Annotated in this window: 49 protein-coding genes and 3 pseudogenes (1 of these 52 running past the window's edge); 34 read left to right on the top strand and 18 right to left on the bottom strand. The window is 65.1% G+C overall.

Annotated elements, in window-relative coordinates:
- Positions 1-237 carry the final stretch of a tripartite tricarboxylate transporter substrate binding protein gene (locus QTI24_RS28930; protein ID WP_286605194.1) on the top strand. 753 nt of this gene lie to the left of the window's left edge, so only the last 237 of its 990 coding nucleotides appear in the window; its start codon lies beyond the left edge, outside the window; its stop codon occupies positions 235-237.
- Positions 238-585: 348 nt separating this feature from the next.
- Here QTI24_RS28930 and QTI24_RS28925 read toward each other — a convergent pair whose 3' ends face one another.
- The 6 genes from QTI24_RS28925 to QTI24_RS28900 form a co-directional block, all read right to left on the bottom strand.
- Entirely contained in the window at positions 586-876 is a 291-nt protein-coding gene (locus QTI24_RS28925) for a hypothetical protein (RefSeq protein WP_286605192.1), read from the bottom strand.
- A gap of 14 nt (positions 877-890) precedes the next feature.
- Complete coding sequence (locus QTI24_RS28920) at positions 891-3,275, bottom strand: penicillin-binding protein 1A (protein WP_286605191.1); 2,385 nt, start codon at positions 3,273-3,275, stop codon at positions 891-893.
- 687 nt (positions 3,276-3,962) lie between these two features.
- Complete coding sequence (locus QTI24_RS28915) at positions 3,963-4,217, bottom strand: hypothetical protein (protein ID WP_286605190.1); 255 nt, start codon at positions 4,215-4,217, stop codon at positions 3,963-3,965.
- Between the two features lie 897 nt (positions 4,218-5,114).
- Positions 5,115-6,137 carry a universal stress protein gene (locus tag QTI24_RS28910; RefSeq protein WP_286605189.1) on the bottom strand — a complete coding sequence of 341 codons (1,023 nt, stop codon included), beginning with the start codon at positions 6,135-6,137 and terminating at the stop codon, positions 5,115-5,117.
- 126 nt (positions 6,138-6,263) lie between these two features.
- Complete coding sequence (locus QTI24_RS28905; protein ID WP_286605204.1) at positions 6,264-6,659, bottom strand: GreA/GreB family elongation factor; 396 nt, start codon at positions 6,657-6,659, stop codon at positions 6,264-6,266.
- A 533-nt stretch (positions 6,660-7,192) separates the two neighbouring features.
- Positions 7,193-7,417: a hypothetical protein gene (locus tag QTI24_RS28900; protein WP_286605188.1), complete on the bottom strand. Its 225-nt coding sequence runs from the start codon at positions 7,415-7,417 to the stop codon at positions 7,193-7,195.
- 845 nt (positions 7,418-8,262) lie between these two features.
- Between QTI24_RS28900 and QTI24_RS28895 the strand changes: the two genes are divergently transcribed.
- From QTI24_RS28895 to QTI24_RS28840, 12 genes are all read left to right on the top strand, one after another.
- Positions 8,263-8,982 (top strand): SAM-dependent methyltransferase, encoded by a 720-nt coding sequence (locus tag QTI24_RS28895; protein WP_286605187.1) that lies wholly within the window; start codon positions 8,263-8,265, stop codon positions 8,980-8,982.
- On the top strand, positions 8,970-9,764 hold the full coding sequence (locus QTI24_RS28890) for a DUF1295 domain-containing protein (protein ID WP_286605186.1): 795 nt from the start codon (positions 8,970-8,972) through the stop codon (positions 9,762-9,764). The genes QTI24_RS28895 and QTI24_RS28890 overlap by 13 nt, the downstream gene beginning before the upstream one ends.
- A gap of 195 nt (positions 9,765-9,959) precedes the next feature.
- Positions 9,960-10,379, top strand: coding sequence for a DUF2177 family protein (locus QTI24_RS28885; protein ID WP_286605184.1), 420 nt, complete (start codon positions 9,960-9,962; stop codon positions 10,377-10,379).
- 14 nt (positions 10,380-10,393) lie between these two features.
- On the top strand, positions 10,394-10,786 hold the full coding sequence (locus QTI24_RS31665; protein WP_503011327.1) for a hypothetical protein: 393 nt from the start codon (positions 10,394-10,396) through the stop codon (positions 10,784-10,786).
- A gap of 10 nt (positions 10,787-10,796) precedes the next feature.
- Positions 10,797-12,176 (top strand): NAD(P)/FAD-dependent oxidoreductase, encoded by a 1,380-nt coding sequence (locus QTI24_RS28875; protein ID WP_286605183.1) that lies wholly within the window; start codon positions 10,797-10,799, stop codon positions 12,174-12,176.
- Entirely contained in the window at positions 12,173-12,967 is a 795-nt protein-coding gene (locus QTI24_RS28870; RefSeq protein WP_286605182.1) for a DUF1365 domain-containing protein, read from the top strand. The genes QTI24_RS28875 and QTI24_RS28870 overlap by 4 nt, the downstream gene beginning before the upstream one ends.
- Positions 12,964-14,232: an SAM-dependent methyltransferase gene (locus QTI24_RS28865; RefSeq protein ID WP_286605181.1), complete on the top strand. Its 1,269-nt coding sequence runs from the start codon at positions 12,964-12,966 to the stop codon at positions 14,230-14,232. Before QTI24_RS28870 ends, QTI24_RS28865 begins: the two co-directional genes overlap by 4 nt.
- 642 nt (positions 14,233-14,874) lie before the next feature.
- Positions 14,875-16,167, top strand: coding sequence for a flavin-containing monooxygenase (locus QTI24_RS28860; protein WP_286605179.1), 1,293 nt, complete (start codon positions 14,875-14,877; stop codon positions 16,165-16,167).
- Between the two features lie 210 nt (positions 16,168-16,377).
- Complete coding sequence (locus QTI24_RS28855) at positions 16,378-17,277, top strand: LysR family transcriptional regulator (protein WP_286605178.1); 900 nt, start codon at positions 16,378-16,380, stop codon at positions 17,275-17,277.
- Between the two features lie 59 nt (positions 17,278-17,336).
- Positions 17,337-18,305 carry a Bug family tripartite tricarboxylate transporter substrate binding protein gene (locus QTI24_RS28850; RefSeq protein WP_286605176.1) on the top strand — a complete coding sequence of 323 codons (969 nt, stop codon included), beginning with the start codon at positions 17,337-17,339 and terminating at the stop codon, positions 18,303-18,305.
- A gap of 45 nt (positions 18,306-18,350) precedes the next feature.
- Positions 18,351-19,586, top strand: a complete 1,236-nt coding sequence (locus QTI24_RS28845; protein WP_286605174.1) for a CaiB/BaiF CoA transferase family protein — start codon at positions 18,351-18,353, stop codon at positions 19,584-19,586.
- The gene (locus QTI24_RS28840) at positions 19,583-20,362 is read left to right on the top strand and encodes an enoyl-CoA hydratase/isomerase family protein (RefSeq protein ID WP_286605172.1); all 780 of its coding nucleotides are present in this window, start codon (positions 19,583-19,585) and stop codon (positions 20,360-20,362) included. Before QTI24_RS28845 ends, QTI24_RS28840 begins: the two co-directional genes overlap by 4 nt.
- Before the next feature lie 93 nt (positions 20,363-20,455).
- Here the strand turns inward: QTI24_RS28840 and QTI24_RS28835 are convergent, their stop codons facing one another.
- On the bottom strand, positions 20,456-23,392 hold the full coding sequence (locus QTI24_RS28835; protein WP_286605170.1) for an AAA family ATPase: 2,937 nt from the start codon (positions 23,390-23,392) through the stop codon (positions 20,456-20,458).
- A 257-nt stretch (positions 23,393-23,649) separates the two neighbouring features.
- Here QTI24_RS28835 and QTI24_RS28830 point away from each other — a divergent pair, with 257 nt between their 5' ends.
- The 4 genes and pseudogenes from QTI24_RS28830 to QTI24_RS28815 all read left to right on the top strand — a co-directional run.
- Positions 23,650-24,066, top strand: a complete 417-nt coding sequence (locus QTI24_RS28830; protein WP_286605168.1) for a hypothetical protein — start codon at positions 23,650-23,652, stop codon at positions 24,064-24,066.
- Between the two features lie 95 nt (positions 24,067-24,161).
- Positions 24,162-24,590, top strand: coding sequence for a hypothetical protein (locus QTI24_RS28825; protein WP_286605166.1), 429 nt, complete (start codon positions 24,162-24,164; stop codon positions 24,588-24,590).
- 147 nt (positions 24,591-24,737) lie between these two features.
- Entirely contained in the window at positions 24,738-24,998 is a 261-nt protein-coding gene (locus QTI24_RS28820; RefSeq protein ID WP_286605205.1) for a hypothetical protein, read from the top strand.
- Between the two features lie 258 nt (positions 24,999-25,256).
- A pseudogene (locus tag QTI24_RS28815) lies at positions 25,257-25,571 on the top strand (tautomerase family protein); the annotation flags it as partial.
- Between the two features lie 353 nt (positions 25,572-25,924).
- Here the strand turns inward: QTI24_RS28815 and QTI24_RS28810 are convergent.
- A complete protein-coding gene (locus tag QTI24_RS28810) occupies positions 25,925-28,069 on the bottom strand; it encodes a glycoside hydrolase family 3 N-terminal domain-containing protein (protein ID WP_286605165.1) in 2,145 nt (714 codons plus the stop codon).
- A 128-nt stretch (positions 28,070-28,197) separates the two neighbouring features.
- Here QTI24_RS28810 and QTI24_RS28805 point away from each other — a divergent pair, with 128 nt between their 5' ends.
- From QTI24_RS28805 to QTI24_RS28790, 4 genes are read left to right on the top strand one after another with little or no spacing between them, the layout of a single operon-like run.
- Positions 28,198-29,493: a glucoamylase family protein gene (locus tag QTI24_RS28805; RefSeq protein ID WP_286605163.1), complete on the top strand. Its 1,296-nt coding sequence runs from the start codon at positions 28,198-28,200 to the stop codon at positions 29,491-29,493.
- On the top strand, positions 29,490-30,887 hold the full coding sequence (locus tag QTI24_RS28800; protein WP_286605161.1) for a glycoside hydrolase family 15 protein: 1,398 nt from the start codon (positions 29,490-29,492) through the stop codon (positions 30,885-30,887). Before QTI24_RS28805 ends, QTI24_RS28800 begins: the two co-directional genes overlap by 4 nt.
- On the top strand, positions 30,887-32,647 hold the full coding sequence (locus QTI24_RS28795) for an ABC transporter ATP-binding protein/permease (RefSeq protein ID WP_286605159.1): 1,761 nt from the start codon (positions 30,887-30,889) through the stop codon (positions 32,645-32,647). The genes QTI24_RS28800 and QTI24_RS28795 overlap by 1 nt, the downstream gene beginning before the upstream one ends.
- The gene (locus QTI24_RS28790) at positions 32,644-34,923 is read left to right on the top strand and encodes a CocE/NonD family hydrolase (RefSeq protein WP_286605157.1); all 2,280 of its coding nucleotides are present in this window, start codon (positions 32,644-32,646) and stop codon (positions 34,921-34,923) included. Before QTI24_RS28795 ends, QTI24_RS28790 begins: the two co-directional genes overlap by 4 nt.
- Here the strand turns inward: QTI24_RS28790 and QTI24_RS28785 are convergent.
- A complete protein-coding gene (locus QTI24_RS28785; RefSeq protein ID WP_286605202.1) occupies positions 34,896-36,506 on the bottom strand; it encodes an alpha-amylase family glycosyl hydrolase in 1,611 nt (536 codons plus the stop codon). The two genes, QTI24_RS28790 and QTI24_RS28785, sit on opposite strands and share 28 nt — an antisense overlap.
- Positions 36,507-36,880: 374 nt before the next feature.
- On the opposite strand from QTI24_RS28785, the gene QTI24_RS28780 reads away from it, so the two are divergent.
- Together QTI24_RS28780 and QTI24_RS28775 are read left to right on the top strand one after the other, a co-directional pair.
- Positions 36,881-37,534: a DUF6781 family protein gene (locus QTI24_RS28780; protein WP_286605156.1), complete on the top strand. Its 654-nt coding sequence runs from the start codon at positions 36,881-36,883 to the stop codon at positions 37,532-37,534.
- A 3-nt stretch (positions 37,535-37,537) separates the two neighbouring features.
- Positions 37,538-39,220, top strand: a complete 1,683-nt coding sequence (locus QTI24_RS28775) for an ABC1 kinase family protein (protein ID WP_286605154.1) — start codon at positions 37,538-37,540, stop codon at positions 39,218-39,220.
- A 605-nt stretch (positions 39,221-39,825) separates the two neighbouring features.
- Here the strand turns inward: QTI24_RS28775 and QTI24_RS28770 are convergent.
- Entirely contained in the window at positions 39,826-40,431 is a 606-nt protein-coding gene (locus QTI24_RS28770) for a nuclear transport factor 2 family protein (protein WP_286605152.1), read from the bottom strand.
- 173 nt (positions 40,432-40,604) lie between these two features.
- Between QTI24_RS28770 and QTI24_RS28765 the strand changes: the two genes are divergently transcribed.
- Together QTI24_RS28765 and QTI24_RS28760 are read left to right on the top strand one after the other, a co-directional pair.
- The gene (locus QTI24_RS28765; RefSeq protein ID WP_286605150.1) at positions 40,605-40,784 is read left to right on the top strand and encodes a hypothetical protein; all 180 of its coding nucleotides are present in this window, start codon (positions 40,605-40,607) and stop codon (positions 40,782-40,784) included.
- Between the two features lie 283 nt (positions 40,785-41,067).
- Positions 41,068-42,978 carry a putative Ig domain-containing protein gene (locus QTI24_RS28760; protein WP_286605148.1) on the top strand — a complete coding sequence of 637 codons (1,911 nt, stop codon included), beginning with the start codon at positions 41,068-41,070 and terminating at the stop codon, positions 42,976-42,978.
- A gap of 330 nt (positions 42,979-43,308) precedes the next feature.
- On the opposite strand, the gene QTI24_RS28755 is transcribed toward QTI24_RS28760, so the two are convergent.
- Entirely contained in the window at positions 43,309-45,378 is a 2,070-nt protein-coding gene (locus QTI24_RS28755; RefSeq protein WP_286605147.1) for a GAF domain-containing sensor histidine kinase, read from the bottom strand.
- Between QTI24_RS28755 and QTI24_RS28750 the strand changes: the two genes are divergently transcribed.
- A complete protein-coding gene (locus QTI24_RS28750) occupies positions 45,338-46,174 on the top strand; it encodes a tripartite tricarboxylate transporter substrate-binding protein (protein WP_286605145.1) in 837 nt (278 codons plus the stop codon). The genes QTI24_RS28755 and QTI24_RS28750 overlap by 41 nt on opposite strands.
- Before the next feature lie 545 nt (positions 46,175-46,719).
- On the opposite strand, the gene QTI24_RS28745 is transcribed toward QTI24_RS28750, so the two are convergent.
- Positions 46,720-47,376: an FMN-binding negative transcriptional regulator gene (locus QTI24_RS28745; RefSeq protein ID WP_286605143.1), complete on the bottom strand. Its 657-nt coding sequence runs from the start codon at positions 47,374-47,376 to the stop codon at positions 46,720-46,722.
- A 30-nt stretch (positions 47,377-47,406) separates the two neighbouring features.
- Complete coding sequence (locus QTI24_RS28740) at positions 47,407-48,054, bottom strand: LysE/ArgO family amino acid transporter (RefSeq protein WP_286605141.1); 648 nt, start codon at positions 48,052-48,054, stop codon at positions 47,407-47,409.
- 73 nt (positions 48,055-48,127) lie between these two features.
- On the opposite strand from QTI24_RS28740, the gene QTI24_RS28735 reads away from it, so the two are divergent.
- The 3 genes from QTI24_RS28735 (at position 48,128) to QTI24_RS28725 (ending at position 50,724) form a co-directional block, all read left to right on the top strand.
- Positions 48,128-49,024: a LysR family transcriptional regulator ArgP gene (locus QTI24_RS28735; protein ID WP_286605140.1), complete on the top strand. Its 897-nt coding sequence runs from the start codon at positions 48,128-48,130 to the stop codon at positions 49,022-49,024.
- Positions 49,025-49,710: 686 nt separating this feature from the next.
- A complete protein-coding gene (locus QTI24_RS28730) occupies positions 49,711-49,890 on the top strand; it encodes a hypothetical protein (RefSeq protein ID WP_286605138.1) in 180 nt (59 codons plus the stop codon).
- A 114-nt stretch (positions 49,891-50,004) separates the two neighbouring features.
- Positions 50,005-50,724 carry a sugar transferase gene (locus tag QTI24_RS28725; protein ID WP_286605137.1) on the top strand — a complete coding sequence of 240 codons (720 nt, stop codon included), beginning with the start codon at positions 50,005-50,007 and terminating at the stop codon, positions 50,722-50,724.
- A 410-nt stretch (positions 50,725-51,134) separates the two neighbouring features.
- Here QTI24_RS28725 and QTI24_RS28720 read toward each other — a convergent pair.
- Both QTI24_RS28720 and QTI24_RS28715 read right to left on the bottom strand, forming a co-directional pair.
- Positions 51,135-51,473: pseudogene (locus tag QTI24_RS28720) on the bottom strand (transposase); the annotation flags it as partial.
- A gap of 1 nt (position 51,474) precedes the next feature.
- On the bottom strand, positions 51,475-52,320 hold the full coding sequence (locus QTI24_RS28715; protein ID WP_286605136.1) for a PA4780 family RIO1-like protein kinase: 846 nt from the start codon (positions 52,318-52,320) through the stop codon (positions 51,475-51,477).
- 349 nt (positions 52,321-52,669) lie between these two features.
- On the opposite strand from QTI24_RS28715, the gene QTI24_RS28710 reads away from it, so the two are divergent.
- Positions 52,670-53,701, top strand: coding sequence for an aldo/keto reductase (locus QTI24_RS28710; RefSeq protein WP_286605135.1), 1,032 nt, complete (start codon positions 52,670-52,672; stop codon positions 53,699-53,701).
- A 379-nt stretch (positions 53,702-54,080) separates the two neighbouring features.
- Positions 54,081-54,710 carry a DUF2652 domain-containing protein gene (locus QTI24_RS28705; RefSeq protein WP_286605134.1) on the top strand — a complete coding sequence of 210 codons (630 nt, stop codon included), beginning with the start codon at positions 54,081-54,083 and terminating at the stop codon, positions 54,708-54,710.
- A gap of 37 nt (positions 54,711-54,747) precedes the next feature.
- Here the strand turns inward: QTI24_RS28705 and QTI24_RS31660 are convergent.
- Positions 54,748-54,894 (bottom strand): annotated as a pseudogene (locus QTI24_RS31660) (IS66 family transposase); the annotation flags it as partial.
- Positions 54,895-55,545: 651 nt separating this feature from the next.
- Between QTI24_RS31660 and QTI24_RS28695 the strand changes: the two are divergent.
- Positions 55,546-56,040, top strand: coding sequence for an H-NS family nucleoid-associated regulatory protein (locus tag QTI24_RS28695; protein ID WP_286605132.1), 495 nt, complete (start codon positions 55,546-55,548; stop codon positions 56,038-56,040).
- A 296-nt stretch (positions 56,041-56,336) separates the two neighbouring features.
- The gene (locus QTI24_RS28690; protein WP_286605131.1) at positions 56,337-56,696 is read left to right on the top strand and encodes a hypothetical protein; all 360 of its coding nucleotides are present in this window, start codon (positions 56,337-56,339) and stop codon (positions 56,694-56,696) included.
- 113 nt (positions 56,697-56,809) lie between these two features.
- On the opposite strand, the gene QTI24_RS28685 is transcribed toward QTI24_RS28690, so the two are convergent.
- A complete protein-coding gene (locus QTI24_RS28685; protein ID WP_286605129.1) occupies positions 56,810-57,133 on the bottom strand; it encodes a hypothetical protein in 324 nt (107 codons plus the stop codon).
- A gap of 30 nt (positions 57,134-57,163) precedes the next feature.
- Here QTI24_RS28685 and QTI24_RS28680 point away from each other — a divergent pair, with 30 nt between their 5' ends.
- On the top strand, positions 57,164-57,373 hold the full coding sequence (locus QTI24_RS28680; protein ID WP_286605127.1) for a hypothetical protein: 210 nt from the start codon (positions 57,164-57,166) through the stop codon (positions 57,371-57,373).
- 82 nt (positions 57,374-57,455) lie between these two features.
- Here QTI24_RS28680 and QTI24_RS28675 read toward each other — a convergent pair.
- On the bottom strand, positions 57,456-57,671 hold a 216-nt coding region (locus tag QTI24_RS28675), incomplete at its 5' end, for a hypothetical protein (protein ID WP_286605126.1).

Here is a 57,671-nt window from a genome sequence, read left to right as displayed (position 1 = left end):
GATGCCAGAGTCTTTTTCGGTGTGATGAGCCCGGCCAACATGCCAAGGACCGTGGTCGAGCGGATCAACAGGGAGATTGCCGCAACGCTGAAATCGAAGGACGTGGCGAAGCGGCTGTCGGAAGCGGGCGGACTGACGCTTGACGGAGGCAGCCCGGAAGAATTCCAGTCCACGCTTCGCAAGGAACTCGCGATGTGGAAAAAGGTCGCCGCGGACGCGAAGGTCGTCGCCGAGTGATGATGACGAATGTGCCCGAGCGTGTGCCTGAGCGCTCAGTAGTCGTCTCTCGGTCGATCAAAAAACATCGGGCGACCGCTTTCGGGCGCTGAATCTTGCGATCTGAACTTCTGCATCGGGCCCGGAATTGCCGTCGAAAGGCAGACCCGGGAATGCCGTTCTGCAGCGATTGCGGTCCTTTCCTGCCGCTCAGTGGACTCATGCTGTGACGCCGAGTGCGGTCATTCAGGCGCCGCGAGCATCCGAGAATCTACGACCGGTCCCAAGGTACTACGGACATCGCCGTGCTGCACCCCTTCACCGACTGCGCCAACCCGGTTTCGAAGCCAGATCGCGAGCGGCCGCTTTTCACGTCGGCGGAGTGGTAGTCCGGGCCCTGAACGCCATTTCGAACAGTGGGAAGCAGCCGTTCCAATGCCGCGCGTTGCTGGTTGTCCGTTGCTTCGAACGCTCCGGTCGCCGTCGCCCACCTCCGATTTCCCCGATGATGTCGGCGAAGGTCGCCTCGAGCACCTGCTTTTCGTCTTGCCTCTGAACCCAGAAGCTAACGATGGCGCAGATAGCGGCCACCACGACGAGCCCACCGCAGCCGAGGGTGAGCACCTCGGGCCGGTTCTTGTTCATCAGCCACAGGCGCATCGGCGCGCCCTGACTTAGTTGCGGAACAGATCGAGAATTCGACTGCGTTCGTCTGAAGATGACTCGGGCGTCGATGGCGAGGTCGCCTCGACGGGCGTTGCGGCGGCCAAGCCCCACGGGCTGGGCCCGCTGCCTGGCGCGTACTCGTCGTAGTACCACTCGCCGCCGCTATGGACCACCCCGTCGGGCGCCTGAAGCTCGGTCACGGGCACGCCCTTGATGGCGGTCTCCATGTAGCTGATCCAGATCGGCAAGCTCAGGCTGCTGCCGGTCTCTTTATCCCCCAGGCTGCGAGGCGTGTCGTACCCCATCCACGCGATCGCGGTCATCGTCGGTTGAAAGCCTGCGAACCACGTGTCGATCGAGTCGTTGGTGGTTCCGGTCTTGCCGTAGAGGTCGTCGCGCTTGAACGCCTGATACGCCTTGGCGCCGGTGCCGCCCTTGACGACGCTCTGCAGCAGCGTGTTCATGATGAAGGCGTTGCGCTGCGGAATGGCGCGGATCGTTTCGTTGAGCAGCGGGCGCTGCGGCTGGACCAGGACCTTGTCCTTGTGGTCCGTGATGAGCGTGATCAGGTAAGGCTTGACGCGATAGCCGCCATTGGCAAACACCGAGTAGGCCGCGGCCATCTGCATGGGCGTGACCGCGCCGGCGCCCAACGCCATGGGCAGATAAGCGGGGTGCTTCTCGCGGTCGAAGCCGAAGTTCGTGATCCAGTCCTGCGCGTAGCGAATACCGATCGATTGGGTGACGCGAAGCGTGACCATGTTGATGGACTTCATGAGCGCCGTGCGAAGCGGTACCGGTCCCGAGAAAGTGCCCCCGTAGTTCTTCGGCGCCCATGCTTCGCCTCCGGGCGTGGGTGCGTCGAAGTAGAGCGGCGCGTCGTTGACCACGGTGGCTGGGGTGAATCCCTTTTCAAGAGCTGCCGAGAAGATGAACGGCTTGAAACTCGAGCCTGGCTGACGCCAGGCCTGCGTGACATGGTTGAACTTGTTCTTGTTGAAGTCGAAGCCGCCCACCAGCGCCTTGATGGCGCCGTCGCGCGGATCCATCGCGACGAACGCACCCTCAACTTCGGGTAGCTGGGTCAAGCCCCACACGTCCTTCGGCGCCTTCGCAAGGCGCACGACCGCGCCGCGACGGATCATGAGGGTGCGCGGAGCCTTGTCCGCCAATCCCGACTGGACCGGCCGCAGCCCGTCGCCGGTGACGTGCAAGGTCTCGCCGTTCGCACGAACGGCCGTGACCTCTTTGGCACTGGCTTTGAGAACCACCGCAGCAATCAGATCGCCGTAGTCGGGGTGCTCTGCCAACACGTCCTCGATCATGTTTGCGCGTGCTTTCGGATCGTCGGGAAGATTGATGAATTTCTCGGGTCCACGGTAGACCTGGGTTCGCTCGTAGCTCATGATCCCGTCGCGCAAGGCCCTGTAGGCGGCCGTTTGGTCGACCGCAGAGATCGTCGTGTAGACCTTGAGTCCCCGGGTGTAGGTGGCGTCGCCATACTGCGCGTAGATCAACTGGCGCACGGTTTCGGCGACGTATTCGGCGCGTAGAAAAGCGGGGCCTGGGGGATCACGCAGCCGAAGCTTTTCTTGTCTGGCCTGCGCCGCCTGCTCTGGTGTGATGAATCCGCTCTCCTGCATTCGGTCGATCACATAGAGCTGCCGTTCTCGTGCCCGCACGGAATTGTTGACCGGGTTGTTGGCGCCGGGTGCTTTCGGCAGACCTGCCAGCATGGCAGCCTGTGCGATCGAGAGGTCCTTGAGCGGCTTGCCGAAATAGGCCTCCGAGGCCGCGGCGAAGCCGTACGTCCGCTTGCCCAGAAAGACCTGATTCAGGTAGATCTCCAGGATCTGATCCTTGGAGAGAAGTTGCTCCAGTTTGAATGTGAGCAGGACCTCGTAGACCTTGCGGGTCACGGTTTTCTCGGAGGTCAGGTACGCATTGCGTGCCACCTGCATCGTGATGGTCGAGCCGCCTTGGCTCTTGACCCGGTTCAGGTTCGCGTATCCGGCCCGCGCCATGCTCTTAAAGTCGACCCCCATGTGGTCATAGAAGCGCGCGTCCTCGGCGGCCAGGACAGCGTCCTTCATCAACTTGGGAATGGCCGAGATCGGCGTGAACTCGCGGCGCTCCTCACCAAATTCACCGATCAGAATGCCTTCCGATGAGAACACCCGCAGCGGAAGCTTCGGTCGATAGTCCTGAAGTTCGGAAATGTTCGGCAGGTTCGGATAGGCGACTGCCAGTGCGGTCAAGACGACGAATGACAGGCCCAGCGCCCCGGCCAGGGCCAGCCCTGTGACCCACAACACCACGCGCAGGAGCCAGGATCGCCAGGATCTTGGAACCAGTTTGTCGGTGTGCCCCGAAAGATGCGATCGGTCGGCCATGGCAGCAAGCGTGAACGGCTCAGTTGCGCAGTGTCGCCGAACTGCCGGCAGAGGCAAGTGGTCCGGAGTTCAGTGAGAGTCCTCCAGGCTCCCGGTTGCCCTTTGGCGTGGTGCGGTCGACGGTGTGCACCACATGGGGGCGCTGCTCTAGTCGTACGACGATTCGCTCAGCCGAATGGCAGCTTTCTGGGCACACCTCGGAATGGCGGTGCCGGCCGTCAGCGGACTTTCCGCCTCAAGGCAGAAATCGCCAAATAGGTGACATTCACCACGCAGATTCAAGCGCAATTGTTCGACCTCGAGCACGCATGATTGAGACTGACGTCCCGAGCCCCATAGACCTTCGCCAGATGTCCGACGCCCGGCAATGGGCGGACGAGGCTATGAAGAAGCGGCCTTGGCGGACCGTGCTTTTCGCCGCCTTCGCCAATGCATTGCGTGACAGCGGCGCGCATCGTGTGCTGGAGCTGGGTTCCGGTCCCGGATTCCTCGCGACGTACCTGCTCAACGAGCGCTGCCGGAGATTGAGTACATAGCACTGGACTTCTCTCCTGCGATGCATCAGCCGAGCTGCGGCACGCATGGAACCTGGCGAGCCGAAATTCGACGCAGACACGGCAAGGCTGATTGCCTCCGCGCGCACCCGTCAAAAGCCTCTACCCGCGAAGAAGACCAGCCCCATAGCCTTTAGAGCGCGTGGAAGTCGCCTCGGATGCGGTCGCCGACCGTGTCGCCAGCCCTGCTTTCCGGCTGGACGTAGTTGTCGCCGATGGAGGCGCACATCTCGACGATCAGTTTGGCATAGTCCACCATGTTCTGGTCGAGTGGATCGCCGTCGCGGATCAGCCCGACCTGCACAGCCGCCTGCTTGAACAGTTCCGTAGGGTCGCGCGGGCCGACCGGTTCCTTGTCTTCGTCTTCGTTGACGTAGGTATAGAGCATTGCCAACTCCTATGAATGTGGCCTGGAGCCAGCATACCGCCGCAGACCGGACAAGGTACTGCGGGGGCGCGGCCGCGGCAGGCGGGGTCTATAGGGTGCAGGTCGGGTTTGAAAGGCAGGATCGCAATGGCGAAATCGAACGCGGGTGCCCCACGCTAGAGGTCTCGATCGACAAGACGTTTTTCCAAAAGGGCGGGCGATCGCCCGTGGAGAGCTCCGACGCCCCTCTTTTCAGATCGCCGTCGGGCGAGGCCGGGCGGTTGATCATGCGGGCCGCCGATGCTTCGCCCAGTTCCTCGAACCGCGGTTCCTGAGAGCCCTTCGGCGCCGAGCCTCCCGGCCCCGAGGTGATGCCGCTCGCCTTGAGTCAAGCCTCCAGCGCTTCGGCGGCTGTTGAAGACGCCGAATGAGGCTAGCCAGCTGAAGGCATTTCCGTCTTTGTGGTGTCGGAGCCTCCGCTGGCGCCGGGTGACCCCCGGGGCTGGCACAAGCCGCAGGCAGCAGATGGAGTGGGCGGTGGTGATCACGTCTCGGCGCTTCATGACGGCCGTCATTCGAAGGTGACGTCTGTGTCGTCAGCACGCCGTTGCGCAGGTTCGCCGCCCTGCCGTGGTGAACAGAATGCCGGGACCCCCTGCGTCCATCGGGTGTCCCTTGCCTCGGAAATCGGAAGATGGCCTGAAGCTGCCGATGGCCGACCCAATCGAAGGACGCCGGCCCGCCGGTGCCCCGGCACGCGCCGGATCTTGAGCTTGGTGGACACATTCAATGGCCGCACCATCCCGCAGAACTGAGGGGGCCCTTCGACGCCAACTTGATCGCCAGCGGTACGTCGAGCTCCCAGGCAATGTTTGGCCCCGACCTTGCTTCAGGATCTCTCCTGGAAAAAATGGTTCTTCAGCAGCGGCTCGCTGTTGGCACCCGACTGAAGGCCTGCGTTTTGCGGATTGAGCCGGTCCCTCGGACCGCCCTCGCCAGCATAGCCGCTTGGTTTGGCAGGCCAGGCGGTTGTGGCGCCCCAGCCCGTACCCGGCGAATGGCGGGCCCGCCGGCGAGGCGCCTCCGCGCAGATGCGCTTGAGGCTGGCTGGAAGTCATGCGGGACCACGAGCACGTCCGTGTGCGCATCGCGCAGCACGCGCTGCGCAACGCTCTCGAAGAGAAGGTCCGAGAGCATGGACGACGGCTGCTTGCCCACCACGATGAGGTCCGCCCCCGTGTGCTGCTGTTGGACGAGAACCTGGCGCGCGGGGTCACCGTAACCGAGCGATGAGAGCAGTCGGTTGCGGCGTGCGTCGTACGAATCGGCCAACGTAAGCATCCGGTCGCGCGCGTAGCGCCGGCACTGCTCGCGGTAGGCCTTGATGGCCTGCTCCGACACCTGGGCATAACGGAGCTTCCCTTCGTGCGCCGCGGTGACCGCGTGGAACAGCTCCACCTGTGCCGTCGTGTTGAGAGCAAGGACAAGGTCGACCAGTCCCCGGGACGTTTTCGAGAAGTCGACGGCGACCACGAGGCTCTGGTACGGGCCATCGGCTGGGCGCCGCACGACGAGGACGGGACGCTGGCACTTGCGCACGATTCCTTCGACTGGCTGGCCCATGAGGAACGAACGCACGCCGCGCATGGGCTCGGTGCCCCAGATCAGGAGGTCCGCACGGTGCGTCTCGGCAACGACGTCCGCAACCTCAAAGGCAACCTTGTTCAGCGTACGCACCTGGATGTCATGGTGTTGACCCAATTGCAGCGCGTGGTGTGCCAGTCTGCAGGCCGCATCCGGAGGTGGCGGCTCTCCGGGCGGTGCGAGGTAGATGAGTTCCAGCGTTGCTCCGTGCTCTGCGCAAAGCATCCCGGCGCGAGCGAGGCTGTGGTCGCCCAGCGTGGAAAAGTCGGTGACTGCAAGGATGGAGTGAGGGGTCATGGAAAACCTTTTGAGATGGCTGGCGCCTGGCGTCCGGCGTCGGCATGCAGCAGCGCCGGAACCTGCGGGCAGGAGAAAAAGGCAGCTCGTTCGTGAGCCGCAGCGGACCAACACCTTTTCGTGCAGCTACTTGGAGTAGTCGCCCGTCGCTTCGGGCTGGTACTGAATAGAGGCGATTTCGGCCGTGCACTCGTCGCCGTTCGGCGTGTGCCATCTCGCGACATCTCCGGTTTTCAGCCCAAGCAGGCTGTTGCCGACCGGCGAGAGAACTGACACGAAACCTGCGGCGGGCTCCGCATCGCCGGGATAGCAAATCGTGAGCATTTGGCGCCGGTGCGTGGCGACGTCTACGAGCTCGACGCGCGAGTACATCGTCACGACATCCGCGCTGACCGCACGGGCGCTGGTCACGTCCGCGGTCGCAAGAAGGTCCGAAAGCGTGGACGAAACGGGTCCAAGTTTCGTCAGGCGGGTGAAATCAAGTTCGGTGAGCGTGCGCTCGCCGTGTACAACTGCATGCATGGAAGCACTCCATCGAATGCGGGCGTCGCCCACGAAGGACGGCAGCCGCTACCGCGCGAGGCTTGTGCCCGGCGGTGGAGGGATGCGCTGAAAGGGGAGAGAGCGGACCGCCGGGCTTAGGACTGTGCTGGCGTCAGCTGACGATGCACCTTCTTTGCAGCCGCACGCGCGTACGTCGCTGCGAAGAGCAGCGAGGCCAATGCAACGTGGGCGCAAACAAGGGTGATGGTCATGCGGCTAGTCTAGGCCAGTGTGCAATCCATAGGCAAGCAATGGCCTCATGCTTCTTGCCAGATTGAACCTGCCGCTGCGACCGAAGCCGGGCATACCGGTCCCTAGGCTGCGCCGATCGAACGGCCACTCATGGAGCCATTCGCATTTCGCCATTGTTCCGCTGTGAACGACGCGGGTTGAGGTGGTGTGCAAACGGTCGGCTCTCCACGATGCAAGACCTGGGACGCGAGCGGCACGCGAGGTGCCGTGCGCTTGTGGACGCATCACTGCAAATGCGCTTTGCCTTCCCATATCGTGGATCACCCTCTTCTTGCTGAGGTGGCCGCGCATGCCAGCGGAAAGAAGAAAAATGGATGCATCGCGCACATCAGCGTCATAGCTGCAAGAGGCGGCGTCGCATACAGCGCCCTGAGGTTGAGCCTTCGCTCACGCTCGAAGGATTCGAACAGGAACCAGTTAAGGCGTTCGTACTGGGCGAACGGCGCCCACGTGAAGGGGGTCGATGGCAAGAAAACTGTCGGCATGCGGGTTCTCCTCGCCGGCTAGTAACGGACGAAAGTTTGGCGGTACTGAACAGCCTGTGGAGGGCCTCAACGAGAGCCCTGGGCGCCTCGCCACGCACCAGCGTGGGAAAGCGTCTCTGTGGCGGAATCGCTTTGTGGCTCCTTGGCACGAGCATCCCCATGCCGCCGAAAAGGACCGGCTTGAAAAGAAGCAGTTCGGGAGTCGAAACGGTAGGCGGGAAGGCAAGACGCGTGGCCTACCGCGTCAAACAAGAAAGGCAGATACGCCTTGACTGATGCGCCTCCAGACGATCGAGGTCGTGCCATGCTGAAAATCCGACGAACACGTCATGTCCCACCTTGCAGAGCTTTGTACTTCATCAATGGAAGGCAGGCTTGTCGACACGACGCCCGAGTACGGAAGATGGGGGTAGGCCATGAACAAACCATAGCAGGGAAGTGTTCGAGCCTCAATGCGGTGAGACGAGTCGCACTGGGACGTAGGGTCAATCGCTGCGCACGCCAGCGGCGCGGTTCATTGCACCGGCCGTGACGACCTTGGCGCCGAGCGCCATCGCCTTTGAAATGTGAGGAAGGACTTGGGATGCGCATGTTGGGCCTGCAGCAGTCCCTTGGCGCGACGCGCGGTGAAAGCCTGAAGGTTGCGATCTGCCTGCATACCTGCCGAGTGGCGGGCGTGGCGCGCGAGCGCTGAGGAGCGCTACCGAGATCGAATTCCGAACATCAAAGAGTAGTGCTGCCCATGCAACCCGCCCATCGGTTTTCGCTCGGCACAGATCCAAGCGCTGCGCGAGCCCGTATATCTGCCGGCGGCACATCTCCCGTGTCGATGCAAAGGACGCAACATGTCAGCAAACGCGGCCCGCGCGATCCAATGGGTCGAACGCGGCCTGGTGCCCGACGCGATCGTCAGGCGGGGCATTCGTCGCCTGGTGAAGCACCGGTTGTCCGAACTGCGAAGCGGCGATCCGACCAGCAACGCCGACGCCACGCAGGAATTCGTCGACCGCATGCGCAGCGCCGAACTGGCGCCCCTGCCGACCAAGGCCAACGAGCAGCACTACGAGGTACCGGCCGCGTTCTTCGGCGGCGTGCTTGGCCCGCAGCGCAAGTACAGCAGCCGCTATTGGCCGGAACACGCCACGACGCTGGCGCAGTCCGAAGTCGCAGCACTGGAACTGACGTGCGAGCGCGCCGGTCTTGTCGATGGCCAGAACGTGCTTGAACTCGGCGGCTGGGGCTCGCTGACCTTGTGGATGGCGAAGCGCTACCCAGGAAGCAGGATCACGGCGCTGTCGAACTCGGCCTCGCAGCGTGAACACACCGAGGCCGAGCTTGGCCGCCGCGGCCTGACCAATGTTCGCGTGGTCACCTGCGACATCAACGGCTTCGACACCGCGGATCGCTTCGACCGCGTCGTCTCGGTCGAGATGTTCGAACACCTGCGCAACTGGCAACGCGCCTTCGCCGGCGTCGCTCGCTGGCTGCGCCCCCCTGTGGGGCATCGTCTGCGCGCTGGGCCTTGCGACCGGCGCTGGTCAGCAGGTGCGTCATGCCGGCGCTGATGCGGATGGCGCTCGAAGGCCTTGCGTGGTGCACGTCGCTCGGCCTGCTGACATGGGTCGCCAGCCTGGCCCGGCAAGACGCCAGCCTCGCGGACAGGGTATGGCCCGCACTGATCGGCGGAGCCGGCCTGCTGTATGCGCTGCGATGGCCGGCGGCCGACGCGCGCGGCCTTTGCATGGCCGCGCTGGGGTTCGCATGGGCGCTGCGACTGGGCATCTTCATCACGCAGCGCAACCGCGGCCATGGCGAAGACCGGCGCTACCGCAAGATGCGCGGGCGCAACGCACCGCACTTTGGTCTGAAGAGCCTCTACCTGGTCTTCGGCCTGCAGGCGCTGCTCGCGTGGATCGTGTCCGCGCCGCTCCTTGCCGGCATTGCCGGAGGCCGCGCGTGGAACTGGGTCGACGATGCCGGCATGTCGGTCGCGGTTTCAGGCATCGTCTTCGAGGCGATTGGCGACGCCCAGCTGTCGCGCTTCAAGTCCGATCCCGCCCACGCCGGCCAGGTGATGGACCGTGGACTCTGGCGCTTCACCCGACATCCCAACTACTTCGGCGAAGCCTGCGTCTGGTGGGGCCTGTGGCTCATGGCCATGGCGGGCGCGGGCTGGACCGCCGCTTGGAGCGTCGTGTCGCCCGCGCTGATGACCCTGCTGCTGATCAAGGTCTCGGGCGTCGGCCTGCTCGAAGAGAACATCGGCGAACGCCGCCCCGCGTACCGTGACTACATCGCGCGAACCAACGCCTTCGTGCCCGGCCCGCCGCGCAGGAGCCGACGATGAGGCACATGCCGCAGTGGTGTCGAGCCCCGGCGCTGTGCGGAATCAAGGTGCTGCAGGCGGCCGCGGCGGCCACGAGCGAATGGAACTTCCGCGTCTCCCTGGACGGCACGCCGATCGGCGATCACCGCGTTGTCCTCGCCGCTTCGTATCGCCGTGCAAGCCACCCAGCCCGCGACGTTCCCAACAGGAGCCTTCATGACCATTCGCCAGTTCGCCGTCGCCTATGCCGCCATGGCGGTGGTCTTCCTGGCGCTCGACGCCATCTGGCTCGCCACCATGGCCGAGCGGCTCTACCGCCCGGCCATCGGACACCTGATGCGCGATCGCTTCGCCTTCGGGCCGGCCCTGGCTTTCTACGTGATCTACGTCGCCGGCGTTGTCGTCTTCGTCATTGCACCCGCGCTGGCCGAGCGGCGATGGCAATCCGCGCTTGGCATGGGCGCACTGCTGGGACTGCTGGCCTATGCGACCTACGATCTCACCAACCAGGCCACGCTCAAGGGCTGGCCTTGGCGCATCACGCTGGCCGATCTGTGCTGGGGCAGTTTGGTCACCGCGGTCTCGGCGGCGGCGGCATGCCGGATCACCCTGGCTTTCGGCGCGCGGGGGCACTGAGGGTCAGCCCTCACATGCCGATCAACGCCCAGGGTGCGCGCCACGGCGCCGTCGAACAGCATGCGGCCTTCGATCGAGGCCAGGCAGATGCATTCGCTGTCTGCCTGCACCACCGGCTGATGGTGGATGCCGCCGTCGGCCTGGTCGAAATCGCCGGTCCCAAACAGCGTACGCCCGTCGTGGAAGGAACCGTGCAGCACCTGGGTGAGTTCCGTTTCGCTGTGGGTATGCCATGCCAGCTTCATGTCGGTGCCGGTGCCGATGCGCAGCAGGAACAGCTTGGCCTGCGGGTAGGCCGCTCTCCGTCAATGGCTGTCAGACGGTGGTCATGCGGGGTCTTACGCACCGCCGCACAAATTGGATCACAGCGAAATGTGAGCAAATCCAAACGCGCATCAGCCGCGTAGAAGGAGCACCATGGCCATCGCCCCCATCTTCTCGCCGAAACACCCGTCGCCGCCGCGATCCCCCGATGGCCGCGGCACGCTCGACGTTGCAGTCATCGGCAGCGGCATCTCGGGGTTGTCGGCGGCGTGGCTGTTGTCGGCGCGCCATCGCGTCACCGTCTTCGAGTCCGACGGCCGGCCCGGCGGCCACAGCAACACGGTGGACGTGCCGGCTGCTGCCGGCGCTTTTCCGGTCGACACCGGCTTCATCGTCTACAACGAGGCCGCATACCCAAACCTCACGGCGCTGTTTGCACATCTCGGCGTCGAGACCGAGGCCTCCGACATGTCCTTCGCGGTCAGCCTGGACCAGGGCGCGCTGGAATACAGCGGCACCGATCTGCGGGGCCTCTTCGCGCAACCGGGCAATCTGCTGAAGCCGCGCTTCTGGTCGATGTTGCGCGACCTGGTCCGGTTCTATCGCCAGGCGCCGGTCGACGCCGAACGCATGGGGCTGATGCCGCTGGACGCCTATCTGGACCGGCGCGGTTACGGCCGTGCGTTCCGCGAAGACCATCTGTATCCCATGGCGTCCGCCATCTGGTCGACTCCGGCTGCGCACGTCGGGGCCTACCCGACTGAGGCTTTCGTGCGCTTCTGCGAGAACCACCAGCTTCTGCAGCTTTCCGGGCGTCCGGCCTGGCGCACGGTCAAGGGAGGCAGCCGCCGGTACGTCGAGCGCCTGATCCGCGGCCTCGCGCAGCCTTTGCGGCTCGACTGCGCCGCCGTCGAGGTCCGCGCGGGTGCCGACGGCGTGCTCGTGCGCACGGGACGGGGCGAGCAGCCCCAGTGCTTCGACCAGGTGGTGATCGCCACCCATGCCGACCAGGCTCTGCGCCTGCTGCCCGACGCCAGCGTGGACGAAGCGCGACTGCTGGGCGCGTTCGCGTACAGCCGCAACCATGCCGTGCTGCACCGCGACCCGACGCTGATGCCGCGGCGCCGCGCGGTGTGGTCGAGCTGGAACTACATGGCGAATCGCCGCAGCCAGGACGCGCTGTGCGTGAGCTACTGGATGAACCGCCTGCAGCGCCTGCCGGACCCCGCACCGCTCTTCCTGACGCTCAACCCCACACACGCGCCGCACGCCGAGCAACTCATCCGCACCGAGATCTACGAGCATCCGATCTTCGATGTCGCTGCCATCCGGGCCCAGCAGGAACTCTGGTCGCTGCAGGGTCGGCGGCGAATCTGGTTCTGCGGTGCCTATTTCGGCTCGGGCTTCCATGAAGACGGCCTGCAGGCCGGATTGGCGGTGGCCGAGGCGCTCGGCGGCGTGCGGCGGCCCTGGCGCGTGGCGAATGAATCGGGCCGCATCCGCCTGCATGCGCCGGTGGCGATGGTTTCATGAGCAAGAACTCGGCCCTCTACAGCGGTAGCGTGATGCACCAGCGGCTGCGGCCGGCCCGCCATCGGCTGCGCTACCGGGTGTTCTCGCTGCTGGTCGATCTCGACGAACTGCCCGCCCTCGCGCGGCGGCTGCGGCTGTTCTCGCTCAACCGCTTCAACCTCTTCAGCCTGCATGAACGCGACCACGGCGCCGGCCTGGAGCGGGGCCTGCGCAGCCATGTGGATGCGCAACTGCACGCAGCGGGGCTCGCAACAGGCGGTGCCATCCGCCTCCTCAGCATGCCGCGCATCCTCGGGCATGTCTTCAATCCGCTGAGCGTCTACTTTTGCCACCGTCCCGACGGCCCGCTGCAGGCCCTGCTCTATGAAGTCAACAACACCTTCGGCGAGCGGCACAGCTACCTGATCGCGGTCGACCCGGCCATGCACGAGGGCGAAACCATCGTGCAGTCCTGTGCCAAGGGCTTCCACGTGTCCCCCTTTCTCGCGCTCGACATGACTTACCGTTTTGGCATCGATGCGCCGCACCCCGACCGGGGTGTATTGCGCATCTCGATCACCGCCAGCGATGCCGACGGCCCGGTGCTCATCGCTTGCTTCGACGCTCGGCGCCGCGTGCTGGACGACAAGGCGCTGGCGCTCGCCTTCATGTCGCATCCGCTGCTCACGCTGAAGGTGGTGGTCGCGATCCATTGGGAGGCCTTGCGCCTGTGGGTCAAGGGCGTGCGTCTGCATCCGCGACCGCCCCCGCCGCTGGACGCGATGACGATCATCAAGCGCAAGAATCCATGAACAGTTCTTCAACCTCCAACGCATCGTCGCAGCCGTTGTTGCCGGCCGGTCGTCCCGGCCGCAGGGTGACCGTCCTCTGCGCGTCATGGGCGGGCTGGCCGTTTCGCCGCTTGCTCCAGCGCGTGCTGCGCGGAATCCAGTGCGGAACCCTCGTGGTCGAGCTACCGGACGGCGAGCGCGCCGAGGGCCGTGGCGCGCTCGCGGGCCCGCAGGCCTCGATCGTCCTGCATTGCTGGCGCCCGCTGGCGCGGATGCTGCTGGAGGGCGACACCGGCCTGGCCGCGTCCTACCGCGACGGCGACTGGTCGAGCCCCGATCTGCCCGCACTGCTCGAATTCGGTATCCGCAACGAATCCGGCTGGGGCCGCGCGCTCGACGCCTCGTGGCCGGTTCGCTGGCTCGGCCGACTCTTTCACTTCGCGAACCGCAATTCCCGACGCGGAAGCCGCGAGAACATCGCCTTCCACTACGACCTGGGCAACGAGTTCTACGCCCAATGGCTGGATCCCGAACTGATCTATTCGAGTGCCCTCCATGCCACCGGCAACGAGTCGCTCGAGGAAGCGCAGGCACTCAAGCTGCAGCGCATTGTGGAACTCCTCGACCTGAAAGCGCCCATGTCGGTGCTGGAGATCGGCTGCGGTTGGGGCGCGCTGGCGCTGGCCCTGGCCGGTGCCCACGGCACGCGCGTGATCGGCCTGACCTTGTCGGCCGAGCAGCTCGCGCATGCGCGGCAGCGCGTGGCCGACCTGCGGCTGGAAGCACAGATCGACCTGCGCCTGCAGGACTACCGCGACGTGCAGGGCAGCTACGACCGCATCGTCTCCATCGAGATGCTCGAGGCCGTGGGCGAGCGCTACTGGCCCACCTTCTTCGACACGCTGCGCGGTCGACTGAAGCCCGACGGCCAGGCCATCGTGCAGGTGATCACGATTGCCGATGCGCATTTCGAGCACTACCGGACCCACACCGACTTCATCCAGCGCTTCATCTTTCCGGGCGGCATGCTGCCGTCGCCGTCGGCGATGAAGGCGCAGGCCGAACGGGCCGGATTGACGATGGAGACAGCGCTGACCTTCGGCGAGAGCTATGCGATCACGCTGGTCGAGTGGCGACGCCGCTTTCTGCGTGCCTGGCCGGCGATCGAGGCGCTGGGCTTCGACGAGGCGTTCCGGCGGTTGTGGGAGTACTACCTGTGCTACTGCGAAGCGGGCTTTCGCGCCGGACGCGTGGACGTGGGCCTGTACGCGCTGGCGCGTCGGTGATGCAGGACATTCCAGCGGCGCTGCTGGTCGAGGAGAGATGCATCGTCGTTGGAGCGACGTCCCGATCTTCCACCGTGGCCGAGCGCTCGCTGATCGACACCGCGTCCAGGATTCGGCGGTTGACGAAGCGGTGCAGTGCTCGATGGCGATGGCACTGGGCGGGCATCTGAAGGCGAGGTCGCACCCGATCACCGGTTGGCGGAGACACCTCGCCATCCGCGTCCTCTCGGTCTTCACGATCTGCATTCGACAAGCAATGTGGGCCGCTCGAATACAACATCGACTTGCCTGTCGGCGTCAGCTCGCCGCTCGAGCCGATGAAAGTTGGGCGCTCCGAAAGCGGACGGTGGCGAAGTCTCCTTGGATGCGACAAGCATCCTCTGAACCGCGGGCTGCCAACAGGTCGTTGCGAAGCCGCGCCAGGGTTTCTCCTTCACCGGCTTTTCGCTTGTCGTCAGAGCGCTGCGGTTCAGCGAAGCTCGGCCACAGCAGTTCGATTTCCCGGTGGACGTGCTCGGCGCATGGTCGGTCTCATGCCGCGCTATTGCCGCCCCCTGAGCATCAAGCGCATCATCGCCCCACCCATCTGCCAGGCGAGCTCCCGCCGTGCACCGCGCCCTTCGGCAATGAGGAGGAGCACCTATGCAAGCCACCCCGTTGCTCGATCTGGCCATCGTTGGCGGAGGCGTCGCCGGCGTCATCCACCTGCACTACGCGCGCCAGTCGGGCCTCAAGGTGCTGCTGCTCGAAAAGCAGGGCGGCGTCGGCGGCCTCTGGCGCCAGCTTCCGGCGTGGCAAGACATCCAGATCAGCCCGGCCGACTGGACCATCGGCGATCTGCCGCTGGGTGGCCCGAAGCAGCCGCACATCCTCGCCAACATCGAGGCATGGGTCGAGCGCTTCGGCCTCGCCGATCGCATCCGGCTCGACAGCCCGGTGTCTCGCGCGCGTTACACCGGCACCTGCTGGGAGCTCGATACGCCACAAGGCACGGTGCGCGCGCGTCATCTGGTGGCCGCCACCGGTGGCCACAACAAGCCTGCGATTCCCGATGTGCTTCGTCGCGAAAGCGCGGTGCGGGAACTGCATTCCAGCGCCCTGCGCGATCCGGCCGAACTGACCGGTCGCGAGGTGCTTGTGGTCGGCGGCGGCGCCTCGGCCTTCGATCTGCTGGACCTGTGCCTTGAGTACAAGGCGCGCCGGATCGTCTGGGCGTACCGCGGCCTGCGCTGGTTCACCCCGACCGGCAAGCCGAAGATCATCGCCGGCAGCGTGCGCCCCTACGCGAAGATGCAGGTGAACGGCATGACCGTCGCGCAGCAGAACGTGATGATCGGCGCCGACCTGCTGGCCCGCTATGAAAAGTTCGGCATCCAGTCGATCCAGCCCGAAAGGCCGCTGGATGTGCATCAAGACCAGCTTATTCCTGGCCGCGCTCGCATGCTGGCCAGCTTTGGCGAGCTGGAGCGGTATCCGGGCAGCGTCGAGGCCATCGAGGGGCGAGACGTGACGCTGTCGGACGGCACGCGCCTCGCGGTGGACGTTCTCCTGTGGGGCACGGGCTACCACACCGACCTTTCGTACTTCGAAGAGCCGCGTATCGCAGGCATTCGCACCGTCGGCGAACTGGCCTCGCGCTGCGCGTGCATCTTCCGCAGCCTGGATGCGCCGGACCTCTATTTCCCGGGCGTGGGCCTGGACGGCATCGGTTCCGCGCCGTGGGCCTTCATGCTGATGGCACGATCCGTCATGTCGCACATCCGCGGCACGGCACAGCTGGACATGGAGCCGGTCGCCTGCAGGCTCAACCACCTCGACATCGTGCGCTACCTGGCCGAGCGGGACTTCGGCACCTACGCCGGAGAGCGCGGCTGGGACTTCTATCGCGACTTGGCACTGGGCACGCCGGACGATCAGCCCTACCCATTGCTCTGAAGTCGTGGCGCGGCGTTCCTGGGCCTGCACGATGTGGTTGATCGCGAGTTTCCGTTTGCCTCTCCCGCTCCCAGTAAGCCATGCCTGAGCTTCGGTGACGCATAACGAGCCGTTGATACAGGACAATCACGCCATGAACCAGCCACTATGAGCAGCGCGGAGCAGCCTGGACGTCCCGATCCGGATGTGCCCGCAAGGGTTCACCTGGACATGACGACGCTGCGCCTGTTCATCGCGACCGCCGAACTCGGCGGCGTGACGCGCGCGGCCGAGCGCGAGCATCTGGCACCGGCTGCGGCGTCTCGCCGGATCCAGGAATTCGAGGCGCAGTTCGGACTGCCACTATTCCGTCGTCTGCCGCACGGCATGGCGCTGACCGATGCAGGGCGCACCATGCTCGCCCATGCGCGCAACCTGACCCACACCGTCGTACGCATGCAAGACGACGCAGCGGCGTACCGTCATGGCGAGAAGGGCGTGGTCCGCCTGGCGGCACCCAAGTCGGCAGTCATCCAGTTCATGCCGCGTGACATTCAGCGTTGCAGCATCGCCTGCCCGGACGTGCGCATCGACCTGCAGGAGATGAACAGCCAGATCGTCCAGCAATCACTGGCGCGCGGTGTGGTGGACGTGGGGATCTACGAGGCCAGCCTGGGCTCGATCGACCTGCCGGCCTTGCCCTACCGCAGCGACCGCCTGGTGCTGGTCGTGGCGCGCAGTCATCCGCTGGCCACACGCCGCAAAGCGGGCATCGACGACATTCTTTCTTGGGACTTGATCGGCCTGGGCGAGGGCTCAGCTGTATCCATTGCCCTTGAGCGACAGGCCGCAGAGGCGGGCCGGGTACTTCGCATGCCCATGCGGGTGGGCGGCTTCGACAGCATGGCGGCGCTGATCGCGCAAGGCTTGGGACTTGGCGTGATGCCGCAAGCTGTGGCGCGCGCCATTGCGGGCGGGCCGCGTTTCGCGCGGGTGACCATCGAGGGCGAATGGGCAGTGCGCCACTTCGTGCTCTGCCATCGGCCGATGCCGATGCTTTCGCTGGCGGCGCAGAGCGTGCTGCAGGTTCTCGCGGATACGCAAAACGCGAATCCTGAATCGCCGGATTAGCGATGGCGCCCTGAGGTCCCGCGGCCCATAGTCGAGTCTCACAACGAAGAGACAGACACATGCAACGCAGAACCTTCGCAATCGCCGCCGTCGCCTCACTGGCAGCCCCCTGGGTCCGGGCACAGGACCTGCCCTCCGGGCCGATTCGCATCATCGTGGGCTTTGCGCCCGGTGGCGGGACCGATGTGTTGGCACGAACGATCGCCCACAAGCTGTCTGTCCTGTGGAACACGCAGGTGATCGTGGAGAACAAGGCGGGCGCGACCGGCGTCATCGCGGCCGAGTACGTGGCCAAGCAGCCTGGAGACGGCAAGGTTCTGCTGATGGCGCATGTCAACAGCCACGCCATCGCGCCGGCGCTGATGCAGAACGTCAAATACGACCCGCGCCAGGACTTCGCACCGATCACCCTGGTAGGTGTCACGCCCAACATGCTGACCTGCAATGAAACACAGCAGGTGCGCACGGTCGCGGGCGTCGTCGACCTGTGCCGTCGCCAGCCTGGGAAGATCAGCTTCGGATCGTCCGGCACAGGCTCGGCCCAGCACCTGGCCTTCGAGATGTTCCGAATGGCGGCCAAGATCCAGGCGGTGCATGTGCCCTACAAGGGTTCCAGCGCCATGGTCACCGACCTTCTGGGCGGCCAGATCAACTATGCCTTCGACACGATGACGGCGGCCACGCCCTACGTGAAGCAGGGCAAGGTCATCGCCGTCGCACAGACCCGGCTCAAGCGCGCCAAGAGCCACCCCGATGTGCCCACGATGGCCGATTCAGGCTTTCCGGGCTTCGATGCGGCCTCGTGGTACGGCCTTGCCGGACCCAGGAGCATGCCCGCCGCCATGGTCAGGCGCATGAACGAGGACATCAATCAGGTCCTGGCGCAGCCGGACGTTGCGGACAAGCTGGAACAGTTCGGCGCTGAAGACGCCGGCGGCAGCAGCCAGAAGTTCGCCGACTTCATCGTCTCCGAAAACACGAAGTGGGCCAGGGTCATCAAGGATGCCGGCGTTCGTGCCGACAGCTGAAGCCTCCTAGCCCGCATCCCAGATTTACGACAGGAAACACAACCCATGAAGACCGAATCCAATTCACCAGCCCAAGGCGCCTCCCGTCCATTGCCGCTGGCCGGTGTCCGCGTGCTGGACATCAGCCAGGTGATGGCAGGGCCCTACGCCTGCATGCTGCTGGCCGATCTCGGAGCGGACGTCGTGAAGGTGGAGCCGCCTGAAGGCGGCGACCAGACCCGCGGCGCCATGGGCTTCAAGCTCAAGGGCTCAGACAGCATGGGCTTTCTGAACATGAACCGCAACAAGCGAAGCATTGCCCTGGACCTCAAGACCGCGGCGGGGCGCGAGGTGCTCTATCGCATGGTCAAGGACGCGGACATCCTGGTGGAGAACTATCGCCCGGGCGTGATGAAGCGCCTTGGCATCGACTACGAAACGCTCAGCAAGCTCAACCCCGCGTTGGTCTACGCGAGCATCTCCGGCTTCGGACAAACAGGTCCGTGGGCGAGCCGTCCGGGATTCGATCTCATGGCCCAGGCCATGTCGGGCGTGATGAGCGTGACGGGCTATCCGGATGGCCCGCCGGTCAAGGCCGGGGTGCCGGTGGCGGACATCGGTTGCGCGCTGTTTGCCACCTACGCCGTGCTGGCCGCCCATATCGGCGCGAAGGCTTCGGGTCAGGGCCAGTACATCGACGCTTCGCTGTTCGACTCCGCGATGGCGTTTTCGGTATGGGATGTGTCCGAATACTGGGGCACGGGGCGCCAGCCCGAACCCCTGGGCACGTCCAACCGCATGAGCGCGCCCTACCAGGCCATGAAGGCATTGGACCGGTACTTCGTGATGGGCGCCACCAACCAGAAGCTGTGGCAGAAGCTCTGCACCGTCATCGAGCGGCCGGAGTTGGCGCACGACCCGCGCTTTGCGACGGTGGCACTGCGGCTGGCCAATCGCCTCGTGCTCGTCGAATCGCTGGAGCAGTCATTCGCAGCCCGCAGCGCCGAGGCGTGGATCGAGTACCTGCTGGAGGCCGGCATTCCGGCCGGGCCCATCCTGACCTATCCCCAGGCCTTTGAAAGCGAGCACGGCGTACACCGCCAGATGCGCATCGAGATTGAGCACCCGGTTGAAGGAACCATTCCCAACATCGGCTTTGCCGTGAAGCTGCGCGGCACGCCCCAGCAAGTGCGACGTCCGCCCCCGCTGCTGGCCGAGCACACGCAGGAGATCCTCGAGGAACTCGGCATCGATCTGGCGCAGCGCCGGGAACTTCAGGCGAGCGGAGCCTTCGGCGCATGAACGGGCAGGGCTGCGTCACCTTGACCATCCGCGGCGCGGTCGCGTCGGTCACCTTCGACCGGCCGTCCGCGCGCAACGCGATGACTTGGACGATGTACGAGCAGCTGGCGCAGATCTGCACGGATCTGGCGGCCCGTGGCGACGTGCGTGTGGTCACCTTCCGCGGCGCCGGTGGGCAGGCCTTCGTTGCCGGGACCGACATTGCGCAGTTCCAGGATTTCCAGAGTGGCGATGACGGAGTGGCGTACGAGCGTCGCATCGACGCGGGCATCGCCCTGATCGAAAGCCTGCCGATGCCGACGGTCGCGGCGATCGATGGCTGGGCGGTGGGCGGCGGGCTCGTGATCGCCGCCGCCTGCGATTTCCGGATCGGCACGCCGGCTTCGCGCTTTGGCGTTCCGATTGCGCGGACGCTGGGCAACACCCTGTCGATGGCCAATCTCGCGCGCCTCAAGGCGGCCTTCGGGCCAGCGGTCGCCAAACGGATGCTGCTGCTGGCGGAGGTGCTCGATGCCGATCAGGCCGCCGCGAGCGGCTTCCTCCACGACATCTGCCCGGCGACGGAATTGGATGCCTCGCTGGCCGCGTTCTGCGAGCGACTGCTGGCCCTCGCGCCGGTGACGCAGCGCGTCGCGAAGGAAGGGCTGCGGCGCCTGGCCTCGGCGCACCTGCCCGATGGCGATGACCTGGTCCGGCAGTGCTACGGAAGCGCCGACTTTCACCATGGCGTGGAGGCTTTTGTGGCTCGGCGCACGCCCATATGGCAGGGAAACTAGCAAGCCATGCTTGAGCCGGCTTTGCTTGGCTCCAGAGCCGACGCTCACCTCCGCTATCGGATCATCCCGCCGGCTCGGACTCAGACATTCGCTTCAAGCTCCCGACGTTCCGGACCATCTACCCAGCAACGCATCGGCGCGGGCCACCAGCACCGAGCCCGCCCCCTCGCGCTGCCGCGCGCGAGCGGCGGCCAGCGCCTCGATCTCGGCGGAGCGTGCGCCGCAGGCCTCCCCGAGCGCAACGAGGGCGCTCAATTCCAGCCATGTCGCTTGCTGCTGCGCCGCCTCGCGCCAGGCGGAACGCATCGCCTCGTGTGCCTCCACGGGCCGACCGCGGCCGATCTCGATTCGCGCCTGCAGCAGCTGCAGGTCCGGCATGTAGATGCGCTCGCCCATCTTCTCGGCCAGGGCCAGTGCTTGATCGAGCTGCGTCTGCGCCTCGACCCATTGCCCGGCGATCGTCAGCGCTTCGGCCGCGTGGCCGAGAACGCCCGAACGGCCACGCTGAAGGCCGAGCCGGGTGTCGTAGTCGTCGCCGTCCAGGATCAACTGGTGGCCGGCCGCCGGCTCGCCAAGCTGGGCCAGGGCCCAGCCGCGCAACCAGCGCGCCGGCCCCTCGGCCTGCGCCATCGCGTGCTCGTCGGCCATTGCCTGCAGTTGCCCGGCCAGGGATCGCACCCTTTCCGCATGGCCGAGGCGCAGTTCCAACAGCGCCCCGAAGATGAGGGCCAAGCGGCGCGTGGAGGGCCCGAGCCGCGCAGCGCGCGCACCAGCAGCGTCGATCTGCGCCCGCGCCGCGTCCACGCATCCCGAGTGCGACAGGGCTTGGGCGAGCCGGCAGCGCAGCGACACCTCGAGGTCGACCACGGCAAGCGCGTTGGCGGGCCGGTCGCCGAGGCCTTCGGCGCCAGCGATGCCCCGCTGCAGCCATTGCCTGCCTTCGTTCAGTTGGCCCCGGTAGGTCAGCGTGGTCCCGAGCAGATTGCAGGCGGCCACTTGGCGCACGGGGTTGGCCTGCAGTCCGGCCTGGGCCTGGGTGCTCGTGGCGATCGCGATCGCCCGGTCATACTCGCCGGCCGTGAAATGGATCCAACCAAGTTCGATGTCGATGCCGCTCGTGGCGTCAGGCCAGGGCGAATGCAACGCAAGCAGTGCGCGCACCCGCTCATAGTTGGCCAGCGCTTCCGGTGCCGTCACGTTCAGCAACTGCGACGCGGCCACGCGCGGACCGAGCAACGCCATCTCCAGCCGGTCGCGCGCTGCGCCATCGGGGCATTGCGTCAGCAGTGTCAATGCGTGTGTCGTCAAGCGCATCGCTTCGGTTGGCGCGAAATGCCGCAAGGCGCTCTCGGCGGCGTCGGCGTAGTGGCCGATCGCAGCTTCGGCATCGTGGCCAAGTTCGAACTGCAGCGCCAGCTCGGCGGCCATCACGGGGCCGCCGGCGGCGCGTCGGCGCTGTAGCGACGCGGCGACGCGGCCGTGCAGCTGCGCCCGCGTCAGGGCCCCGATGCGTTGGTAGACCACCTGACGGTACAGCGCGTGGCGAAAGGCATAGCGCCCTTCCATCGACCCGTCGGACCGGCGCTCCAGCGCAACCTGATTCAACCATTGATGAGCGCCGGCTAGGTCGTCGCAGATTTCGCCCACCCGCTCGGCGTCGCGCTGTAGGGCCTCGGCGACCGTGGTCGCGCTGAATTCGACGCCGCAAACACTGGCAGCCTGCAACAGATCCCGCTGGGCTGGCGCCAGCCGATCGACCTGGCGTTCGATCACCCCGGCCAGGCTCTCGGGTATCGGTAGCTCGATCGACGCTGCGCGGGCCGGATCGTTCGGCATCCCCTGCGAGACCAGTTCGTCGATGACGTTGACGACGAACAGCGGCAGCCCGTCGGTGCACTGGTGCAGCCTGCGCGCGAGCGCCTCGGGAGCCGGCTGGCCGGGACAACGGCGCGCGATGCAGTCAGCAACGTCGCGCTCGGAGAACGGGTCGAGCAACAGTTCCCGAGCCAGACGGTGCAGGAGCAGTTCGTGGCGCAAGGCCTTCAGCGGATGGTCTTCGGCGATCGCTTCGGCCAGGCGAAAACTGGCCAACCACATCAGCCGCGCCGGCCCACGGCGGCGGGCAATGTGGTCGATTGCGCACAGCGTTGCCTGGTCGCTCCAATGCAGGTCTTCGGTCACCAGCAGCAGTGGGCGCTGCTGCGTGTACTGGTCGAGCAACTCGCCCAACTCGCGCAGCATTCGGGCCTGGCCCGTGCCGACGAGTTGCAGGCGCAGCGTCTCTCGCTCGGCCTCGTTGCTCAGCCAGGGTAGTTGCATCAGCCAGGTCGGCGCCACGCTGCGCAGTAGCGCCGACAGCGCGGCGTCAGCGCGGCACAACGTGCCCAGCGCTTCGAGCAGCGGCAGGTAGGGCTCGCCCGCGCCATGCTGTTCGACGCATTGGCCCAACGCGACCCTGTCCGGCACAAGCTCGGCAATGAGGTGTTCAATCAAAGTGGTCTTGCCGATGCCAGCCTCGCCAGCGAGCCAGACGACCTGCCGCCGCCCGGCATGAGCCTCACGCCAGGCAGCGTGCAGCCAGTTGCGTGCCGCCTGGCGGCCGATCAGCGCTGAAGTCGGCGTGGGTCGGCCGGGTTCCTGCGTTGCCGCGACAACCCGCTGCTGTGCGGCGCCGAGGGGCAAGGCGCGGGCGATGAAGCGATAACCACGGCGCGCCGCGGTCTCGATGTAGCGCGGCTGCTTCGCATCATCGCCGAGCACTGCCCGCAACTCGCTGATCGTGGTCTTGAGCACCGAATCGGTAACGTACTGGTGGCCCCACACCGCGTCGAGCAACGCCTCCTTGCCGACAAGTTGATCAGGCTGGCGCGCCAGTTCGCACAGCACGGCAAACGCTTTCGGCGGCAGCGCTAGCGCTTGCCCACCGCGCGTCAAGCGCGCCTGCCCCTCGTCCAACTCGAACAGGTCGAACTGCAAACGCAACGGCTCGCGGGGATTCACGGCATCGGGCAGTTGTGCGGTGACGCACATTTTGTGGCGCCGTGGGCGGCGCGGCAAGCGGCCGCAGCCCGCGGCCTGACCCCATCCCGACCGAAACGCGACCGCGCGCTGACGACTTCGCGCGCCTAGGCGCCTAGTCTGACAACACGCCGATCAACCCGGCCATGCTCCAGGAGCGCACTATGAACACGATCGCCACCCGCACTACCCCGCAAGCCGACTTCGAATTGCGCTTGCGTCGCTCTTCGACACGGCCGACCCCCGGCCCGACCGCTGCGGAGCGTTCCATGTCGACCCAACCCGATTCGCGGCCGGTGCCTGGCGCCATTGAACCCGAGCCGAACGCCCAGGCCCTTTCGCCGTGGCGCGACGTGGCCCGGGAACTATTCGATGAGGATGGGCTGAGCACGGTGTTCACCCATGCCCGCAACCTGATCACTTGCACGGTGATCATTGCCGCCGGCATGTTTGCGGCCCACCACCCCCTGCAGGGGCAAACGCCGGCGACCTGGACCGTGCACTTCGCCGGTTATGTGGTCACTGCCGTGGGCGTGCTGCTCCTGCTGCTCAACCTGTGCGATGGCTTGCGCAGCCTGGCCAGGCGCCAGCACCCGATGGTTCTTCGCCTGACCATGGTCTTGGCCTATCTCGGGCTGTCGGTGCGCCTGGTGCAGGTGTTCATGCTGTTCCGCTTGCCCTTGTGAGCGCACCGTCGCACCCGAACTTCGATCGAGTCCCAACCGTTGCCTGACGACATCCTCCCCGCACTATCGCTGCCTACAGCAACAGGAGCTTTCGCATGTCACCTCTTCGCCGCCATGTACTTCGCGCCGACGCCATCTTTCTCGGCGTTGCGTCCGTCTCCGGACTGCTGGCCGATCTGATCGGCGTCACCGTCGGTCTCGGGCCGCAGGGCGCCTTCCTGAGCGCGACGCCATCGGCCGCGGTCGGTTTCATCGAGGCGCACGGTCTCGCGTTGATCCTGGGCATGCTGTTCTGGCACGCGGCGCCGGCGCGTTCTTGGCATCTCGCCGCCGCGGCAGTGCACCTGCTGCTGGGAGCCGTCAATCTCGCCTTCTGGCGATTCTTCATTGTTGCGGACATGCTCGCCGTCGGCTATGTCACGACCTTGCTGCACATCCTGTTCGTTCTGCTGCAGTCGTACGCCGTGCTCGACGAGTACGGAGGTACGCGCATGCCGCCACGCCCCGCCGACCGCGGCGCTTGATGCGACGCAACGCCTGGCGGATTCGACATCCTGGCACCGTCATGTCACTTCGCTCATCGTGCAGCGCTTCGCCGCTGTCCCACCACCTTGGCTCAGGCCGGCGCCCTCGAGCCGATGCTCATCCCTTGCGCCGCACCGGAGTCCACCATGCCCTCTTCGACAATCGCCCTTGCCCGCATCGACCAGCTTTCGCACCGCGCGGCGGCCGCAGTGGAAGGCCTGCCCAAGCGCTGGCAGGATGCACTCAGCGATGGGCTCGCCCGACTGACGCACCCGCGCCACGACGACCTGCGGCAGCTCAACGAGCATGCGCTGCGCGACATCGGCCTGTCAGGCTGCGAGTTCGCGTCGGTCGAAGTCGAGTTGTGCGACCTGGCTGGGCCGATGTGCCGCGCCCGTCCGCTGTGAACCTCAACCATGGAGAACCGTGCCTGACCTTGTCTGTCGGCATCCCGTGTTCGTTCACGCCGTGGACTTGGAACACATTCTTGGCCAGGTCGATGCCGACTGTCGTAATCTTCATGGTGGACGCTCCTGTTCGCTTGAGTGGTGACGTAGGAATCTCCACTCTGGCACATTGATGCCGCACGGGTGGGGGCGTCCATACCATTATGTATGGTCCGGGCCAGAATTGGCCATTCGTTGGCTTCGTTGAATCGAGTTCCTGTGCCATGCCGACAGCTAGACGTGACCCGCAGCTATTCTGAAAGCGACAAGAAGCGGCTGGCGGCGGCGATGAGCGAGACCTACGCGCGAACGATGTCCGTGGACATTCGACGAATCAGCGTCGCCATCCGTGAGTTGGGCGCGGGCGGGGCGTGGCGCATTCCATAAATGGGGGACGAGCCGACCCCGGTCTCGATGCTGATGTTGGACGTCCGCAGAGGCCGCCCCGCCGCGTTGCGGATGGAACTGGCAAAGGCGCTCTGCCAGCACTGCATGGACATCCTCGATCTGCAGGAGAACCGACTCAACGTCGAAGCCCTGGGGCTGGTCTGCTTTCCTCGATCCCGATCCCCAGCTTCGACAGCGCGAACAGCGTGTCATCTGGGCCGGGTTCTTCGCCAGCTTTCGGTAGCGCACCTTGTTGAAGCCGAATTGCGACGAGACTCAGGCGACATCGTCGAGGAAATCCGAGTTCGGCGATGCGGACGGGTCGCTGGTGGCAACGGACGATCAGGACGAAATCGCGTGCGAACGGCTGCGTCCACCTCTCGCGAACCTTCGGTCCGGGGTCCGAAGCAGTCGTCCGCTGCGCTCCAAAGCGATCGTCCAGGGCCGGCGAACCGGAGCGCGGGCACCGGCAGTCCTGTCGCCCTCAGACTGCCAGGGTTTCAGCACATCTCGATAGTCTGGCGCAGCAACCCTGTTGGCTCGGCACTCGGTCCGACGAGGATCTCGAGCTCGCCGGCCTCGAACAAGGGCTGCAAGTCCGGCCCGAGGTAGCGCAGTTCGGCTGCCGGCAGGTCCAGCTTCACCGAGCCGGCTTCGCCGGGCATCAATCGCAGCTTCGCGTAGCCCTTGAGTTCCAGCAGCGGCCGGGTGACACGGCCCAGCTTGGCGCGAACGAACAGGAAGACAGTCTCCTCGGCCTCTCGCGCGCCGACGTTGCGCAGGTTGACGCTGATCTTCAGCGTGTCCTGCTCGCGCACGCGCCGCGGCTCGGCCTGAAGCTCGTCGTAGCAAAACTGCCCGTAGGTCAAGCCGTGACCGAAGGCATACAGCGGCGTGTTGTCGACGTCCAGGTACTTGCTCGTGAAGTGGTCAGCGGGATTCTTCGGCCGGCCGGTGGGACGCTGGCCGAAGTAGATCGGCAGCTGTCCGACGGCGCGCGGCCAGCTCATCGGCGTGCGACCGCCGGGCGATACCCGGCCCGTGACCACGTCGGCGATGGCGTGGCCCGCTTCGACACCGAGGAACCACGCAGCCAGCAGCGCATCGGCGTGTTCGGACAGCCAGGGGACGACGAGCGGGCGGCCCGAAAACAAGATCGCGACGACGGGGATGCCGAGCGCGCGCGCACGCGCCGTCACCGCTTCGGCCAGCGCCTGCTGTCGACCGGGAAGCGCGGGCGTGGCGCGGCTCGCCGCCTCGCCGCTCATCGAGGCACGCTCGCCCAGGCACAGCAGGACGGCGTCGACGCCGTCGCAAAGCAGAGCAGCAGCTTCGATGCCGCTTTCGTCGTCGCCCTCGATGGCGACGCCGGGTGCATGGCGTATGTCGGTCTGCGGCAGCGCGGCGCGCAGGCCGGCCAGCACGCTGATGGCCGGCTCGTGTTCACCGGCACCCCACCACGGACCTTTCATCTCGGTGCTTGCATCGGCCAGCGGGCCGATGACACACAGCGCCTTCGCCGCGGCGGGCAAGGGCAGGGTGTCGCGCTCGTTCTTCAGCATGACGACGGCCCTGCGCGCGACGTCGCGCGCCAGCGCGTGCCGCTCGGCGACGACTGCCTCGGGCTCCGGTGTTGCGCCACGGCGGTAGGGGTCGTCGAACAGGCCGAGCTCCTCCTTGAGCCGCAACACGCGCCGCACGCATGCGTCAATCTCTTCGATCGTCACCCGGCCCTGCTCGAGCGCGATCGGCAGACCCTTGCGATATGCGTCGGCCATCATGTCGATGTCGACGCCGGCCTTCAGCGCCAGCACCGCAGCATCGACGAGATCGGCGGCGACCCCGTGCTTGATCAATTCCGCGATCGCGTTGTAGTCGCTGACAATGACGCCGTCGAAGCCCATCTCGCCGCGCAGCCAGCCACGCAGCAAGGGGATGTGCGCTGTCATCGGCACGCCATTGAGATCGGTGAAGGCGGGCATCAACGTCGCGACGCCGGCGCGGACGGCCGATGCGAAGCCCGGCAGATACACCTCGCGCAAGGTGCGCTCGGAGATGTCCACGGCGGCGTACTCCCGTCCCGCGGTGACCGCGCCATACGCGACGAAATGCTTCGCACAGGCGGCTATCGATTCGGCCGACGACAGGTCATTTCCCTGGAAGCCGCGCACCTTGGCCTGCGCGATGCGCGCGTTCAGCCAGGGGTCTTCGCCTGGGCCTTCCGCGGTGCGGCCCCAGCGGGGATCGCGCGATACGTCGAGCATCGGCGCGAATGTCATCGCCAGACCTTCGGCTGCGCCTTCGCGCGCGGCTTCGCGCGCCGTGCGCTCCCAGAGGTCTTCGTCGAAGATGCCCGCCTCCGCGAGCGGGATCGGAAAGAGTGTGCGATGGCCGTGGATGATGTCCAGGCCGATCAGCAGCGGAATGCCGAGCCGTGACTTCTCGACGGCCAGTCGCTGCATCTCGTGCACGGGCCCGGCTCCGACCATGTTCAGCAGATTGCCGATCGTGCCGTCGATGATCGACTGCGTGGAGTCCCCCGCGATCACCGGCCCGGTGACCGTGTAGCCGGAGGCAGTCATCGTAAGCTGGCCCAGCTTTTCGGATAGCGTCATCCGGGCCATGAGGGTGTCGATGCGACTCATAGGAGACTTCGAAGCAGAACCCAAGGGGGCCTGATGATGGCATGCTGCGGGGGGCCATCGGTCGCGTGGCGCCGATGACTCTATGAAACCAAACGTGACACACCAAGTCACGAGGACAGGAGGCGTTCGTGTTGAAGGATGACAGGAACCCAGGGGCACTGGCGGCCCTGCCCGATGAAGCCTTGATCGAGGCCGTGCAGCGCCAGACCTTCCGCTATTTCTGGGACGGTGCGGATGCAGCCAGCGGTCTGGCGCTCGACCGCCGCACGCTCGTCGGCCTCACAGGCGAAGACAGGGCCGACGAGCGGGTCGCGATTGGTGGCTCGGGCTTCGGCGTCATGGCCTTGATCGTCGCGGTCGAGCGCGGCTGGGTCATGCGAGACGCAGCCCTGGATCGCCTGCGGCGCATGCTGGACGCCTTGTTCCGCGCCACGCGCTTCCACGGTGCCTACCCGCACTTCATGGACGGCGCCAGCGGCAGGGCGATCCCGATGAGCCCCAAGGACGATGCGGGCGATCTGGTCGAGACCTCGTTCCTCGTCATGGGTCTGTTGTGCGCGCGCCAGTACTTCAGTGAGGACACGGCTGCGCAGCGCCGACTGCGAAGCGACATCGACACGCTGTGGCACGACGTCGAATGGGACTGGTTCACCCGGGGCGGACGGGATGTTCTGTACTGGCACTGGAGCCCGAACCACGGCTGGGCGATGAACCATCCAGTGCGCGGCTGGGACGAGTGCCTCATGACGTACCTGCTGGCCGCGGCCGCGCCGCGCCATGCGATCGATCCGCGGGTCTACCACAGCGGCTACGCGGCGGGGCGGGGCTTCGTCAACGGCCGGTCGTACTATGGCATCGAGTTGCCGCTGGGCATGCCGTACGGCGGCCCGCTGTTCTTCACGCATTACTCGTTCTGCGGCCTCGATCCGCGCGGCCTGAAGGATCGCTACGCCGACTACTGGGATCTCAACTGCCGCCACCTGCGGATCAACCGCGCGCACTGCGTCGTCAATCCGCACGGCCACCGTGGCTACGGCGAAACGTGCTGGGGCCTGACCGCCAGCGACGACCCCGACGGCTACCTCGCGCACGCGCCGGACATCGACAACGGCACCATCTCGCCGACGGCCGCGCTGGCCAGCCTGCCGTATGCGCCCGCCGAGGTGATGCAGGTGCTGCGGCATTTCCTCACCGTGCATGGCGCGCGACTGTGGAGGGACTACGGCTTCGTCGATGCGTTCTGCGAGCAGCGCGACTGGTTCGCAGAGACCTATCTGGCCATCGACCAGGGCCCGATCGTCGTGATGATGGAGAACCATCGGACGGGCCTTCTGTGGAAGCTGTTCATGAGCGTGCCCGAAGTGCAGGCCGGGCTGCGTGCCCTGGACTTCAGCAGCCCGCATCTCAGGGCGCCTGCACCGTGACCTTCAGCGTGGCGAGCCAGCAAGACCCGGCTTTCGAGTCCTGGCTCGAAGCACAGCTCGGCCATTCGACGCGTGGGATGCTGTCCAGCGTCTCGCCGGTGTCGATCGTCAAGCATCGCCCAGGCTTCGGTCAGACCGTGCGTCCGATCGCCGGCGCCATCGTCGCGTCGCCCGTACTGGGCGGCTACGACCCGGACCCGGACTACTTCTTTCATTGGTTCCGCGACTCGGCCGTCGTCATCGATGCACTGCGCCTGCTCTACGTCGACCGACGCGTCGGCGACGAAGCCCTGCAGCATCTGCGCGACTTCACTCGCTTCAGCCTTGACTTGAACCGACTCGACGGCCGCGCGATGGCCGCGGTGCCGGACCGCAGGGCGCGCGTGATCCCCGAATTCCTGCAGTACCTGCGCGAGGACCTGGACCTCGCGAGCGCCTACGGCGAGGCCGTTGCCGCCGAGACGCGGGTGAACCCCGACGGAACGCTCGATGTCGCCCGATGGTCGCGCCCCCAGCACGATGGGCCGCCACTGCGCGCACTGGCGCTTCTGCGCTGGGTGGACGGCGGGCACCTCGACGCGGCCCTGTTGGCGGAGGTCACTGCCCTGATCCGCTTCGACATCGACTTCACGCTGCGTTACTGGCGCGAGCCGTCGTTCGACATCTGGGAGGAGGAAAGCGGCCATCACTACTACACGCTGCGCGTCTCGGCGGCCGCGCTGGCCGAAGGCGCAGCTTGGCTGCAGGGCCTGGGCGACACGGCGCAGGCGCAGCGCTGTCGGGAGGAGTCGCGGGCCGTGCTCCGCCTGCTTGACGACTTCTGGGTCAATGAACATGACGACCGGTCAGACGATCGCGACGCGACCCGTGGCTACTACCGTTCACGCGAGCTGGCGGACGGCAGTCCCAGTCCGAAGGCGTTGGACATCGCGGTGATCCTGTCGGCGATCCACAGCCTCGGCACAGAGGTCAGGCATTGCCCGGCCGATCCACGCATGCAGGCCACGCTGGCGCGACTCGACGCGCTGTTCGATGCGATCTATCCGATCAACCACGCCCGTGCGGCCGGCCGTGGCCCGGCGATGGGCCGTTACGCCGGCGACGTGTACTACTCCGGCGGCGCGTACTACTTCTCGACGCTCGGTGCCGCCGAGTTCTGCTTCCGCGTCGCGGCGCTGGGTGGCAATGCACCCCGTTGGCTTGAGCGCGGCGACGCCTACCTGGCCACCGTACGCGCCTACACGCCGGCCAGTGGTGATCTGTCGGAGCAGTTCGATCAGCGCAGCGGCGCGCAGACCTCGGCAAAGCAGCTGGCCTGGAGCCACGCCGCGTTCATTTCGTGTGTCTCGGCGCGCCGTATCGCGGCCACCGCTTGTCAGGCGTCGCAGCGGTGATGAGCGCAACGTCGCAGAACGATGTCGAGCCGGTTGCGAGGACCGGCGTCTTCCGTCAGGTTCGCGAGTTGCTCGGCGCCTTGCGAGTGTCGCCGGTCGGGAAAACGCTGGTCGCGCTGATGAGCGGAATCGTCGTGGTCATCGCGCTCACGGCGTATGGACAGCTCGAGCTCAATAGCTGGAACAAGCCGTTCTACGACGCGATCTCACGTCGCGACCTGAGCGACTTCATCGTGCAGGTCGGCGTCTTCGCGGTGATTGCGGGCGTGCTGTTGGTCTTGAACGTCGCGCAGAGGTGGCTGGGCGAAACCTTGCAACTGAAGTTGCGCGATGCCGTGGTCAATGACCTCGTGGGGCTGTGGCTGCATCCGCGCCGGGCGTTCTGGCTTCAGGCCAGCGGACCCATGGGCGCCCACCCGGATCAGCGCATGCACGAAGACACGCTGAAGCTGTGCGACCTGTCGGTCGCCCTCGGCGTGGGTCTGCTGCAGGCAACGATTCTGTTCGGCAGCTTCGCGAGCGTGCTGTGGGTCCTCTCCAAGGACTTCAGCATCTTCTACGACGGCCAGGACCATGTCTTGCCGGGCTTCATGCTGTGGGCGGCGATTGTCTATGCGGTCGTTGGCTCGCTGATGACCTACTGGGTCGGCAACGGCCTGATCCTGCGCAACGCCGAGCGCTACGCGCGCGAAGGCGAATTGCGCTTCTCGCTGACCCGCATCAACGAGCATCTCGACGGCATCTCCCTGGCCGGTGGCGAGGCCGACGAGAAGCGTCGCGTCGCCATGCATTTCGGCGACGTCTTGCGCGCCACATCGCGCGTGGTGCTCGGGCTGACCAACCTGACCTGGGTCACCGCGGGCTTCGGCTGGGTCACCATCATCGCGCCGACGCTGGTGGCCGCACCCCTCTACTTCTCGGGGAAGGTTTCGTTCGGCGGCTTGATGATGGCCGCCGCCGCCTTCACGCAGGCGCAGTCGTCGCTGCGCTGGTTCGTCGACAACTTCAGCATCATTGCCGACTGGCGCGCCACGCTGCTGCGTGTCGCCGACCTGCGTCAGATGCTGGCGTCCGATCTGGAGGCACAAGCGGGCGGCAGCCGCATCGCCTACGAGGAGAGCGAAGCCGGAACCCTCTCGATCGAAGCGCTCGAGGTTCGCGCCTGGACCGGGCACGATCGGCTGGACGCCCCGGATCTCGTCGTGCACCCTGGTCAGCGCCTGTTGATCCTCGGCACGCCGGGCACCGAGAAGACATTGTTGTTCCGGGCGCTCGCGGGCCTCTGGCCCTGGGGCTCCGGCACCGTGCGCCGGCCCCGCGGCGAGGCGATCCACTACATGCCGCGCGGCACGCCCTACCTTCCCCGCGGCACGCTGGCCGAAGTGCTGTCGTATGCGATGGAGCCGTCGAGCTATCCGAGGGAAGCCATGGTGGCCGCGCTGGCGAGTGTGGGCCTTCAGCGGCTGGAAGAACTGCTGAACAAGACGGGTCGCTGGGAGCGCGAGCTCAGCATGGACGAGCAACTGCGGCTGGGCTTCGCCCGCGTGGTGCTGCAGGCGCCGGCCTGGCTGGTGATGGACGACGCCTTCGGCGCGTTCGACGACGACACGCTCGAATTGATCATCGACGTGCTGGACAAGCTCGCGCACACGGGCATCGTCCATATCGGCTCAGCCGGACAGGCGCACGACCGGCTGTTCACGCAGGTGGTGCATCTGGTCAAGGCGCCGACCGCCGTGCCCGAGGAGCAGCGCCCATGAGACGCCCTGTGCCGACCCCCCGTCGTGCGCGTCGCGCCCTCATTCGGCTGATTCTTGCGCTGCCCGCGTGGGCCTGGGCAGGGAATTTCGGCTTCCGACCACCGCGCGATCCAGACGATGCCACCGCCGCGGACCTGATGCGAGATCTGGCGCAGCGCATCCTGCCGGTCTACCAGGAGGCGAACACCGATGTCTTCCTGGCCAACGTGACCGCTCTGCAGATCGTCACCGGCGCCTACCGTGCGGCCTACGACAGCAGCAAGTCCCTGCGCAGCCGACGCCAGGGCAAGCCGTTCGACGATCTGACGGAGCGCGCGATCCTCGACGGCATCTATGCGCGTGCACGCGTGCTCGAAGCGGACGAGCGCCTCGGCTTCGCCGAAGCCTATGCGCGCTCGTTCCAGGAGCTGGTGTCGCCGCTCGACAATGCGCAAGCCCAGGTCATCATGGCGCGGCTCGAAACCCCGCTGGCCGTCTACAGAGAGCCACTCCGTCAAGCATTCGATCTCTGGCGCGCGAAGGGCAGCCTCCCGGAGGCCGACGCTGTGGCGCTCGTGCGCACCTGGCTTTCGTACGATTCGCGTCGCAGCTTCGGTTCGCTGCTGCCCGAATTGTTTGCGGCGGAAAACCGCAGCCGCTACGTGGCGCAGGCCGACGTCCGGATTCCCGTGCGTGGGGGCGTCATCCATGCCAGCCTGGTCCGGCCCGGCGGCGCGAATGGCGCCCTGCCGACGCTGCTGCGCTTCACGCTCGATCCCGCCGAGGACGACGCGCAGCGCAGCGCTGTCAAAGGCTACGTCGGCGTCACGGCGTACGTGCGCGGACGCACACCCGAGGGCAGGGGCGCCGTGTGGCCGTTTGTTCACGACGGCGAAGACGCTGCCGCCGTCATCGACTGGATTGCCCGGCAGCCGTGGAGCGACGGCCGCGTCGCCATGCTCGGCGACGGCTACTCGGGCTACGCCGCCTGGGCGGCCGCCCGCAGGAGACCGGCGGCACTCAAGGCCATCGCCACGATCGCGCCGATGGCGCCGGGCATCGACTTCCCGATGGCCGGGCAGATCTTCCGCAACGCCATGGTGCGCTGGGCGCTGGAGCACGCGACCCTCGAGCCCCTGCGGGCCGACATCGACGCCGACGCCGACCCGGACGCGATATGGCAGGCACTCGACGCGCGCTGGTATCGCGGCGATCGCCCGTACTGGGACATCGACCGCGTCCTGCTGGGCAGGCGCAGCAGGCTGATCCGAACCTGGCTGACGCACCCGAGTCACGATCGCTTCTGGCAGAAGTTCCTGCCGTCGGCGGAGCAGTTTGCGCGGATCGACATCCCGGTACTCAGCTTCGCCGGCTACTACGGCGCCGACGCCGGCGCGCTGTACTTTCACCACGAGCATCGTCGCCACCGACCACAGGCAGACACGACGATGCTGCTCGGCCCCTACGACGCGACCTCGATCCGGCTCGGCACGGCGGCAACGCTGCGCGGCTACACGCTCGACCCCGTCGCACGCGTCGATCTGCCCGAGCTGCGCTACCAATGGCTCGACCACATCCTGAAGGGCGCGAACAAGCCTTCTCTCCTGTTGGATCGCGTCAACTACCAGGTGATGGGCGCGGACAGGTGGCGCCATGCGCCGACGCTGGACTCGCCGGAGCGCACCCGTCTGCGCCTGTACCTCGACACCCGCGAGCGCGACGACCCGCACCGCCTGTCGCCATCGCCATCCGAAGGCGGTGGCAGCGCGCGACTCTCGGTCGATCTCGCCGATCGACGTGACGTGCACATCCCGTGGTCGAACGCGCTGCGCGTGAAGCAACTGCCGACGCGCAACAGCATCAGCTTCGTCAGCGATCCGCTGCCCGAGGACACCGAGATCGACGGCAGCCTGCGCGGCGTGTTCGACATCACGCCCTCGCGGCAGGACGTGGACTTCAACATCTCGCTGTACGAGCAGACGGAGAGCGGTGAATACCAGCTGCTGTTCGAGCCCTACGACTTCCGCGCCAGCTACGCCGGCCATCGCGTACGCCGCCGGCTTCTGAGGGCCGGCGAGCGTCAGTTGCTTGCGTTCACCGCCGAGCGCGTGACCGCTTGCAAGCTTGCGGCGGGCAGCCGCATCGTGCTGCTGATCGGCCTCAACAGGCGCCCCGACCGGCAGATCAACTACGGCAGCGGCAAGGACGTGAACTCGGAAACCATTGCCGACGCAAGACGGCCTGTGCGCGTGCGCTGGCATGCGCACAGCTACGTCGAGATAACGACGCCTTCGTAGGGCGCCAATACCAGGGGCCCTTTGATGAATCCGGCGCGCGCGGCGTCGGTCGATGCCAGCACGATCGACTGGCGCGTCACCAACGCCTTTGACAGCGGCCTCGAGGTGGCGCCGAAGTTCAAGAGCACCACCAGCCGCTGTCCTTCGCCGTTGCGCGCATAGGCAAGCACCTCGTCCCCGGCGTCAAGAGCTTCATAGTTGCCCCGCTTCAGCGCAGGCTGCGCACGGCGCAACGCGATGAGGCGCCGGTAGAGCGCCAGCATCGACCCTGCGTCGTGTGACTGAGCTTCGACGTTGAGCGTGCGCCAGTCGTCCGCCAGGCGCAGCCACGGAGCGCCGGTCGTGAAGCCGGCGTTCGATGCGGCGCTCCACGGCATCGGCGTTCGCTGCGGGTCGCGACCCAGGCCCATGCCGGGCTTGTTCTTCTCGAACGGGTCCTGGACCTCGTCGACAGGGATGGGGACGTCCGTCATGCCGATCTCGTCGCCGTAGTAGAGGGTTGGCGTGCCGCGCAGCGTGAGCAGCAGCATGGCCGCGAGCCGCGCCATCCGCGGCCCGACGCGACTCGCGATGCGGGACTTGTCGTGATTGCCCAGCACCCAGTTCGGCTGGGCGCCGGCGGGCAAGGCGGCCTCGTAGTCGCGCACCAGCCGGTCGATGCGCGCCGCCTGCCACTCGGTCGCGATCAGCTGGAAGTTGAAGGGCAACTGCACGCCTTCGAGCACGCCCCGGGCGTTGAGTCCGTAGTAGGCGACCAGGCGCGAGAGCGGCAGGTAGAGCTCGCCGATCAGCACGCGCGACGAGTGTGTGTCGCTGAACGCATCGACCACGCGGCGCATCTCGACCACGATCTGCTGCACCTCCGGGAGGTCGGTGTTGTAGAGCATCAACCAGCGGTGAAACGGGTCCTGGCCCGGGGTGAAGTCGGGGTTCGGCGGGTTGTCGCGAAACTGCGCGTCCTTGATGATTTGCGAGAGAACGTCAACACGGAAACCGTCGACGCCGCGCCGAAGCCAGAAGCGCAGCACCTCGTACATCGCGGCTCGCACTTCGGGGTTGCGCCAGTTGAGGTCGGGCTGCTCCTTCAGGAACGAATGGCAGTAGTACTGGCCGGTCGTCGGATCGAGGGTCCAGGCCGGGCCGCCGAAGTTGCTGAGCCAGTTGTTGGGCGGCCCGCCGTCGGGCGCCGGGTCGCGCCACAGGTACCAGTCGCGCCGCGGGTCACTGCGTGCGCTGCGGCTCTGCACGAACCACGGATGCTGGTCGGACGTATGGTTCGGCACGAAGTCCAGGATGACCCTGAGCCCCCGTGAATGGGCATCGCCTACCAAGGCATCGAAGCCGTCCAGCGTTCCGAAGTGTGGGTCAATGTCATAAAAGTCGGAAATGTCGTACCCGAAGTCCGCCATCGGCGAGGGATAGATTGGCGAGATCCACACGGCGTCAATGCCGAGCGAGGCGAGATAGTCGAGCCGCGCGCGGATTCCATCGAGGTCGCCAATGCCATCGCCGTCGCTATCCTGGAACGAGCGCGGGTAGATCTGATAGACGATTCCGTTCTTCCACCACGTGTCGGCCGACATCCCGGTCCTTTCGCCTTCAGTATCGATCGCGTCCATTTTCTCCAGAAAGTGCAGTACATGATCAATAGCCTCCGGTACACGAACTCCGTCGTGTATTGCGTCTCGGTGGAGGCCTTCATGGGCTCCGACGGACTCATCAAGTCCGAGGACAGTGTCATCAACGGCAGCAACGTGAAGCTGAACTCCGACGGGACCACGGGACCTTCACCGTCTTCTTCGGCTCGAAGGATCTCTGCGGTGACCGACCGAACCGAGTCGAGCCGCCTTGTTGACAGCAGCGCTGATGAACCCAGCGCCGCGTGCGATGGCCTGTCATCAACGAGCACCAAATTGGTCTATCCTGTCCTTCCCATCGTTTCACAGGAGGGTGCGAAATGACGGATCCCACAGCGCCGGCGGGGAACGCTGCCTCTGCGCCGGTTGAAGCGCAGGCCGAAGAACAGGCGATCCGCGAGCGGGTGCGCGAACTGACCGCGCAGATGCTGGCGGGCGGTCGCCTCGACACCGAGGGCGTCAAGGAAGTCGTGCGGACCATGAGCGGCGGCGTGTCGAAGCCGCCGCTTGAGGGCTCGCAGGAACGCGAGGCCTTCGCGGAGGCGATCCGCGGCCTTGATGAGGCGCTGCACGCTTCATCGCTGGCGACCCACGCGGCACTGCAGGCGCTGGCGGCGCGCGGCAAGGAGTTTTCCGACAACGATCTGAAGAATGCGTTCGCGGCCCTGCAGGTACTGCAGCAGGACTACGTCGCGGTCGCCGACCGGATTGCCGATGCCACCACCGGCAACCTGCGCCGTGAACTCGTCGATCTCTCGCTGCACGCTCAGCGTGTCGGCGCAGACGCCGGCGTGCGCTTCGCACAGGTGATGAGCGAATTCGCCAATCGCATCGGCTCGTATCGCGCCGGCTCGGCGCCCGGGATCGACTCCGTGCGCCAGTACGGCGCCAACATGACGATGCTCACCAGCGGGCTGCTTGCCGGATTCGCAGACGCGCTGCGCCAGCAGTCAGAAATGAAGAAAGCGAAGTAGGTCGTGCGCGAGGCCAGTGCGGTGCGTGACCTGCCGCGCCTCCACGAGATCAGCCTGGTATTCATCCGCCACGGACTCGGCGATCTCGTGCGGCGGCTCGGCGTCGCCTCGCTCCTGGAGCGCGCTGGCGAAATACTCCATTGGGGCCAAGTGACGCACAGTGTGCAGCTCGAGCCGCAACAGCGACTGCGTCTCGCTCTCGAAGAGCTCGGCCCCACCTTCATCAAGCTGGGACAGATGCTCTCGCTGCGCGAGGATCTGCTTCCACCGAAGTGGACAGCGGAACTGGCGCGCCTGCGCAGTAACGCGGCGCCGGTGCCGTTTGAACAGATCCTGCCGGTGATTGAGCGATCGCTCGGCATGCCGCACGCGGAAGCCTTCGTCGATCTCGAAGAGGAGCCGACGGGGGCCGCCTCCATCGCGCAAGTACATCGCGCGCGATTGCACGACGGCCGCGCAGTCGTGTTGAAGGTCCGCCGCCCCGGCATCGAAGCCAAGGTAGAGGCCGACCTGCGGCTGCTGTCGCATCTCGCGCAGTTCGTCGAAAAGGAAGTACCCGAGGTGCGCCGCTATCAGCCGGTGCACGTCGTCGAAGAGTTTCGCCGCTCGACAATGCGCGAGCTGGATCTCGCCACCGAGGCGCACAACATCGAGCGCTTTGAACGCAACTTCCGGGGCGAGCCACACGTCCTGATCCCCCACGTCTTCCCGCAGTGGACCAGCGAAGTGATGAACGTGCAGGAGCACATCGACGGCATCAGCGCCGAGGACCTGGCCGCGGTGGAGCGTGCCGGACTCGATCTCAAGTTGCTCGCAGAGCGCGGCGTTGACAACGTGCTCAAGATGATTCTCGAGCATGGCTTCTTCCAGGCCGATCCGCACCCCGGAAACGTGATCTACCTGCCTGGCAATCGCATCGCGATGATCGACTTCGGCATGACCGGCAGGCTGTCGCTTGGGCGCCGCAATCAGATCATGGATTTACTTGCCGGGATCACGCGCCGCGACAGCGAGCCGATGGTCGACGTGCTGCTCGACTGGGCCGGTGCAGAGGCGGTCGATGAAGAAAGGCTCGCCGCCGACGTCGACGAACTCGTGGCCGACTACGGTGACCTGCCAGTCAAGGACATGCGCATCGGCGAATTGATCGGTCGAATCACGGCGATGCTGCGAACGTACGGCATCGTGCTGCCATCCGACCTCACGCTGATGTTCAAGGCGCTGATCACATTGGAAGGCTCCGGAAAAAAATACGATCCGGAGTTTGTGCTCGCCGACCGGCTGAAGCCCTATGTCGAGCGCGCGCTCGCCGCGCGCTACGCGCCGGCGGAATGGGGGCGCCGTGGTGGCGCGGGCATCGGCCAGTTTCTCGATCTGATGCGAGCCATGCCGCGCGACCTTGCGCGGCTGCTCAAGGATGCGCGCCACGGCCGCCTGCGAATGGATCTCGATCTGAAACGGCTCGACATCTTCGTGCTCAAGCTCGACCGTACGATCAACCGAATCACCATCGGCATCATGACCGCCTCGGTCGTCATCGGCTCATCGATCGTGATGACGGTCACCTCCGGTCCGCAAGTCTTCGGCATCCCGATCTTCACGGTGCTTGGCTCGTTTGGCTATCTGCTCGCATTCGTGAACAGCGTGTGGGTCGTGCTGTCGATTTGGCGTACGCGATCGCACTGAGAGCGGCCAGCTGCTTGGGGCGCGATGGACAGGCAGCTTTGGCCGGCACGATCGATCTATGTCCATAAGGTCGTCGCCGACGATTCCGCGCCCCTTGAAGTTGCCGACGCCCTGTGCTCCACATCTCGTCGGTGGTCAATGGGCCGTCGCTCGGCACGAGATGCGAAATGACGAGTGTCTTTGCTCCGGCGGCGGCCATGATCTTCCAAACGCCCTCGAACACCGTGTGGCTCGAAAAAATCGTCCAAGCGCGATGGAACCACGAATGACTTCATCACGAATGCCAGTCGCAGCATGCCGCCCATGAAGCCATTGCCCTGCTAGTGCTGATCGAGTTGCTCGTCGCCTGCGCGACGCCCTGGGCCACTGAAGCTACAAAGGTTCGACAGATACAGCCAGAGGCATACAGCCCATGCAACTACTTGGTCGTGATGGAAGTCCCGGGTAGCTTCGTCTATTCGAGCCTTCCTGAAGCCAAACGCGACATGCTCGCCACGATTCGCAATGAGACGGCGCGACTGGGGGAAATGCATACTTCCTTGCGCTCCTGGTTGTCGAACGAGGCTTCAGTCTGCCCCTATGGTCGATCGCCGACCTTTCGCCCCTCACCGTACCAGGGCGCCGCCGGCCAACCAGGATTTGCCCCGCTCGTACAAGTGATCAACCTCTGGACCAGTGAGCTGCGGCATGTCCAACTTGACCGTGTAGCCGATCTGCGTTTGGATGTACGCGAGGTGCCGAAAACCCTTCGGGAATTTGGCGAGTGCGGCTTGGTCGAGTTCGATTTTTGAGGCGGGGTCGATCGGATCCACTCTGTCTTTTTCATAGATAGGCTGGCGCAACACCAGACCCCATCTGCCGCTACGCTTCTCGACGAAATCGAAAAATCGCCCGGTACAAACTACGTCGCATGGCACATTCTGCACGTTGCCACGCTGTGAAATCGTCATCTTGGTTTGTACGACGGCGCGATCGCCCACAAGGTCGATGGAGGTGCCGCCAAGAAAATGAAGAATGCTGACGCCCCTTGCCCATCCCTCCCGGGTCACTCGAATGAATTCGGCGGCAGGCCCCTGAAACCAAGTGGCCATCATCACTCCGTCGTCGTGCCAGACCGTCGCGAACCGCTCCCAGTCCCCAGCGTCTCGCCAAATTACCCAGTTTTCGACCAAATCGCGAATGGCCAGGCGGTCGAGAGTTTGGGTATCCATGAACTTCTCCAAACGGAAAATCGACTTGACATCAGTTTCTACTCCCTCAGTGGGATTCTCTGCCACAGAGCGGGCATTGGTGAGCGCCAATCTTCACCGCAACGAGGGAATCCATAGCTCCTCCCGCCCTCGCCGCCGCAAACAATCACCGACATATGCAACCGGTGCCTCGCATGAAGGAGATTCGTGTCCGCTGGCGACGCGGTCAGTTCGATCCTGAAGGCCGGGAAGTCACTGGCAGCCTGTGGCATCCCGACACGCCGATCAATCGTGAGATCGCGGAACGGATGGTGCGGGCGGGAGAGGAAGTCTACGGCGAAGGCTCTCACTGGATCGAGGAGCGCGTGGCATAAACCTTGGAGGGACGCCATGTCGTGGCCTTGTTCATGACGGCCTTTGCCAAAGCCAGGAGTTGTCGAAAAGCAAATCCAACGTGAAGGCTGCCACGTCGTGTCGGGCGATCTGTCCCGGACGGAGCCGTCGTTGGCGGCGCTCCGGGTTCGCCGCCCAGCGCGACGCGCCATGGGAGTGGACAGACGTTGGCACCGGACGCATACTGCCCGCCCTCGCGCGACGAAAGGGGTCGGCATGAAGACAACATCTTGGCCAGGCGCCCTGCGCCTCTTGGCATGGGTCTTGAGTATCCTGGTCACGTTCAGCGTGAGTTCATGCGGCGGTGGCGGTGGCGGAGGAGGCTTCTTCCCGGTCACGATCTTGCCCCCCGCAGGGTTGCACTACGAGCGCAATGCAGTCGTCTACGTGGTGGGCAGTCCGATCAAACCGAACGCCCCCAGCCACAGCGGCGGCGTGATTCTTCGCTATGCCGTTGATCCGGCATTGCCCGACGGGCTCCAGATTGACCCGAGGACCGGAATCATCAGCGGCACGCCGCGGGTGGTGGCCGCGCCGGCCCTCTACGCCGTCACCGGCAGCAACTTCGCGGGCTCGGTCACGACCGGCCTGCTGATCGCGGTCAAGGCCAGGGCAGAGCCCCCTGCGAATCTGAGTTTCGAGAACCAGAATGCCATCTACACCATCGGCCAGCCCATTCCGCCGAACCACCCCTCCGTGGAGGGAGGTGATGTCAGTAGCTTCACGGTGCAACCCGCGTTGCCCGACGGCCTGGTGATCGATCCCGCCACCGGCGTCATCTCCGGCACGCCCAGCCGAATCGCCGCACCGGCGAGCTTCACGGCGACCGCCAGCAACAGCGCCGGCTCGACCAGCACCGTGCTGCAGATCGAGGTCCGCGACCTGCCGGCCGTGGCGCCCACCTCGCTGAGCTACCAGGAACCAAGGGCCCTGTACACGACGGGCAGGCCCATCACGCCCAATCTGCCGCACAGCACCGGCGGCCCGATTGATACGTTCACCGTGACGCCGACGCTGCCCCTCGGACTGAGCATCGACGCCGCCACCGGCGTCATCTCCGGTACGCCGCAAGGCGCAAGCGCTGCCGCCGACTACACGGTGACAGGCAGCAATACGGCGGGATCGGTCTCCGCGAACGTGAACATCGCGGTGGTGCTCGCCGGCACGAGTGTTTCGATCGGCTCCCTGAGCGTCGCGCGCACCAACCACACAGCAACCCTGCTGACGGTTGGCAAGGTGCTCGTCGCCGGAGGGTACGACGACACCATCACCCTGGCATCGGCGGCGCTGTTCGAGCCTGCCACCGGCCTGTGGGCGGCAACCGGCTCGATGAGCGCAACTCGCTTCTTCCACACCGCGACCTTGCTGCCGAATGGCCGGGTACTGGTCGCGGGCGGGGAGGACCTCACCGGCGCATTCCGCGCCTCGGCCGAGCTCTACGACCCCGCCACCGGACTGTGGACGCCAACCAGCGCCATGAGCGTGGCGCGCAGCGGCCACACGGCGACGCTGTTGCCGAGTGGCAAGGTGCTGGTCGCGGGGGGAACCAACGGCGGCTTTCTCGCGACGGCGGAGTTGTACGACCCTGCCACCGGCCTGTGGACGGCCACCGGCAACATGAACACTGCTCGGAGCGTGTTCACCGCCACCCTGCTGACGGATGACCGGGTGCTGGTCGCGGGAGGAACGAACGGCAGCCCCCTCGCCGAGGCGGAGCTCTACGACGCCGTCTCCGGCCAGTGGACGCCGACCGCACCCTTGCTCGCCGCTCGCCTGACCCATACCGCCACCCTGCTGCCGGACGGAACGGTGCTGGTGGCCGGAGGAAACGGCGGCAACGCAGGCGGTGGCTCTCTCGCCACGGCGGAGCGCTACAACCCCACCTCCGGCGCCTGGACGGCCGCCGGCTCCATGAGCACCGGCCGCACCGGCGCCACCGCGACCCTGCAGCTTGATGGCCAGGTACTGGCCGCGGGGGGGTACAACAGCAGCGGCATCACGCAGACCTCGACGGAGCTCTACGACCCCACCAACGGCGTCTGGACGGCCTCGGGCGCCATGATCGCCGCACGCTATTTCCACACCGCGACCTTGTTGCCGAGTGGCAATGTGCTGCTCGTGGGGGGAGCCAACGACGTCAGCTCCCTGGCCACAGCGGAGTTGCATGTGCCGTAGGGCCGTTTGAGCGCGGTGACCCTTCGCACACGGGCCGCACCGTCCGTCGTCGACACCGATTGGCGGCAGGTATGCGGGCAAGACCGGTCGGCCGGAGGCTCATGCGCGACTGACCGGTCATGGCCGCGAGCACCAATTCACGGCCGTGCCTGACAGCTGACCTTCGGCGTGATCTCCCGGTTGGCCAACGACTGCTATGGCGAGTTTGGCGAACAGGCAGTCCCGGCCAACACCGGACCTTCGCTTTGGCCGTTCAACTGAGGCTCGGTGGACATCCCTTTCAGATTTGGTATGTGTCTGGTGGCCGCGTGAAGGTGGCGTACCAAACGCTTACGATGTAGCGGTTGGCAGCGTGAAACTGAGCATTGCGCCTCCTCCATCGCGATGCGCCGCCCATAGCGTGCCGCCGTGCGCCTCGATCAGCTTGCGGCAGATCGCCAAGCCGACGCCGAGGCCCTTGGACTTGGTCGAATAGAAGGACTCGAAGATCCGCTCCAGGTCGCCTTCCGCGATGCCGATGCCGCGATCGGCGACCTGCACCACGACCTCGTCGCGCTCGTTCAGGCTGAGATCGACCGTGATGTCGCGCTCGCCGCCCGGCGGCGCGGCCTCGATGGCTTCCATGGCGTTGCGAAGCAGGTTGAGGATGACCTGCTGCAAGTGGATCTCGTCGATCACCACCAGCGGCAGCGGCGGCTCCTCCCCCAACCCGATGTTGATGTCGCGCAACGCGCAGTCGGTCTTGACCATGCTCATGCACCCGTCCACCGCCCGTCCGATGTCGATCAGCTTCGGCTCCAGCTCATGCCGCTGAACCATGCTGCGCATGCGAGCCACGATGTCGCCCGCGCGCGTGGCCTGCCCGATCACCTTGTCGATGAGGCCGCACAGCCGGACGACGTCGGGCACCGCTTCCTTGGCACACCGCCGCGCGGCGAGCGCGTAGTTCTCGATCGCGCCGAGCGGCTGGTTGATTTCGTGCGCCAGCGCGACCGACATTTCGCCCGCCGTGTGGACCCGCACCAGATGCGCGAGCTGTTCGCGCCAGTGCGCGGCTTCGACCTCCGCCGCCATCTTCCGGCGCTCCGCCGCGTCGCGCGCATGCAGGTTGGCGAAGACCTCGGCCAGCAGGCTCACGCCGGGCGTCAGCACATCGGGCCATTCGTGTTCCAGCTCGATGCTAGCCAGGGTAAGCGCCCCTGCAATGCAGCCATCCACCGTGATGGGCACCGCGAGGAGGGACCGTACGCCAATCTGACGCAAGGTCGCGGCGTCTGCCTGCCCCTCTGCTGGAAGCTCCGAAAGGTGGGCGATTCGTACGACGCTACCACCGGCGAGCAGTGAGAAGACCCATGGCAGTTCGACCGCCTTCCCCTCCGCGGCCGGCCCTTCGAAACCGTCCGCGTACCACTGCTGCGTCAAACCGAAGGGGATGCCGACGCCACGGTGCCAGAGCGCCACCCGCTCGGCGCCGATGAACTCGCCGATCTGCCGAAGGCCGAGGGCGATCCCGTGGTTCTCTTCTCCAGGCCCCGTCAATACGAGGGACGCAAGAATGCTGCTCGCCAGCCGTTCGAAGCCGATTGCCAGGTCGAGTTCCTCTTGGGCGCGCTTGCGCCCCAGAGCGCTGCCGAAAATCTGCGCCAGCAAGCGCATGCGAGCAACCAGGTGGTTCGACCAACTGCGCTCGCTGCGAACACAGCCGAAGTTGAGAGTGCCATGCAATTGCCCCGCCACCACGATTGGCATCATGACGTGGGATTTCAGTCCGATCCGGCGCCAGGTCTCCTTGTCGACGCTTGCCTCCGGTGGCAAGTCATCCAGGCGGGAGAAGACGATGGACTCGTTGGCCATGGCCTTTGCTAGCGCCCACGGGTTCGTTTCGCGCGCCGACGGGAACCTAGGCACTGGGTCCACTCCCTCGATGGCGAAGGAGTGGGTCACTTCGGCCCGGCCAGTCAGAGGAAAAAGGCGATTCAAAGTCGATCTATCGATCCCCAGGGCAAAAACGACCTGCGCCAAGGCCTGGTCGATGGCCCGGTCAATATCCCGTGCAGCCAGCGAGATGAAAGCAACCGACAGTTCCGAGAGCAGGCGCTCAAAGCTTAGCTGTTCCTGCAGCGCTGCGTGCACGGGAAGCGAAGCCACGCCGACGGTCACGGAAAGTCGGGGTGGATAATTCGATGCAGCGTCGTCCATGACTTCTTCAAGAGGTGGTTGAATGAACCTGCTTCGAACAACTTGGTGGGCGTTTGCAGCATTCATGTGCGGCTGCATCGGCCCGTCTGCGCTCGCCCAGGCCCCTGACCCCGGCCCGGCTAAGATTCTGGTTGCTTTCGAAGGCGGCGCAGCCAGGGCGGTGGGTCTCCATTTCGCAGAGCGGACAAGCGAGTTGCTCAAGCGACCGGTGCTCCTCGAAGAAAAGCCTGGGGCCGGGGGTCGCATTGCGGCCATGGCGCTGAAGAATGCCGTACCTGACGGTGCAACCGTTGCGATGCTCCCTATCGCCATACCGGTCTTGGCGCCGATGACCTTTAAGGATGTCCAATACGACGCAGTGCATGACTTTGCCCCAATCTCGCAGGTCGCAAGCTATCGCTTCGCCTTTGCCGTTCCCGCCGATCACCCCGCGAAATCGTTTCCTGACTACGTCGCCTGGCTGCAGGCTCATCCGACGCAAGCGTTCTACGCGACGCCTGCGGCGGGAGGTCTCCCTCACTTCCTCGGCGTCCTGACCTCAAGGGCGGTCGGCATTGACATGACCATGGTCGCCTACAAGGGATTCGGGCCCATGTCGATCGACCTTGTCGGCGGCACCGTGCCCGCCGGAATCTCGGTGACATCGGACCTGATTGAACTGCACCGGGCTGGGCGGCTTCGTATTCTCGCGACATCGGGCGTGAGTCGGGAGCCTCAGCTACCCGACGTGGCGACTTTTGTTGAGCAAGGCTACCCTACGGTGCAGGCCAGCGGCTGGGTCGGCATCTTTGCACCCGCCAAAACCCCAAGGCTTGTCATCGATCAATGGTCGGCTGCGCTGATGGCGGCCCTTCGTTCGCCACAGACCCGGCAAAAACTCATCGAATTCGGTTTGGATCCGACCGGGACTACTCCGGAGGAGTTCGCGGCAATCGTCGCCGGCGACATCGCTCGCTGGGCACCCATCATCAAGGCATCGGGCTTTCGCGCTGACTAAGGGAACGTCCGTCCCCGACTCGCGAATTGTCGCCTTCCCACCCACGTATGGCCCATTGTGGCTGCCGAACAGTCTTTTGCGGGCATTCATACTTGTCGCAGCCTATAGGGCCTCACAACTAGTTCTGGGCCAAAAAGCACAGTAGCGTCGCCGGGCTGAGCCCACAGGCAATCAAGGTCTGCTTCGGAGCGCCCGCGTACAGCCGGTACGGGCCCGGAGTTCTACTCCGACTGATTGGATAGCTGCCATTCGATGGGCCTTGATCGCAGACGCGGGGTCCAGCTTGATCGACGGCAACGGCTATGTCTGCACCCCCTTGAAACCGGCCGTCGATGCTGAAATCTCCATGGCATCGGGATGACAGGAATCCGGTTAACAGCGTGAGGTCGCTATGCGGCAGGGAAGGTCCGCACTGCACACCTGCAGTACGACGTCGGCTGCCGTAAGGCAGGGTAGGGCCCGAAGCGGCTGTACGCCCAAGCTCGGAAGCAGCCATTCGATGCCCTCGCCGAGCGCCGTTTCCGGCGTGCGCGTCGAAGGCGCGCTCAATGTTCACTGGGTGGCTCGGCGTCTATGGCCTTCATCACAAGATTTGCCATCACTCGTTCTTCCTCGCGCGGGCTCTGCTGCAAGGCTGCTACTGTGCCGCGCCTATCTTGCATGGCTTCGTCTTGGCTGGCCTTGAGTTTTCCTTCAAGTCTCTCAATCGGAATCTCAATTCCCACGATAGCGCCAAGCAGCTTGTCGACGTATGAAGCGGGGGCGTCGGAGAGCCGCCACGGCGCCTGCTGCCCAACCTCATGAGCGTCGGTGAGCCGGTTCAACATATCCAGTAGCCAACTGCGTTCCTCGACAGCGCGCGCAACACCGTGCGCATGAGCGACCGCATAGTTCCACGTGGGCACGACCATTCCATGCTCTTTTTTGCCCGGATACCACCGCGGCGTGATGTATGCCTGCGGTCTTTGGAACATCACGAGCGAAGAGGCATCGCTGCGCAGTTCGCGCCACACGCCGTTGGCTCGAGAGACGTGGCCAATCAGGGTGCCGAACGCCCCTCTGCTTCTGTCTAGCAAGAAGGGAACATGGTTGGCGACCAGGGCGCCGCGGGCCTGGCAAACCCATGCTCCAAGGGGATGTGACTCCATAAGCGCGAAGACGGCTTCTCGATTTGTCAGTTGGTGATGCTTAGAAACGTACATGTCATTCCACAGAAGCGTTGACCTCTGAGCTCAGAAGCCCGCGAAGACTCGACTTGCCAAAAGCGCCGCCAACACCATCATGGTCAGGCCAATCAAACCGTCCAACATCTGCCATGCTCGCGGCCGAGCGAACCAGGGTGCGAGCCAGCGCGCGCCATAGCCCAGAAGTCCAAACCAGAGCATGCTGGCCGTGCTCGCGCCGGCGACGAACCATCCACGTAGTGCCCCGGGCTGCTGCGCGCCGATGCTACCCAACAAGAGCACGGTGTCCAGGTAGACATGCGGATTGAGGAGAGTGAAGGCAGCGGCCTGCGCCACGGCCGCACCCCGGCCAAGGGCCGTATTCCCTTCCGCCGCCCGCAGTCGATGCGGATGGCGTGCGCGGCGCAGCGCCTGCACTCCATAAACTGCCAAGAAAACAGAGCCGACCAGTGCAAGCGCTCGTGCCAGCCCGGGACGGTCACCCAAGGCCTGCGCCATGCCCAAGACACCCGCAGCAATAAGCGCCCCGTCTGCTACCGCGCAGAACAACACAATGGTTCCAACATGCTCGCGGCGCAGCCCCTGCCGCAGGACGAAGGCATTCTGAGCGCCGATGGCAACGATGAGCCCCAGGCTGAGGGCTACACCCTGGATGAATACGGGAAAGGCCAGCGAAGCGGGGTCTGAATTCAGCATGGGTGAAGCTTGCCCGCATGAATAAATGAAGACAAACTATCTTTCCTAAAGCTGCTTTAGCGAAACTTACTTTATGTTGGACTATTCGGCGTTGTCCGCACTCTCCGCAGTCGTGCGAGAAGGAAGCTTCGAGCGCGCAGCCCGCGCCCTGAACGTGACGCCCTCGGCCATCTCACAGCGCATTCGACTATTGGAGGACCGTATCGGTTGCGCGCTGGTCGTGCGTGAGCAGCCGTGCCGCGCTACCGAAATCGGCCGCCGCCTATGCCAGCATGTGGACCGGGTTCGTCTGCTGGAACAAGACCTCGAAGGAGCCGTTCCAGCGCTGGCGCCGGAGGGGATTGCACGCGTGCCATTACCCGTCGCGGTCAACGCCGACAGTCTGGCAACATGGTTTGCTCCAGCCGTTGCCGCATTCGCGTCAGCAGCGCCGGTGCTCATGGAGATAGCCGTGGATGACCAAGACCACACGGCAGGATGGCTGCGCAGTGGCGCGGTGCTGGCCGCCGTAACCGGCAGCAGCCGTGCCCCAGCCGGATGCAACAGCCGACCATTGGGTTCGATGCGCTATTTGCCTGCTGCCAGTCCGGAATTCATGGCCCGTCATTTTGCTGACGGCGTCGGAGCGGGCAGTCTGGGTCGCGCGCCCAGCCTGGTGTTCAACGCAAAGGATGAGTTGCAAGCCCAGTGGGCGCAGCGCCTATGCCATCGGCACGTCGAGCTACCCCGTCACATCCTCCCCTCGACCCAGGCGTTTGTGACGGCAACTTTGGCCGGTATGGGATGGGGGCTGCACCCGCAGGCGTTGATTGCGCCGCACTTGAAAGACGGGTCGCTTGTCGAACTGGTACGGAAAACGCCTCTGGACGTCCCTCTGCACTGGCAGCATGCCCGTGCGGCCTCAGCGCTTCTTGATGGCTTGACCAAGCAACTTGTCGCAGCCGCCCGGCGAGCTCTCTTGCCGACCTGAGCCAGGGGCATATTTGCTTTCGCACCGTCGCACTGCCTTGAGTGCAGAACGTCCGCTATGTGGCGACTTGCCCCGCTTCACCGAATGTCGGGTCATGGCCTGGGACTGCCTGTTCGCCAAACTCGCCAATAGCAGCCCTTGGCCAACAGCGCGAACATGCGAAGGTCAGCTTCCAAGCGCGGCCGCGAACTGGTACTCGCGGCCGTGACCCGACATTCATCGATGGGGCCCAAATTTGCTCGTAAGCCGACGTTCGCGTCGTTTACAAGAATCTGGGTGCGGGTTGAACTGTTTCTCGTCGCCCGGGCGCAGGACCCGCGGCAGTTTCCAGCCGCGGCGCGGCTCATGCTCATGACATGCCCGGACGGCGCGGTCGGCGGAGCAGTTGGGCTTTCTGCGTTCGGCACACGGGGCACTTGGAACGCCTGCCCCGCGACCGAAGCGCGGTGCGCAGCAGTTCCAACTCTCAGCCGCCGTGGGTTGACCGGCAAGGGTTTGAGGGGCGCGGCGCCGTGGTCGACGGGTTGGCTGCATGAACGGTGTCTTGGCTTGTGAGAGATAGGTCCCGCGCTACGCTTCGACCAGCCCTTTTGAAGGCTTTCCGGCGAGGCATACCGGCTTCGTCCTACGACTTTAGGCCTCACTTGGCGGCGAAATGTGCTTTATTCACATTTCGAGGACACAGCATGGCGCGCGTTCGGAACGAGGACGATGAGGACTTCTGGGGCCGGCCAAGCGTCGAACAACGGCTCGAGCTGCAACGCGCGCAGCGCAGGTCACGGGAGGCCGAAGGCTGGCGCCGCAATTTCGTGGGCATGTTGATCTTCTGCGCGCTCGTGCTGGGCGCGTTGGCATTGTGGCGCTGAGATGGCGCGGCAGACGATGAACTCGCCGGCTTGGCATGTCCCGCAGAAGTCCTACGCCCTGTCGACTCCGCAGGACGGGGATCCTTCCGCTGCACACACGATGGTGTGAAGTTGATGCGCCTCGATGATTTCAACGGCATCCTCGTGGGCGGCAGGCGCTACCGGCCCGGCGTGCCGCGGCGCGCCATCGGCGAATCGTTCGATCCCTTGTGCCTCGGGCCGGGACAGCGTGCAGCAAAACGTGCGGTCGACATCATGGGCGCGCTGATGTTCTTCGTCCTGTTTGGCCCGCTGTACCTGTTGGTGGCCCTCGCCGTGCGTATGGAAGGCAGGGGCGCGGTCCATTTCTGGCAGACCCGGCTAGGACAGGATGGGCGGGCGTTCCGGTTTTACAAGTTCCGCTCGATGGTGGAAGACGGCGATGCGCTGCTCGAGCGACATCTGGCACACGATGCGGCCGCGCGCGCACAGTGGCAAAAGTATCAGAAGCTCGACAACGATCCGCGCATCACGCGCGTGGGTCGGCTGATCCGCAAACTCAGCTTGGACGAACTGCCGCAGTTCTTCAACGTGTTAAAGGGCGAGATGAGCCTGGTCGGTCCCCGCCCCTGTATGGTCCGCCAACGCAGTCTGTATGGCGCCCGCTGGGTGCACTATTGCCGCATGCGTCCCGGCATTACAGGGTTGTGGCAGGTGAGTGGCCGAAACCGCCTACCCTATGAGGAGCGGGTTGCACTCGACGCCCGCTATGCGGCCGAGTGGTCTCTCTGGCTGGACGCCAAGATACTTGCGCGCACGGTATGGGTGGTCTTGAGCGGTGACGGATCCTCGTGATGACTGCGTCCGTCGCCAAAAGTCGCAACTCGAGGAACCTGGCTCGGGCGCGGCTCTGATAGCTGCCGTTTACCAGCGGAATGCGATTGGCGGCAACGGGTTCAGAGTTCCATTCCGGCTTGTATGGACCCTGCGCCTTTTGCAAGGCACTTTTCAGTGACGTCAAACGGTCTGCATGCATGTATACGGCTTGCTGGTGGGCGCGTCGAAACATGCCCGCATCCTCGATGAGATCCGCACGCCCTGTCCTCAGTAGATTGACGGCTTGACGACCCGGAGGGCAGCCGGCACGGAATGCAGGCTTGTGGGCGTTGGTCCAACCAGTTCTTTCATCACTTCCTAAAGCAACGAAAACCAGTGCTGGGTGTGATTTCCCTCCCTGAATGATGAAGTACTTGCCGTCGACCAGTTCAGCGCGTTACGGCGCTTGGGCGATAAGGCGTGTCGCTGCTCAAGAGTGCCTGGATCACCCGCGTATTCTTGTTGGCGAGCGCCACGGCCGCGCGGTTGCAGCCGCGTCGCGCAACCATTTCCTGCAGCCATCGACTCTGCACGTCGGTCTTGCCGACCGCATAGCGCAACACCGCCCGAGCGCCGTGGATCAACAGGGTTCGAAGGTACTTGTCGCCTCGCTTGCTGATGCCCCTGAGCTGTGACTTGCCACCCGACGAATGCTGCCTCGGAACCAACCCCACCCAGGCCGACAAATGTCGGCCGTTCTTGAACTCCTTGCCGGCGCGCTGAGCTGCATCAACGCGTCGCCATACGAACAAGCCGGGCCGCCTCTTCGGCGCGCGCGTCGTCAACCTCGCGCAGCACGCCGCGCACGTCCACCGGCCCACTCGGACCCGCGAAGCTGCCGGTCAGCGCCGAGCCAGCGTGCAGCTCGCCGCGCTCGTAGAGGTTCCATATTTCCTCGCCGTACCTGGTGGAAAGCAACTCGGGCGCGACCTGCCCGAAGAAGTCCGCGAGGTTCGCCACATCCCGCAGCAGCATCCGCCTGGCATGGTTGTTGCCTGCGGCATCGACCGCCTGCGGCAAGTCAATGATCACAGGGCCGTCGGTGGCGAGCAATACGTTGAACTCAGACAGGTCGCCGTGTACCACACCGGCGCACAGCATGCGAACAACTTCCACCAACAGTGTTGCGTGGTGCAGCCGCGCGTCCTCTGGCGTGAACACAACGTCGTTGAGGCGCGGTGCGGCATCGCCCTGCGCGTCGGTGACCAACTCCATCAGCAGCACGCCGTCGCAGAAGTTGTGGGGCACCGGCACGCGCACGCCGGCCGCGGCCAAGCGGTAGAGCGCGTCGACCTCGGCACTTTGCCAGGCCGCTTCGGTGGCCTGCCGGCCGAACTTGGTGCCCTTGGCCATCGCGCGCTGAAGACGCGTGTTCTTGACTTTGCGGTTTTCGGTGTAGTCGACGGCTTGTCGGAAACTGCGCTGGGTGGCTTCCTTGTAGATCTTGGCGCAGCGCGTCTCGTCCCCGCAGCGCACCACGTAGACCATCGCTTCCTTGCCGCTCATGAGCTGGCGAACCACGCTGTCGATCAGTCCTTCGTCGATGAGTGCCTGTAGTCGAGGGGGTGCTTTCATGGCGCATTCTGCCTGTCTGCCAGTTGGCCTCGCGAAGGGGGGCCGATGCGAACTGCAGCGGCAAGCGCAAGAAGATGCAGATCGTCCGGAAGAAGGGACATTCCAGCCGACCCGCTCGGGCGCTGGACCGAATCGAAGCTGCTCTTCAAGGTGTGACCAGCTGCTAGGGGATTGCGCCAGGGGAGGGCAGTAGCGCCCGATGCTACAGGTGGACGATAAAGCGTCGTCATAGCGCCCATTCGGGTCCAGGGGCGAGTGTTTCTTGGTCGCCAGACGCCTCCACGCAAATGGAGCGCGCGCGCTATGCTTTGCGCGGGATTTCCACTCGCAATCCAACGAGGAGAAATGCATGAAGTCAAACCGCTTCACGACCCGCAATGGGACGGAACTTGTCTTCTCGGCCCTCGGATTGGGTACGGCACCCATGGGCGACCTGTACGAATTGCTCGATGAGAAAAACTGCATCGTCACCGTCGAACAGGCGTACGCCAGTGGAGTGCGCGTGTTCGACACCTCGCCGCACTACGGCAACGGGCTGGCCGAAGCGCGCGTGGGTGCAGGCCTGCGCCACCTGCCACGCAAGGATGTGATCGTATCGACCAAGATCGGCCGGGTCATGGACGTCTTTGCCAAGCCGCCGCCGAAGAACCCCGATGTTTTCTCGCCGGGCTTTGCTGGCGGCCATCCGCATGCGCCGCGCTTTGACTATTCCTACGACGGCACGATGCGCTCGGTCGAACAGTCCTTGCTGCGCACCGGGCTGGACCGCCTGGACATCCTGTTGATCCACGACTGCGACGTGTGGACGCACGGCCCGATCGATGCGCCCGTGCGCTTCAAGGAGGCGATGGAGGGCGCCTACAAGGCGCTCGACAGGCTGCGCAGCGAGAAGACCGTGGCCGCCATCGGATTCGGCATCAACGAATCCGACGTTTCGGTGAAGTTCGCGCGGGCCGGCGACTTCGACGTGGCGATACTGGCTGGCCGTTACTCGCTGCTGATCCAGAACGGGTTGGACGAATTCTTGCCGCTGGCTCTCGAAAAGCACATCGGCGTCATGCTGGCCGGTGTATTCAATTCCGGCATCCTCGCAACCGGCGCCGTGCCCGGGGCCAAGTTCGACTACGGGCCTGCGCCCGAAGACATCATGGACCGCGTGCGCAAGATCGAAGCGATCTGCGCCACGCATGCCACGCCGCTGCGCCGCGCCGCGTTGCAGTTTGCGATGGCGCATCCTGCGGTCGTGACCGTGCTGCTGGGCGGTGTGACGCCACAGGAGGTGCTGGCCAACTCCGCCGATGCCGACCATGCCGTGCCGGCGGCGCTGTGGTGCGCCCTCCAGTCCGCCGGCCTGCTGAATCCGGCCGCGCCGGTCGGCTGAGCTCATCAAGGTCGACAAGACGATGCGCGCTTCCTGATTCTTTCTGGCGCCAGCACCATGAAATCCATTGTTTTGGGGTCGGCAGGGTTCGCAATTTGTGGGACAGGCGCTGGCAGTTCATCTCGACGTGAAGGCCCTCATGCGAGACCGTTGGGCGATCGAAGCACGCCCGCGACTCAAGGTCGTGACCCTAGCACCATGGACATCTATTCGCCGAACTGATAGATCTGCACTCCGACTCAGGCACCTTGGCGCTCGAGGTGTTGTCGCTCGGCTCGCTTATCGCAAGACGGGGCTACCTTCGGGGTCTTGTTGTTGCTGTGACTGACCTGCGTGGGCGCGTGGTTGAATGTGATGAGGCAAATCCTTGGAGCGAGCAGTGGCGTCAACAGATCCCGACAACATACTCTTCTTCATCCCGGACATCAGCGGTTTCACGAAGTTCGTGACCGAGACCGAGGTGAGCCATAGTCAGCACATCATCCAGGAGTTGCTGGAGTTGATCGTGGACGCCAACCAACTCGGGCTGGAGGTTGCCGAGTTTGAGGGCGATGCGGTGCTGTTTGTTCGTCCCGGCGCGCCGCCGTCGCTGGACGAGCTTCTGGCGCAGGCACGGAAGATGTTCGTGGACTTCCATTCGCATATCAAGCGGATCGAGATCCTGCGCACCTGCGCCTGCGGCGCCTGCTCCAACGTCCATTGCCTGTCGCTCAAGTTCGTCGCGCATTTCGGGCCGGCCAGGACCATGCAGGTCAAGGGACATTCGAAATTCATTGGCAAGAGCATCATCGTCGCGCACCGGCTGTTGAAGAATCAGGTGCCCGAGTCCGAGTACCTGCTGGTGAGCGAGGAGACGCTGAACCAGCTGGCCGACGGCACTGCGACGGCCTCGTCGTTCGAGTGCGGCAACTGCAGCTACGACGAAATCGGAGAGGTCGCGTATCGACACCATTCGATGGCGCCGTACCTGGCCGAGGCGAATGCTACGGTCACCGGATCCCTCACATGAAAAGCGCTTCACCACGCGCATGATCGGGAGTGGGCTCGGCCTGCACCAGCGGTTGGAACTGCGCGCCGCATTCGCCCACCCACTGCGCGAGCGTTGAACGGGCGATCAAGTGGCCAGCGCGCTTGAAGAAAGCTTCCTGGCGGTACAGCGGCACGTGGTCCAGGAACTTGGCTACCAGCACCTGGGGCCAGAACGAACCGCCCAAGCTGTCGCGGATCTTCGTTGCATAAGATCGACTGGCAAGTTCGGGATCCTCGGGGCCGGTCGGCAGCGCCAGAACCGGCGCTGTCTCCGGACGGACGCCCCTTCCCGTGCCGGTGACAGTCATGAGGTTCGTGCCGACGGGTCAAAAGCAGGCCCGCACAAGGCGGGCCTGAAGGGGTTGGTCCTTGATGCCCACCCAGGGAGAAAGCATACCTTCAGACTACTCGCTTCATAGCCACTCACAAGTCCGCCAAAGGTTCGCGCGGGCGGAACTATTTCACGAATTGGTTGCGGTCTCGCAGACCAGGTGTCGTGAGCTTATCCACGAGGCCCGTGGACAGATCTGTGGACAAGAGCGCGCGAAGCTTGGGGAAGCCACTCCAGAGTGGCCTCGCGACGCGATGCCTCCAAAACAGGCACCGCCGTTCGTTTCTCGGGGGATGGCAGACCGGTTCTCCGTTCGCGGAGTCGAGTGGGCAAGGCCAACTGCAATTCGGACAGAACCAATGCTTGCCGCCCCTCCCCCGACTCGTCCATTGGAGACCTGACCAGGACCTGACCAGGACCTGACCCTCTTTGTAGGGCGACGGTATTAAGCTATTCCTCTCGAATCTCACTAACAGGAATTTCCATGACTCAGACCTACGCCCAGATTCAAAAGCAGATCGCACAGCTTCAGAAGACTGCTGATGCACTTCGCGAGAAGGAGGTGTCGGGCGTTGTTTCGCGAATCAAGGGGGCGATCGTCCACTACGGCCTGACTGCGCAGCAGCTCGGTTTCGGTCGTACCGCGCCGAAAGCCGGGGCGCCGATCGGAAAGGCGAGTGACAAGAGACCTCGCGCCGCGAAGTACAGCGATGGCAATGGCAACGCCTGGGGCGGAATGGGCAAGCGTCCACAGTGGCTGCGAGACGCCCTGGATTCCGGGCGGACCTTGGAGGAACTCCGAATCGGCACGGTCGTGGCGGCGGTTGCGAAACAACCGGGGAAGCAGAAGAAGCGACGGCCCTCCACGCTGCTCTACCGGGATGGAGCCGGAAACTCGTGGACTGGCCGTGGACCCCAGCCTCGCTGGATGAAGGAGGCGATCGCAGGCGGAAAGACTCTCGAGGATCTGAGAGGCTGAGAGGCGAAAGCGGCTGGACCTGCGATAGCGCGATCGCCGGAGGGGAGGGGGCCCGGGTCGGCTGTGCTCGCTGCGCCAAGTTGGGCGATAAGGACTCCTTATCCGTCCTGATTCATGCGTAGCCGGGGTCGCTGGGGGGACGACCGCATTTGAGCTCAACCCGAGCGCGCCTGTTGTAGCGATGCCTGAAGCTCCGCAGGTGCTGACCGAATTGCATCAATGTCAAGCCGCAAATGGGTGATGAGGCAATTTCGGCTGGACCTCAAACTGGCTCGCCACCACCTTGAGGAGTCAGCATGACGCATCGATCAGCACTCGTCGCTATGGGACTCTCGGTTGCTGCAGGTCAGGCCTTGAGTCAGGATGTGCCGCTGACTGAGCAGGACATCTTGACTCAGATCGTCGGCAAGACGATCGAATGGAAGATGTTCGACGGAAAGATTGTCAACGTCGCACTCACACCGACCGGTAAGGCCACGGTTTCAGGCGCGTACAACGACGTGGGCAAATGGCGTATGGATGGGCCAGGAGGCTACTGCACCACGTGGAACAAGGCCCCCATGAATGAGTCCTGCGTGAAGGTCGTCAGGCGCGAGGGGGTCCTGGTCTCCCTCAGAGAGGGCGCAGTGCGGGCGACCGTGGTGAGCGCGAAGTAGCGTTCACTGCGCGTTGGGCGCTGCGGTTGCATTCCGACCGGCATGCGGCCGGGGGTCGGGGCAATCGAAAAAAATCCCCTCCCGCGTCAGGCTCAGGCACAGGGTCTCTGCGCTCAGCGAATGTGAATCAGGGTCGCGCCGTCGCGACTGGTGCACTGCCAAACCTTCCGATCCGGTTCAGGCGTGACGGTTGGGATCAGGGTGAAGCTGGCGTTCGACCCGCTGGCCGTGGGCACGTAGCTCATGTCGATCTTGATGTCGCCCCGCTGGGTGCCCACGACCCGGCAGTCGTTCTCCGCCACGTAGCCTTTCCAGGCGCGGCGGTTCTCCATTCCCTGCACGATCGCCCAGGCGCATGCGATGACGGTGATCAGCACGAACACGCCAGCAATGACGAAAGGTCCGTAGCGGTCGAATCGGGAATCGGGCGTGCCCATGCGCCGGGATGGTAGCGGGGATTGCAAAGGATGGCTTATTCACCCCGCATGACGCGCACGTTCCCGTCGGGCGGTGCGGACACCTGCACCGGCAAGGCGCCCATGACGAAAACCTTTACCGCTGAAGATCGAATCCGCAGCGCCGCCCGTGGCGCTTCTGCGATCTATCACCATCTGTCCAGCGACCCGGCCTGTGCCGGCCCCTGGGGCTTCGATCGCGGGCGCTTCGACGCTCGATGAGAAGCGCAATCAGTCAGGGTGCAACGGACGCAACGGGACGTGTCCGAGTGGGGTATTCACATCGAAAGGTAAGCGAACATGCTTAGAGGACCGGCGGCCGCGATTGACCCTGACAATTGACGCGATGAATAAACTGGTGCCTCGCGCTCTGCTTGCCCTGTCCCTTGGCTTGGTCCTTTCCTGCGGTGGCGGGGGCGGCGGAAACGGTGGCGCGGCATTCGTTGGAACAAGCGACCCCGTCGTTGTCCAGAGTTCGGACACGAGCTCGCCGATCGAGTTCGGCTTCAAGGACGTCGAT

This window comes from Variovorax sp. J22P240 (assembly GCF_030316855.1).
Classification (GTDB): domain Bacteria; phylum Pseudomonadota; class Gammaproteobacteria; order Burkholderiales; family Burkholderiaceae_C; genus Variovorax.
This window is presented reverse-complemented; position numbering and strand designations above follow the sequence as displayed.

Coding starts and splice junctions, on each gene's coding strand:
- QTI24_RS28925 (WP_286605192.1), bottom strand. CDS start 876: ATGCGCCTGTGGCTGATGAACAAGAACCGGCCCGAGGTGCTCACCCTC.
- QTI24_RS28920 (WP_286605191.1), bottom strand. CDS start 3,275: ATGGCCGACCGATCGCATCTTTCGGGGCACACCGACAAACTGGTTCCA.
- QTI24_RS28915 (WP_286605190.1), bottom strand. CDS start 4,217: ATGCTCTATACCTACGTCAACGAAGACGAAGACAAGGAACCGGTCGGC.
- QTI24_RS28910 (WP_286605189.1), bottom strand. CDS start 6,137: ATGACCCCTCACTCCATCCTTGCAGTCACCGACTTTTCCACGCTGGGC.
- QTI24_RS28905 (WP_286605204.1), bottom strand. CDS start 6,659: ATGCATGCAGTTGTACACGGCGAGCGCACGCTCACCGAACTTGATTTC.
- QTI24_RS28900 (WP_286605188.1), bottom strand. CDS start 7,417: ATGCCGACAGTTTTCTTGCCATCGACCCCCTTCACGTGGGCGCCGTTC.
- QTI24_RS28895 (WP_286605187.1), top strand. CDS start 8,263: ATGTCAGCAAACGCGGCCCGCGCGATCCAATGGGTCGAACGCGGCCTG.
- QTI24_RS28890 (WP_286605186.1), top strand. CDS start 8,970: ATGCCGGCGCTGATGCGGATGGCGCTCGAAGGCCTTGCGTGGTGCACG.
- QTI24_RS28885 (WP_286605184.1), top strand. CDS start 9,960: ATGACCATTCGCCAGTTCGCCGTCGCCTATGCCGCCATGGCGGTGGTC.
- QTI24_RS31665 (WP_503011327.1), top strand. CDS start 10,394: ATGCCGATCAACGCCCAGGGTGCGCGCCACGGCGCCGTCGAACAGCAT.
- QTI24_RS28875 (WP_286605183.1), top strand. CDS start 10,797: ATGGCCATCGCCCCCATCTTCTCGCCGAAACACCCGTCGCCGCCGCGA.
- QTI24_RS28870 (WP_286605182.1), top strand. CDS start 12,173: ATGAGCAAGAACTCGGCCCTCTACAGCGGTAGCGTGATGCACCAGCGG.
- QTI24_RS28865 (WP_286605181.1), top strand. CDS start 12,964: ATGAACAGTTCTTCAACCTCCAACGCATCGTCGCAGCCGTTGTTGCCG.
- QTI24_RS28860 (WP_286605179.1), top strand. CDS start 14,875: ATGCAAGCCACCCCGTTGCTCGATCTGGCCATCGTTGGCGGAGGCGTC.
- QTI24_RS28855 (WP_286605178.1), top strand. CDS start 16,378: ATGACGACGCTGCGCCTGTTCATCGCGACCGCCGAACTCGGCGGCGTG.
- QTI24_RS28850 (WP_286605176.1), top strand. CDS start 17,337: ATGCAACGCAGAACCTTCGCAATCGCCGCCGTCGCCTCACTGGCAGCC.
- QTI24_RS28845 (WP_286605174.1), top strand. CDS start 18,351: ATGAAGACCGAATCCAATTCACCAGCCCAAGGCGCCTCCCGTCCATTG.
- QTI24_RS28840 (WP_286605172.1), top strand. CDS start 19,583: ATGAACGGGCAGGGCTGCGTCACCTTGACCATCCGCGGCGCGGTCGCG.
- QTI24_RS28835 (WP_286605170.1), bottom strand. CDS start 23,392: ATGTGCGTCACCGCACAACTGCCCGATGCCGTGAATCCCCGCGAGCCG.
- QTI24_RS28830 (WP_286605168.1), top strand. CDS start 23,650: ATGTCGACCCAACCCGATTCGCGGCCGGTGCCTGGCGCCATTGAACCC.
- QTI24_RS28825 (WP_286605166.1), top strand. CDS start 24,162: ATGTCACCTCTTCGCCGCCATGTACTTCGCGCCGACGCCATCTTTCTC.
- QTI24_RS28820 (WP_286605205.1), top strand. CDS start 24,738: ATGCCCTCTTCGACAATCGCCCTTGCCCGCATCGACCAGCTTTCGCAC.
- QTI24_RS28810 (WP_286605165.1), bottom strand. CDS start 28,069: ATGAGTCGCATCGACACCCTCATGGCCCGGATGACGCTATCCGAAAAG.
- QTI24_RS28795 (WP_286605159.1), top strand. CDS start 30,887: ATGAGCGCAACGTCGCAGAACGATGTCGAGCCGGTTGCGAGGACCGGC.
- QTI24_RS28790 (WP_286605157.1), top strand. CDS start 32,644: ATGAGACGCCCTGTGCCGACCCCCCGTCGTGCGCGTCGCGCCCTCATT.
- QTI24_RS28785 (WP_286605202.1), bottom strand. CDS start 36,506: ATGTCGGCCGACACGTGGTGGAAGAACGGAATCGTCTATCAGATCTAC.
- QTI24_RS28780 (WP_286605156.1), top strand. CDS start 36,881: ATGACGGATCCCACAGCGCCGGCGGGGAACGCTGCCTCTGCGCCGGTT.
- QTI24_RS28770 (WP_286605152.1), bottom strand. CDS start 40,431: ATGGATACCCAAACTCTCGACCGCCTGGCCATTCGCGATTTGGTCGAA.
- QTI24_RS28765 (WP_286605150.1), top strand. CDS start 40,605: ATGAAGGAGATTCGTGTCCGCTGGCGACGCGGTCAGTTCGATCCTGAA.
- QTI24_RS28745 (WP_286605143.1), bottom strand. CDS start 47,376: ATGTACGTTTCTAAGCATCACCAACTGACAAATCGAGAAGCCGTCTTC.
- QTI24_RS28740 (WP_286605141.1), bottom strand. CDS start 48,054: ATGCTGAATTCAGACCCCGCTTCGCTGGCCTTTCCCGTATTCATCCAG.
- QTI24_RS28735 (WP_286605140.1), top strand. CDS start 48,128: ATGTTGGACTATTCGGCGTTGTCCGCACTCTCCGCAGTCGTGCGAGAA.
- QTI24_RS28730 (WP_286605138.1), top strand. CDS start 49,711: ATGGCGCGCGTTCGGAACGAGGACGATGAGGACTTCTGGGGCCGGCCA.
- QTI24_RS28725 (WP_286605137.1), top strand. CDS start 50,005: ATGCGCCTCGATGATTTCAACGGCATCCTCGTGGGCGGCAGGCGCTAC.
- QTI24_RS28715 (WP_286605136.1), bottom strand. CDS start 52,320: ATGAAAGCACCCCCTCGACTACAGGCACTCATCGACGAAGGACTGATC.
- QTI24_RS28710 (WP_286605135.1), top strand. CDS start 52,670: ATGAAGTCAAACCGCTTCACGACCCGCAATGGGACGGAACTTGTCTTC.
- QTI24_RS28695 (WP_286605132.1), top strand. CDS start 55,546: ATGACTCAGACCTACGCCCAGATTCAAAAGCAGATCGCACAGCTTCAG.
- QTI24_RS28690 (WP_286605131.1), top strand. CDS start 56,337: ATGACGCATCGATCAGCACTCGTCGCTATGGGACTCTCGGTTGCTGCA.
- QTI24_RS28685 (WP_286605129.1), bottom strand. CDS start 57,133: ATGGGCACGCCCGATTCCCGATTCGACCGCTACGGACCTTTCGTCATT.
- QTI24_RS28680 (WP_286605127.1), top strand. CDS start 57,164: ATGGCTTATTCACCCCGCATGACGCGCACGTTCCCGTCGGGCGGTGCG.